The 49,404-nt window shown below is 60.9% G+C and carries 46 protein-coding genes and 1 pseudogene; 38 read left to right on the top strand and 9 right to left on the bottom strand.

Annotated features, from left to right (window positions below; translation table 11 throughout):
• The 4 genes from ftsY to rpoH all read left to right on the top strand — a co-directional run.
• A partial coding sequence (gene ftsY / locus ACUTSC_RS24130; RefSeq protein ID WP_445653580.1) for a signal recognition particle-docking protein FtsY occupies positions 1-1,144 on the top strand: 1,144 nt, incomplete at its 5' end.
• A gap of 5 nt (positions 1,145-1,149) precedes the next feature.
• Positions 1,150-1,821 carry a cell division ATP-binding protein FtsE gene (gene ftsE, locus ACUTSC_RS24125; protein ID WP_004934337.1) on the top strand — a complete coding sequence of 224 codons (672 nt, stop codon included), beginning with the start codon at positions 1,150-1,152 and terminating at the stop codon, positions 1,819-1,821.
• Positions 1,811-2,764: a permease-like cell division protein FtsX gene (gene ftsX / locus ACUTSC_RS24120; RefSeq protein ID WP_033636680.1), complete on the top strand. Its 954-nt coding sequence runs from the start codon at positions 1,811-1,813 to the stop codon at positions 2,762-2,764. Before ftsE ends, ftsX begins: the two co-directional genes overlap by 11 nt.
• Positions 2,765-3,081: 317 nt before the next feature.
• Positions 3,082-3,939, top strand: a complete 858-nt coding sequence (gene rpoH, locus ACUTSC_RS24115; RefSeq protein WP_004934345.1) for an RNA polymerase sigma factor RpoH — start codon at positions 3,082-3,084, stop codon at positions 3,937-3,939.
• Between the two features lie 64 nt (positions 3,940-4,003).
• On the opposite strand, the gene ACUTSC_RS24110 is transcribed toward rpoH, so the two are convergent.
• Genes ACUTSC_RS24110 through panM form a run of 3 tightly spaced genes read right to left on the bottom strand, consistent with a single transcriptional unit; the run spans position 4,004 to position 7,675 of the window.
• Entirely contained in the window at positions 4,004-6,025 is a 2,022-nt protein-coding gene (locus ACUTSC_RS24110; RefSeq protein ID WP_443006819.1) for a hypothetical protein, read from the bottom strand.
• A 43-nt stretch (positions 6,026-6,068) separates the two neighbouring features.
• A complete protein-coding gene (locus ACUTSC_RS24105) occupies positions 6,069-7,286 on the bottom strand; it encodes a DUF3142 domain-containing protein (protein ID WP_197768255.1) in 1,218 nt (405 codons plus the stop codon).
• Positions 7,283-7,675, bottom strand: coding sequence for an aspartate 1-decarboxylase autocleavage activator PanM (panM, locus tag ACUTSC_RS24100; RefSeq protein WP_049198652.1), 393 nt, complete (start codon positions 7,673-7,675; stop codon positions 7,283-7,285). Before panM ends, ACUTSC_RS24105 begins: the two co-directional genes overlap by 4 nt.
• Positions 7,676-8,080: 405 nt before the next feature.
• Between panM and ACUTSC_RS24095 the strand changes: the two genes are divergently transcribed.
• The 12 genes from ACUTSC_RS24095 to ACUTSC_RS24040 all read left to right on the top strand — a co-directional run bounded on the left by ACUTSC_RS24095 (position 8,081) and on the right by ACUTSC_RS24040 (position 20,491).
• Positions 8,081-9,196 (top strand): branched-chain amino acid ABC transporter substrate-binding protein, encoded by a 1,116-nt coding sequence (locus ACUTSC_RS24095; protein WP_060425130.1) that lies wholly within the window; start codon positions 8,081-8,083, stop codon positions 9,194-9,196.
• Between the two features lie 117 nt (positions 9,197-9,313).
• Positions 9,314-10,240 carry a high-affinity branched-chain amino acid ABC transporter permease LivH gene (gene livH / locus ACUTSC_RS24090; protein ID WP_038874154.1) on the top strand — a complete coding sequence of 309 codons (927 nt, stop codon included), beginning with the start codon at positions 9,314-9,316 and terminating at the stop codon, positions 10,238-10,240.
• Complete coding sequence (locus ACUTSC_RS24085; protein ID WP_060441197.1) at positions 10,237-11,520, top strand: high-affinity branched-chain amino acid ABC transporter permease LivM; 1,284 nt, start codon at positions 10,237-10,239, stop codon at positions 11,518-11,520. The genes livH and ACUTSC_RS24085 overlap by 4 nt, the downstream gene beginning before the upstream one ends.
• On the top strand, positions 11,517-12,287 hold the full coding sequence (livG, locus tag ACUTSC_RS24080) for a high-affinity branched-chain amino acid ABC transporter ATP-binding protein LivG (protein WP_025304904.1): 771 nt from the start codon (positions 11,517-11,519) through the stop codon (positions 12,285-12,287). Before ACUTSC_RS24085 ends, livG begins: the two co-directional genes overlap by 4 nt.
• 1 nt (position 12,288) lies before the next feature.
• The gene (gene livF, locus ACUTSC_RS24075) at positions 12,289-12,990 is read left to right on the top strand and encodes a high-affinity branched-chain amino acid ABC transporter ATP-binding protein LivF (protein WP_063989053.1); all 702 of its coding nucleotides are present in this window, start codon (positions 12,289-12,291) and stop codon (positions 12,988-12,990) included.
• Between the two features lie 44 nt (positions 12,991-13,034).
• Complete coding sequence (locus ACUTSC_RS24070; protein WP_197768254.1) at positions 13,035-14,222, top strand: aminotransferase class I/II-fold pyridoxal phosphate-dependent enzyme; 1,188 nt, start codon at positions 13,035-13,037, stop codon at positions 14,220-14,222.
• Between the two features lie 311 nt (positions 14,223-14,533).
• Entirely contained in the window at positions 14,534-15,853 is a 1,320-nt protein-coding gene (gene ugpB / locus ACUTSC_RS24065) for a sn-glycerol-3-phosphate ABC transporter substrate-binding protein UgpB (RefSeq protein ID WP_049195230.1), read from the top strand.
• A 78-nt stretch (positions 15,854-15,931) separates the two neighbouring features.
• Positions 15,932-16,819: a sn-glycerol-3-phosphate ABC transporter permease UgpA gene (ugpA, locus tag ACUTSC_RS24060; RefSeq protein WP_015376293.1), complete on the top strand. Its 888-nt coding sequence runs from the start codon at positions 15,932-15,934 to the stop codon at positions 16,817-16,819.
• Positions 16,816-17,661: a sn-glycerol-3-phosphate ABC transporter permease UgpE gene (ugpE, locus tag ACUTSC_RS24055; protein ID WP_197768253.1), complete on the top strand. Its 846-nt coding sequence runs from the start codon at positions 16,816-16,818 to the stop codon at positions 17,659-17,661. The genes ugpA and ugpE overlap by 4 nt, the downstream gene beginning before the upstream one ends.
• A 5-nt stretch (positions 17,662-17,666) precedes the next feature.
• Positions 17,667-18,737, top strand: a complete 1,071-nt coding sequence (locus ACUTSC_RS24050) for a sn-glycerol-3-phosphate ABC transporter ATP-binding protein UgpC (RefSeq protein ID WP_197768252.1) — start codon at positions 17,667-17,669, stop codon at positions 18,735-18,737.
• Entirely contained in the window at positions 18,737-19,474 is a 738-nt protein-coding gene (gene ugpQ / locus ACUTSC_RS24045; protein WP_063989049.1) for a glycerophosphodiester phosphodiesterase, read from the top strand. Before ACUTSC_RS24050 ends, ugpQ begins: the two co-directional genes overlap by 1 nt.
• A gap of 60 nt (positions 19,475-19,534) precedes the next feature.
• Positions 19,535-20,491: an AEC family transporter gene (locus tag ACUTSC_RS24040; RefSeq protein WP_445653579.1), complete on the top strand. Its 957-nt coding sequence runs from the start codon at positions 19,535-19,537 to the stop codon at positions 20,489-20,491.
• Here ACUTSC_RS24040 and ACUTSC_RS24035 read toward each other — a convergent pair.
• A complete protein-coding gene (locus tag ACUTSC_RS24035; RefSeq protein ID WP_084826262.1) occupies positions 20,472-20,801 on the bottom strand; it encodes a hypothetical protein in 330 nt (109 codons plus the stop codon). The genes ACUTSC_RS24040 and ACUTSC_RS24035 overlap by 20 nt on opposite strands.
• 151 nt (positions 20,802-20,952) lie before the next feature.
• On the opposite strand from ACUTSC_RS24035, the gene ACUTSC_RS24030 reads away from it, so the two are divergent.
• Positions 20,953-21,813, top strand: a complete 861-nt coding sequence (locus ACUTSC_RS24030; protein ID WP_086580820.1) for a carboxylate/amino acid/amine transporter — start codon at positions 20,953-20,955, stop codon at positions 21,811-21,813.
• A gap of 36 nt (positions 21,814-21,849) precedes the next feature.
• Here the strand turns inward: ACUTSC_RS24030 and metR are convergent, their stop codons facing one another.
• Positions 21,850-22,794: an HTH-type transcriptional regulator MetR gene (gene metR, locus ACUTSC_RS24025; RefSeq protein WP_197768251.1), complete on the bottom strand. Its 945-nt coding sequence runs from the start codon at positions 22,792-22,794 to the stop codon at positions 21,850-21,852.
• 90 nt (positions 22,795-22,884) lie between these two features.
• Here metR and metE point away from each other — a divergent pair, with 90 nt between their 5' ends.
• Complete coding sequence (gene metE, locus ACUTSC_RS24020; protein WP_072271075.1) at positions 22,885-25,173, top strand: 5-methyltetrahydropteroyltriglutamate--homocysteine S-methyltransferase; 2,289 nt, start codon at positions 22,885-22,887, stop codon at positions 25,171-25,173.
• 84 nt (positions 25,174-25,257) lie between these two features.
• Here metE and ACUTSC_RS24015 read toward each other — a convergent pair whose 3' ends face one another.
• On the bottom strand, positions 25,258-26,085 hold the full coding sequence (locus ACUTSC_RS24015) for a dienelactone hydrolase family protein (protein WP_197768250.1): 828 nt from the start codon (positions 26,083-26,085) through the stop codon (positions 25,258-25,260).
• A 486-nt stretch (positions 26,086-26,571) separates the two neighbouring features.
• Here ACUTSC_RS24015 and udp point away from each other — a divergent pair, with 486 nt between their 5' ends.
• The 12 genes from udp to hemB all read left to right on the top strand — a co-directional run bounded on the left by udp (position 26,572) and on the right by hemB (position 37,192).
• Positions 26,572-27,333: a uridine phosphorylase gene (gene udp / locus ACUTSC_RS24010; RefSeq protein WP_004934432.1), complete on the top strand. Its 762-nt coding sequence runs from the start codon at positions 26,572-26,574 to the stop codon at positions 27,331-27,333.
• 130 nt (positions 27,334-27,463) lie between these two features.
• Positions 27,464-28,246, top strand: coding sequence for a tyrosine-protein phosphatase (locus ACUTSC_RS24005; RefSeq protein ID WP_197768249.1), 783 nt, complete (start codon positions 27,464-27,466; stop codon positions 28,244-28,246).
• 79 nt (positions 28,247-28,325) lie between these two features.
• A complete protein-coding gene (locus ACUTSC_RS24000; protein WP_019455291.1) occupies positions 28,326-28,856 on the top strand; it encodes a DedA family protein in 531 nt (176 codons plus the stop codon).
• A 140-nt stretch (positions 28,857-28,996) separates the two neighbouring features.
• Positions 28,997-30,544 carry a DNA recombination protein RmuC gene (gene rmuC, locus ACUTSC_RS23995; protein WP_060424144.1) on the top strand — a complete coding sequence of 516 codons (1,548 nt, stop codon included), beginning with the start codon at positions 28,997-28,999 and terminating at the stop codon, positions 30,542-30,544.
• Positions 30,545-30,622: 78 nt separating this feature from the next.
• The gene (ubiE, locus tag ACUTSC_RS23990; protein WP_025304918.1) at positions 30,623-31,378 is read left to right on the top strand and encodes a bifunctional demethylmenaquinone methyltransferase/2-methoxy-6-polyprenyl-1,4-benzoquinol methylase UbiE; all 756 of its coding nucleotides are present in this window, start codon (positions 30,623-30,625) and stop codon (positions 31,376-31,378) included.
• 13 nt (positions 31,379-31,391) lie between these two features.
• On the top strand, positions 31,392-32,000 hold the full coding sequence (gene ubiJ, locus ACUTSC_RS23985; RefSeq protein WP_197768248.1) for a ubiquinone biosynthesis protein UbiJ: 609 nt from the start codon (positions 31,392-31,394) through the stop codon (positions 31,998-32,000).
• On the top strand, positions 31,997-33,628 hold the full coding sequence (gene ubiB / locus ACUTSC_RS23980; protein WP_197768247.1) for a ubiquinone biosynthesis regulatory protein kinase UbiB: 1,632 nt from the start codon (positions 31,997-31,999) through the stop codon (positions 33,626-33,628). Before ubiJ ends, ubiB begins: the two co-directional genes overlap by 4 nt.
• An 80-nt stretch (positions 33,629-33,708) precedes the next feature.
• Entirely contained in the window at positions 33,709-33,972 is a 264-nt protein-coding gene (tatA, locus tag ACUTSC_RS23975; protein ID WP_004934452.1) for a Sec-independent protein translocase subunit TatA, read from the top strand.
• A gap of 3 nt (positions 33,973-33,975) precedes the next feature.
• Complete coding sequence (gene tatB / locus ACUTSC_RS23970) at positions 33,976-34,545, top strand: Sec-independent protein translocase protein TatB (protein WP_197768246.1); 570 nt, start codon at positions 33,976-33,978, stop codon at positions 34,543-34,545.
• A gap of 3 nt (positions 34,546-34,548) precedes the next feature.
• The gene (tatC, locus tag ACUTSC_RS23965) at positions 34,549-35,319 is read left to right on the top strand and encodes a Sec-independent protein translocase subunit TatC (RefSeq protein WP_197768245.1); all 771 of its coding nucleotides are present in this window, start codon (positions 34,549-34,551) and stop codon (positions 35,317-35,319) included.
• A gap of 53 nt (positions 35,320-35,372) precedes the next feature.
• Entirely contained in the window at positions 35,373-36,155 is a 783-nt protein-coding gene (tatD, locus tag ACUTSC_RS23960) for a 3'-5' ssDNA/RNA exonuclease TatD (RefSeq protein ID WP_197768244.1), read from the top strand.
• Positions 36,156-36,169: 14 nt separating this feature from the next.
• Positions 36,170-37,192, top strand: a complete 1,023-nt coding sequence (gene hemB / locus ACUTSC_RS23955) for a porphobilinogen synthase (protein ID WP_033636707.1) — start codon at positions 36,170-36,172, stop codon at positions 37,190-37,192.
• A gap of 45 nt (positions 37,193-37,237) precedes the next feature.
• Here hemB and rfaH read toward each other — a convergent pair whose 3' ends face one another.
• Positions 37,238-37,726 (bottom strand): transcription/translation regulatory transformer protein RfaH, encoded by a 489-nt coding sequence (gene rfaH, locus ACUTSC_RS23950; protein WP_033644965.1) that lies wholly within the window; start codon positions 37,724-37,726, stop codon positions 37,238-37,240.
• A 246-nt stretch (positions 37,727-37,972) separates the two neighbouring features.
• Between rfaH and pepE the strand changes: the two genes are divergently transcribed.
• The 3 genes from pepE to fre all read left to right on the top strand — a co-directional run bounded on the left by pepE (position 37,973) and on the right by fre (position 41,033).
• A complete protein-coding gene (gene pepE, locus ACUTSC_RS23945; RefSeq protein WP_004934469.1) occupies positions 37,973-38,698 on the top strand; it encodes a dipeptidase PepE in 726 nt (241 codons plus the stop codon).
• Between the two features lie 62 nt (positions 38,699-38,760).
• Complete coding sequence (gene ubiD, locus ACUTSC_RS23940) at positions 38,761-40,281, top strand: 4-hydroxy-3-polyprenylbenzoate decarboxylase (RefSeq protein ID WP_048326642.1); 1,521 nt, start codon at positions 38,761-38,763, stop codon at positions 40,279-40,281.
• Between the two features lie 50 nt (positions 40,282-40,331).
• Positions 40,332-41,033 carry an NAD(P)H-flavin reductase gene (fre, locus tag ACUTSC_RS23935; protein ID WP_107227480.1) on the top strand — a complete coding sequence of 234 codons (702 nt, stop codon included), beginning with the start codon at positions 40,332-40,334 and terminating at the stop codon, positions 41,031-41,033.
• A gap of 172 nt (positions 41,034-41,205) precedes the next feature.
• Here fre and fadA read toward each other — a convergent pair whose 3' ends face one another.
• Together fadA and fadB are read right to left on the bottom strand one after the other, a co-directional pair.
• On the bottom strand, positions 41,206-42,369 hold the full coding sequence (gene fadA / locus ACUTSC_RS23930) for an acetyl-CoA C-acyltransferase FadA (protein WP_197768243.1): 1,164 nt from the start codon (positions 42,367-42,369) through the stop codon (positions 41,206-41,208).
• A 10-nt stretch (positions 42,370-42,379) separates the two neighbouring features.
• Positions 42,380-44,569 (bottom strand): fatty acid oxidation complex subunit alpha FadB, encoded by a 2,190-nt coding sequence (fadB, locus tag ACUTSC_RS23925; protein ID WP_197768242.1) that lies wholly within the window; start codon positions 44,567-44,569, stop codon positions 42,380-42,382.
• A gap of 233 nt (positions 44,570-44,802) precedes the next feature.
• On the opposite strand from fadB, the pseudogene ACUTSC_RS23920 reads away from it, so the two are divergent.
• From ACUTSC_RS23920 to hemG, 5 genes and pseudogenes are all read left to right on the top strand, one after another.
• Positions 44,803-45,015: pseudogene (locus tag ACUTSC_RS23920) on the top strand (MFS transporter); the annotation flags it as partial.
• A 166-nt stretch (positions 45,016-45,181) separates the two neighbouring features.
• Entirely contained in the window at positions 45,182-46,513 is a 1,332-nt protein-coding gene (pepQ, locus tag ACUTSC_RS23915) for a Xaa-Pro dipeptidase (RefSeq protein WP_197768241.1), read from the top strand.
• The gene (locus ACUTSC_RS23910; protein ID WP_004934489.1) at positions 46,513-47,127 is read left to right on the top strand and encodes an IMPACT family protein; all 615 of its coding nucleotides are present in this window, start codon (positions 46,513-46,515) and stop codon (positions 47,125-47,127) included. Before pepQ ends, ACUTSC_RS23910 begins: the two co-directional genes overlap by 1 nt.
• 35 nt (positions 47,128-47,162) lie before the next feature.
• On the top strand, positions 47,163-48,614 hold the full coding sequence (gene trkH, locus ACUTSC_RS23905; RefSeq protein WP_004934492.1) for a Trk system potassium transporter TrkH: 1,452 nt from the start codon (positions 47,163-47,165) through the stop codon (positions 48,612-48,614).
• A gap of 21 nt (positions 48,615-48,635) precedes the next feature.
• Complete coding sequence (gene hemG, locus ACUTSC_RS23900; protein ID WP_025304933.1) at positions 48,636-49,169, top strand: menaquinone-dependent protoporphyrinogen IX dehydrogenase; 534 nt, start codon at positions 48,636-48,638, stop codon at positions 49,167-49,169.
• The last annotated feature ends 235 nt before the right edge of the window (positions 49,170-49,404 follow it).

Raw genomic sequence — 49,404 nt, 5'->3', positions numbered from 1 at the left:
ACCCGAGCCTGTCGTTGAGCCAGAGCCGGTCGTTGAGCCCGAGCCTGTCGTTGAGCCAGAGCCTGTCGTCGAACCTGAGCCGGTCGTTGAGCCAGAGCCGGTGGTTGAACCTGAGCCGGTCGTTGAGCCAGAGCCGGTCGTCGAACCAGAACCCGAGCCGGAAGAAGAAGAGCTGCTTGACCCTGTAGCGCCGGCCGCTGCGCAAGAGCAGGAGCGCCCGACCAAAGAAGGCTTCTTCGCTCGCCTGAAGCGCAGCCTGCTGAAGACCAAGCAAAACCTTGGTTCCGGCTTTATGGGGCTGTTCCGCGGTAAAAAGATCGACGACGACCTGTTCGACGAGTTGGAAGAACAGCTGCTGATCGCCGATGTCGGCGTAGAAACCACGCGCAAGATCATCACCTCCCTGACCCAGCATGCCAGCCGCAAACAGCTGAAAGACGCCGAAGCGTTGTACGGCAAGCTGAAGGAGGAAATGTCCGAAATTCTGGCCAAGGTCGATCAGCCGCTGGATGTCAGCGGGAAAACCCCGTATGTCATCCTGATGGTCGGCGTGAACGGCGTGGGTAAAACCACCACCATCGGTAAGCTGGCGCGTCAGTTCCAGGCGGAAGGCAAGTCGGTGATGCTGGCGGCGGGGGATACTTTCCGCGCCGCGGCGGTAGAGCAGCTGCAGGTGTGGGGCGAACGCAACCGCATTCCGGTGGTGGCGCAGCATACCGGCGCGGATTCCGCATCGGTGATCTTCGATGCGGTGCAGGCCGCCAAGGCGCGCGGCGTCGATGTCTTGATCGCCGATACCGCCGGCCGTCTGCAGAACAAATCGCATCTGATGGAAGAGCTGAAGAAGATCGTCCGCGTCATGAAAAAACTGGACGACCAGGCCCCCCATGAGGTTATGCTGACGCTCGATGCCAGCACCGGCCAGAATGCGGTCAGTCAGGCGAAATTATTTAATGAGGCCGTGGGCTTAACCGGCATCACGCTGACTAAACTGGACGGTACCGCCAAGGGCGGGGTGATCTTCGCCATAGCCGATCAGTTCGGTATCCCGATTCGCTATATCGGCGTCGGGGAAGGCATCGAAGATTTGCGGCCGTTTAAGGCTGACGATTTTATTGAGGCACTTTTTGCCCGAGAGGATTAATACGGATGATTCGCTTTGAACAGGTCAGTAAAGCTTATCTGGGCGGACGGCAAGCGCTGCAGGGGGTCGATTTCCATCTGCGCCCGGCGGAGATGGCGTTTCTGACCGGCCATTCCGGCGCGGGGAAAAGTACCCTGCTGAAACTGATTTGCGGTATCGAACGGCCCAGCGCCGGCCACATCTGGTTTGGCGGCCACGACATCAGCCGTTTGAAAAACCGCGAGGTGCCGTTTCTGCGTCGGCAGATCGGCATGATCTTCCAGGATCACCACCTGCTGCTGGATCGCACGGTGTATGACAACGTGGCGATGCCGCTGATCATCGCCGGCGCCAGCACCGAAGACATCCGCCGCCGCGTTTCCGCCGCGCTGGACAAGGTCGGTTTGCTGGATAAAGCGAAAAACTTCCCGATTCAGCTGTCCGGCGGTGAGCAGCAGCGCGTGGGTATCGCCCGTGCGGTGGTGAACAAGCCGGCGGTGCTGCTGGCGGATGAACCGACCGGCAACCTGGACGACGCGCTGTCGGAAGGTATTCTGCGCCTGTTTGAAGAATTCAACCGCGTCGGCGTCACTGTATTAATGGCGACGCACGACACCGGGCTTATCGCCCGCCGTAATTACCGCATCCTGACGCTGAGCCAGGGCCGCATGCAAGGGGGCGCTCACCATGGCCAATAACGCAAAAACCGCCAAGAGCAAGGCGCTGCGCGGCGGCTGGCGCGAACAATGGCGTTACGCCTGGATGAACGCCATCAAAGACATGCTGCGCCAGCCGTTGGCGACGCTGTTGACGGTGATGGTGATCGCCATCTCCCTGACGCTGCCGAGCGTGTGCTATATCGTGTGGAAAAACGTCAGCACCGCGGCCAGCCAGTGGTATCCGACGCCGCAGCTGACGGTCTACCTGGATAAATCGCTCGATGACGACGCGGCGCTGAAAGTGCTCGACGCCATCAAGGCGGAAGCCGGCGTGGAGAAGGTGAACTACCTGTCGCGTGAAGAAGCGCGCGGCGAGTTCCGCAACTGGTCGGGCTTTGGCGGCGCGCTGGACATGCTGGAAGAGAACCCGCTGCCGGCGGTGGCCATCGTCACGCCGAAGATGAGCTTCCAGAGTTCGGACACCCTCAATACTCTGCGCGATCGCGTGGCGGCGGTGCAGGGCGTGGAAGAAGTGCGTATGGATGACAGCTGGTTTGCCCGCCTGGCGGCGCTGACCGGGCTGGCGGGCCAGATCGCGGCGATCATCGGCGTGCTGATGATCGTGGCGGTGTTCCTGGTGATCGGCAACAGCGTGCGTCTGAGCATCTTCAGCCGTCGCGACACCATCAACGTGATGAAGCTGATCGGCGCCACCGACGGCTTTATTCTGCGGCCGTTCCTCAACGGCGGGGCGATGCTGGGCTTTGCCGGCGCGCTGCTGTCGCTGGTGCTGTCCGGTGCGCTGGTGTGGCAGCTGGAGTCGGTAGTCGCCGGGGTCGCCAAGGTATTCGGCACCACCTTCACCTTGCACGGGCTGGGCTGGGATGAGGCGCTGCTGCTGCTGATCATCTCCGCGATGATCGGCTGGATCGCCGCCTGGCTGGCGACGGTGCAACATTTACGCCGATTTACACCACAGTAAGATTTTTTTGGTATACTCTTCTCCTGCTGCTTTTGATCGCGTTGCGGGAGAAGAGTGACCTCAAGCGAAGTCAGCACCATCCCTCTCTTCTTAGCGCACAAATTCCCTATCGGCCTGCACCCTCGTCACGTATTGTCAGCAACAATGCTTGCAAAAAAGGGTGAACTTTTAGGGCGGAGTACGGTCAAAAATTGCAGCAAATGTTAAGGTGCCCGGCGTGTGGAACCGCTTTTGCTTCAGCAACTGCCGTAGAATCAATCATTTCCCCGCTGTAATAATCACCTGCATGATTTTGTATTCTCATAGAGAGGGTTTGAATGACCAAAGAAATGCAAACTTTAGCCTTAGTACCCCAAGGTAGCTTGGAAGCCTATATCCGGGCAGCCAACGCCTATCCGATGCTGACGGCAGAGGAAGAGCGGGAGCTGGCTGAACGGCTGCATTATCAGGGCGATCTGGATGCCGCTAAGCAGCTCATCCTGTCTCACCTGCGCTTTGTCGCTCATATTGCCCGCAACTATTCAGGCTATGGTCTGCCACAGGCGGATCTGATTCAGGAAGGCAATATCGGCCTGATGAAAGCCGTTCGCCGCTTCAACCCTGAAGTCGGCGTGCGTCTGGTTTCCTTTGCGGTGCATTGGATTAAGGCGGAAATCCACGAGTACGTATTGCGCAACTGGCGCATCGTGAAAGTGGCGACCACCAAAGCGCAGCGCAAGCTGTTCTTTAACCTGCGCAAAACCAAACAGCGTTTGGGCTGGTTCAATCAGGACGAAGTGGAACTGGTGGCCCGCGAGCTGGGCGTAACCAGCAAAGACGTGCGCGAGATGGAATCTCGCATGGCGGCGCAGGACATGACGTTCGATCCGACTCCGGATGATGAGGCTCGCGATGGCCAGTCGATGGCGCCGGTGCTGTACCTGCAGGACAAGAGCTCGGACTTCGCCGAAGGCATCGAGGAAGATAACTGGGAAAGCAATGCCGCAGACAAACTGGCCTATGCGCTGGAAGGTCTGGACGAGCGCAGCCAGCATATTATCCGCGCCCGTTGGCTGGACGACGACAACAAGTCGACGCTGCAGGAGCTGGCCGATCAGTACGGCGTTTCCGCCGAGCGCGTGCGCCAGCTGGAAAAGAACGCCATGAAGAAATTGAAAATGGCGATCGAAGCCTAAGTCGATGCGATATTTGAAAAAAAAAGCCCGGCAAGCCGGGCTTTTTCATGCCTGAAATTCGGCGTTATGGCGCAACAGTGGCGAAGTCCGGCGCCGGGCAGTCGTAGCCGAATTTCGCCGCCCACGGGTAGCGGGTGCCGGTGTTGATGTAGCGCTGATAAAGCGCCCGGCCGGTCTTGGCGTCGCGCTTGATAACCCAACTGGCGGCGTTACACAGCACGGCGGCGTAGGCCTGGCTTTTCGGCGGCAGCAGATCGGCCGCCTGTTGCGCCAGACCCACCGCCTGCCAGCGATAGTGCAGGAAACGGTTGTCCTGCGCCGGCAGCGCCGCCTTGGCGCGCGCCGCTTCTGTGCTGTCGATCCAGCTTTTATGCTTCAGCTCGCGAGTATCGAACGCATCCCCCAGATAGGAATAGCCGGCGCCATAGATGGCGTAGTCCGGCGTCATCTCATAGCCGGTAAATTCGAGCCCCTGGGCGCGCAGCAGGTTGGCGGCGCGATAGTAAGCCTGCGCGCGCGTCAGCGGCGCGGCGGATTTGTCCTTGGCGGCCTTCAACTCATCGGCGTACTGCTGCGCCGCTTGCCGGTAGTTGGGGATATCGAAATAGGCCTGCGCCTCCGCGGCCCGCCCGGTGCGCATCAGCCGCCGCGCCAGCAGCTCGCGCAGCTGCACTTCCGGCGTGATTTGCTGGCCGCCACCGTAGTCGTCCGGGTTAACCGGTTTGAGCGGCGTCGTTGGCGCCGGGGCGTGCTTATCGACAAAGCCTTTCAACTCATCGACGGTCAGCACCCGCTCCGCCACATCGGCCACGTCGGCCCAGTAGATCGCCTTGCCGCGATACAGCAGGTCCATCGCCTGCAGATAGTCGCCGCGGTTCAGCGCCAGGATGGCCTGTTCACCGGCCACCCGGCACTCGGGCACGATGGTTTCCGCGACAAAGTCGGCGTTGCGCTGTTCGCCCCAGCTTTCGTCGGCGGGGAACGCGCTTGCCGCCTTGGCATAGGCGGCGGTGGCGGCTTTCACGTCACCGTCACGCAGCGCCATTTTGGCGCGCAGCCACCACGCCAGGCCGCTGTCGCCTGCGTTTTTCAGCAGGCTCGCCGCCATCGGGTACTGCCCGGAACGGTAGGCCAATGCCGCCAGCCGATCGCTGCCGGCGAAGCCGCTTTTCACCGTGCCGTCCAGCAGCGTCAGGATCTGGCTGATGATCTGTGCGGAGCGGCCGTTGCCGTCGGTATCCGCCATCTGCAGGTTGCCGCTGCGGGCGAACAGTTCAATGGTCACCAGCTGTTGGATTAAGGGATCGCCGATAACCTGTTTCAGCGTTTCCAGATGGTCGGGATTGACCAGGAAACTGGAAACATACTGCAGCGACTGCCCGCCGCTCGGATCGCCCTGCGCCGCCTGTTGCGCGTACAGGTGGGCGGCGGGGGCGACGTCACCCAGCCACAGGTGGATGCGCGCCTGCTGCCCGAGGCTGCTCAGCGCCAGCTGATCGGGATCGGCGGCGCCGCTTTTCACCCGATCGATCACCTGCTGGAACGCCGCCAGCGCCTGTTCCAGTTCGGCTTTAGGCGGATGCTCGGCGGCGGGCGCCGCTTCACCCGATTCATTCACCGGCGTACCGTGGTCAGCCATCAATACCCGCCCAAGCGAATACTGCGCCCGCAGCCCCCAGTCACCCTGCTCGGCGGCCGGGAGCTTCAGCACCTGCTGGAAATAGTCTGTGGCGCGTGGATCGTGGCTGGCGAAAGCGACGGCGCCCAGTTGATAGAGACGCGCGGCGTTGGACAACCCCTGCGTATTGACGGCGTCAGCTTCTTCCACTGTTTTGGCGGCGCGCATTTTACCGATCGCCACCGTTTCCGGCGATTGCGGCATCGGTTTTGGCGGCATCGGCGGCGGCGGGGCTTGCCAGTGCGGCAACTGTTTATCCGTCGGCACCAGCCGGCCGGCTTCGAAGGCGAAATTCCCCTCCGGCATATACAGCAGGGTACCGTTGCGGTCGATCAGCAGCCGGTTAGGGAAATCCGGGCCGCAGGCATAGCCGTTCAGCGGCAGCGCCAGCGCGGCGCCGATCAGCATGGCCAGCGGAAGAAGGCGGCGGGTGTTCCGTGCCGCGCGCGAATCAAGGTGTGACAAGGGTGCCTCCTGGCGTCAGTTGTTGGCAGCGCAGCCAGCCCAGCGGCCGGGATTGCCCGGCGCGCAGTTGGTCGCCGCTGATGCGGATAAAGCGTTGCCGTTGCGGTGCGGATTCCAGCCGGTAGTTGCCGACCGCGTCCGCGGCCAGGCAATCGTCGGCGCGGATGACCACCTCTTGCGGCAGCGGGGCGTCCACCGGCCCGTTGTTATGAATTATCAGATCATACAGCCCGTTTTGCTGTGGCTGAGGCCTAAATTTTACCTGCCAGTCGACGTTCAGCGGCCGCCGTTCGATCACCGCTCGCAGCGTGGCGAGCGACCAGGCGCGTCGATCGTCCGTCAGCGGCAAGCGGAACCAGATAATGCCGCGCAGCCGGGGCGGCGTTTGCTGCGCCAGCGTCTGCAGAAAATCGGCGATCTGCTGCGGTGCGACCGCCAGCTCGCGGCCGTTGCCTGCCACGCGCAGCGAGGATTCGCTCTCCACCTGCGCCCCCTGCGCATCAAACCCCAGCAGCGCCATGCCATAGGCCGGCAGCGCGACGCGAAACGGCTTCGGTGTGACGGCGGCGTACTGCCGCACCCAGCGCAGCGCCAAGGGGCCGTCAAACAGCCCCTGCTGCGGCGAGAGCACGGCATGCACCTGCAGGACGGAGCTATCGGCCTGTTGCAGTACGCCGGGCAGGTCGGATGAGCCGATCCAGGCCGGCAGGGCGGTGATGCCGAGTTGCAAAGTGGCGGGCAGCCGTTGGCGTAGCTGCTGCAGAAAGCGTTGGTAGCTCGGCAGGCGGGCGGTGGCGGCGTCATGATCGATCTCGACGCCGGTGACGGGCAGCCCGGCCGCCTGCCAGCGCTGGGTGAGCGCCAGCAGCCGCTGGATAATGGCTTCTTGGTCCAGCTGCGGCAGTTGGCCGTCGAGGCGGGCCACCAGCCAGAGCGGACGGCCGTCCTGCCTCAGCAAACTGAGATCGGCCGGGATCTCCCGGCAGCCCTCGCGCGGATGTACCTGCAGCGCCAGCACGCGCAGCCCACCGAACAGATCGCGGCTGTGCGCCAGCGCATCGGCGTGCTGCGGCGTCCAGACCCGCTGCCAGACATAAACCTGCTGATCCCAGCCTGCGGCCAGGCGCAGCGCCTGCTGGCGCCCGAGGAGCGCGGCCGCTAGCCCCAGCGCAATCAAGACCAGCGCCGCCAGCCGGCGTTTCATTTTTGCCAGAGATCGCCCTGCGGTGCGAAGCCGCAGGCGCGCATGAAGTTATCGACTTCCCCGCGTTCGCGCGGCGCCAGGCCGGCGGTCGACAGCTGCCAGTGGGCGACCTGCGGCAGCTGACGCTGCGCATCCTGCACCAGGTAAAGACCGACGCCACGGCGGCGCGTCACTTCGCGCACCAGCAGGTCCTGCAGCTCGGCGCGGTCGTCCTGCAGCGCGATTTTCACAGCCCCCAGCAGCCGCTCGTTGAAGCGGGCGGCGAACAGCGCCTTGCCGTCGCTCAGCCAGCTCTGCCACTGTTCCGGCTGCTGGTGCGGCCAAATTTTACCGAGGTCGATAAGATCTTGCGGGGACAGCGCGGTCAGGCGCTCGATGGTCAGTTTCATGCAGAATTTCCGCGCAGCTAAATGATGCCGACAGTGTAATAGATCTTGTGCAGAGCGTTGTGTAAGTTTTTCTGTACGATTACTGTGCAATATGTTTTTTGCACGGGGCATTTTCCGAGTAAATAGTTAGTAAATGGATTGTTAACCAGCACAACGCACTGCGCCTCAAGGTAAAGAGCGCAGATTTAATTCGAATTTTATCCTGTTTACACCGCTTGTTTCTGCCGGATGAAGTTGATTTGCAGAAGAAAATTCCTGTTTAATGGTATGAAAAATAAAGTCTTATTAGAAAATAATGCCGACAAAACGCCTAAATCATTATTACTTATAACAAAAGCGGTCAATAACGATCGGGCACAGGCAAACACAACAGGTACGTTCACAACGACAGATGGGGATTTGCGGATGAAATTAACAACAGGTAAGGCACTGCTGGCGGGTTGTATTGCGATGGCCATGAGCCAGGCGGCCATGGCGAAAGACATCAAGGTAGCGATCGTCGGGGCGATGTCCGGCCCGGTCGCGCAGTATGGCGACATGGAGTTTACCGGCGCGCGCCAGGCGATTGCCGACATCAACGCCAAGGGCGGTATCAAGGGCGACAAGCTGGTCGGCGTGGAATACGACGACGCCTGCGACCCGAAACAGGCGGTTGCGGTCGCCAACAAGGTGATCAACGACGGCATTCGCTACGTGATCGGCCACCTGTGCTCCTCGTCCACCCAGCCGGCGTCCGATATCTATGAAGACGAAGGCGTGATCATGATTACCCCGGCGGCCACCAACGCCGATCTGACCACCCGCGGCTACAAGATGATCATGCGCACCACCGGCCTGGACTCGGATCAGGGCCCGACCGCCGCCAAATACATCCTCAGCGACATCAAGCCGAAGCGCATCGCCGTAGTGCACGACAAGCAGCAATACGGCGAAGGCCTGGCGCGCTCGGTGCGCGACAGCCTGAAAAAACAGGGCACCGAAGTGGCGATGTTCGAAGGCATCACCGCCGGCGACAAAGACTTCTCCACCCTGGTGGCGCGCCTGAAGAAAGAAAATATCGACTTCGTGTACTTCGGCGGTTACTACCCGGAAATGGGTCAGATCCTGCGTCAGGCCAAGCAGGCCGGGTTGACCACCCGCTTCATGGGGCCGGAAGGCGTGGGCAACTCCTCGCTGTCCAACATCGCCGGAGCCGCTTCGGAAGGCATGCTGGTGACGTTGCCGAAACGCTACGATCAGGTGCCTGCCAACCAGCCGATCGTCGATGCGTTGAAAGCCAAGAAGCTGGATCCGACCGGCCCGTTCGTCTGGACCACCTATGCCGCGCTGCAGTCGCTGACCACCGGCATGGCGCGCAGCGGCAGCCAGGAGCCGGCGGACATCGTCAAGGATCTGAAAACCGGCAAGCCGGTGGAGACCGTGATGGGGCCGCTGAGCTGGGATGACAAGGGCGATCTGAAAGGCTTCGAGTTCGGCGTGTTCGAATGGCATGCCAACGGCACGTCCACACCGATCAAATAAGCCATAATGATTAGGGTGGGGCGCGGCTTGCTGCGCCCGGCGGGTCGGCTTGCCGGCCCCGTCTCCCTTTACCCGCCGGTTCTCCGTCGGCGGGTTTCGCAGCCAAGGGTTCAGAGTATGTCAGAGCAGCTCCTCTATTTTCTGCAGCAGATGTTCAACGGCTTAACGTTGGGCAGCACCTATGCATTGATCGCCATCGGTTACACCATGGTTTACGGCATCATCGGCATGATCAACTTCGCCCACGGCGAGGTGTACATGATCGGCAGCTATGTCTCCTTTATCGTGATCGCCGCCCTGATGATGCTCGGCATCGACGTCGGCTGGTTGCTGATCGGCGCCGCGTTCCTGGTCTCGATCGTCATCGCCAGCGCCTACGGCTGGAGCATCGAGCGGGTGGCCTACAAGCCGGTGCGCAACTCCAAGCGCCTGATTGCGCTGATCTCGGCCATCGGCATGTCGATATTCCTGCAAAACTACGTCAGCCTGACGCAGGGCTCACGCGATCTGGCGCTGCCCAGCCTGGTGACCGGCCAGTGGGTGCTGGGGGAAAGCAACGGCTTCGCCGCCACCATCAGCACCATGCAGCTGATCATCTGGCTTGTAACCTTCCTGGCGATGCTGGCACTGACGCTGTTTATCCGCTATTCGCGCATGGGGCGCGCCTGCCGCGCCTGTGCGGAAGACCTGAAGATGGCCAGCCTGCTGGGCATCAACACTGACCGGGTGATCTCGCTGACCTTCGTCATCGGGGCGGTGATGGCGGCGGTGGCCGGAGTGTTGCTCGGCCAGTTCTATGGCGTCATCAACCCTTACATCGGGTTTATGGCCGGCATGAAAGCCTTCACCGCCGCGGTTCTGGGCGGTATCGGCAGCATTCCCGGCGCGATGATCGGCGGCCTGGTGCTGGGCGTGGCGGAAGCGCTGACCTCCGCCTACCTGAGCACCGAATACAAAGACGTGGTGTCGTTCGCGTTGCTGATCGTGGTGCTGCTGATCATGCCGACCGGCATCCTCGGGCGTCCGGAGGTTGAGAAAGTATGAAACTCAATCTGCTCAATGCGCTGATCGCCACGGCGGTGCTGTTCGTGATGGCGTCGTTCCTGATGGGCATGCAGCTCAGCCTGGACGGCACCAAGCTGGTGGTACACGGCGCGGCGGAAGTGCGCTGGATGTGGATCGGCATCGGCTGCGTCATCGTCTTTTTCTTCCAGCTGTTGCGCCCGCTGCTGCAGCAGGGATTGAAAAAAGTCTCCGGCCCGGCGTTCGTGCTGCCGAGCTTTGATGGCACCACGCCGCGGCAAAAGCTGCTGGCGGCTCTGCTCATCGTCGCGGCGGTCGCCTGGCCGTTCCTGGTGTCGCGCGGCACGGTGGATATCGCCACCCTGACGTTGATCTACGTGATGCTGGGCCTCGGCCTCAACGTGGTGGTGGGCTTGTCCGGTCTGCTGGTGCTCGGCTACGGCGGTTTCTACGCCATCGGCGCCTACACCTACGCGCTGCTGAATCACTATTACGGCCTCGGCTTCTGGGAGAGCCTGCCGCTGGCGGGCATCGTCACCGCCGCCTTCGGCTTCCTGCTCGGTTTCCCGGTGCTGCGGCTGCGCGGCGACTATCTGGCAATCGTGACGCTCGGCTTCGGTGAGATCGTGCGCATCCTGCTGCTGAACAATACCGAGATCACCGGCGGACCGAACGGCATCAGCCAGATCCCGAAACCGACCTTCTTCGGCCTGGAGTTCAACCGCAGCGTGCGCGACGGCGGCTGGGATACCTTCCATAACTTCTTCGGCCTGAAATACGATCCGAGCGATCGCATCGTGTTCCTGTACCTGGTGGCGCTGCTGCTGGTGGTGCTGACGCTGTTCGTCATCAACCGCCTGCTGCGTATGCCGCTGGGGCGCGCGTGGGAAGCGCTGCGCGAAGACGAGATCGCCTGCCGCTCGCTGGGCCTCAGCCCGACGCGCATCAAGCTGACCGCCTTTACCATCAGCGCCGCTTTCGCCGGGTTTGCCGGCACGCTGTTCGCCGCGCGCCAAGGGTTCGTCAGCCCGGAATCCTTCACTTTCGTCGAGTCGGCCTTCGTGTTGGCGATCGTCGTACTGGGGGGCATGGGCTCGCAGTTCGCGGTCATTCTGGCGGCGATCCTGCTGGTGGTGTCGCGCGAACTGATGCGCGATCTGAATGAATACAGCATGTTGCTGCTGGGTGCGCTGATGGTGCTGATGATGATTTGGCGGCCGCAGGGGCTGTTGCCGATGAAACGGCCGCAGCTGAAGCTGCAGGCGGCGGACATTCACGCGGGTAAGGGGGAGCAGGCATGAGCGTTCAACCTTTACTGCAGGTGGAGGGCCTGTCGATGCGTTTCGGCGGGCTGCTGGCGGTCAACAACGTGGCGTTGACGCTGAACGAAGGCGAAATCGTGTCGCTGATCGGCCCCAACGGCGCCGGTAAGACCACGGTGTTCAACTGCCTGACCGGTTTTTACCGCCCGACCGGCGGTACCATCAAATTGCGCGATCGCCACTTGGAAGGGTTGGCGGGGCAGGCCATCGCCCGCATGGGCGTGGTGCGCACCTTCCAGCACGTGCGGCTGTTCCGTGAAATGACGGTGATCGAGAACCTGCTGGTGGCGCAGCATCAGCACCTGAAAAGCGGCGTGTTCGCCGGGCTGTTGAAAACCCCGGCTTTCCGCCGTGCCGAAGCCGAGGCGCTGGCGCGCGCGGCGGAGTGGCTGGAGCGCGTCGGCCTGCTGGAGATGGCCAACCGTTCGGCGGGCAACCTGGCCTATGGGCAGCAGCGGCGGCTGGAGATCGCCCGCTGCATGGTGACCCGGCCGGAGCTGCTGATGCTGGATGAACCGGCTGCCGGTCTCAACCCGAAAGAGACCGACGAACTGGATCACCTGATCGTCGAGCTGCGCGATCGGCATAAGGTATCGGTGCTGCTGATCGAGCACGACATGAAGCTGGTGATGGGCATTTCCGACCGCATTTACGTGGTGAATCAGGGAACGCCGCTGGCGCAGGGCACACCGGCGGAGATCCGCAACAACCCGGACGTGATCCGGGCTTATTTGGGCGAAGAATAATATGTTGTCATTCAATCAGGTATCCGCCCATTACGGCAAAATTCAGGCGCTGCATCAGGTCAGTTTAACGATCAAGCAGGGTGAAATCGTGACGTTAATCGGCGCCAACGGCGCCGGTAAAACCACGCTGCTCGGCACCCTGTGCGGCGAACCGCGCGCCAGCGAAGGCAGCATCGTCTTTCAGGATCAGGACATCACCCAGTGGCAAACCTCGCGCATCATGCGCGAAGCGGTGGCGATCGTGCCGGAAGGGCGACGCGTCTTCTCGCGCATGACGGTGGAAGAAAACCTGGCGATGGGCGGCTTCTTCGCCGATCGCCAGCAGTATCAACAGCGTATCGAACGGGTGTTCACTCTGTTCCCGCGCCTGCTGGAGCGCCGAAGCCAGCGCGCCGGCACCATGTCCGGCGGCGAACAGCAGATGCTGGCCATCGGCCGCGCGCTGATGAGCCAGCCGAAGCTGCTGCTGCTCGATGAGCCCTCGCTCGGGCTGGCGCCCATCATTATCCAGCAGATTTTCGACATCATTCAGCAGCTGCGGGAAGAGGGCATGACCATCTTCCTGGTGGAGCAAAACGCCAATCAGGCGCTGAAATTGGCGGACCGTGGTTATGTGCTGGAAAACGGCCGCGTGGTGTTGGAAGATACGGGGGCTGCATTGTTAGCCAACGAAGCAGTGAGGTCGGCGTATCTGGGCGGTTAATCCGCCCCCCTACGAATTAAAATAATCAGGTACGAGAAGAAGAAATGAAGACAGAAGGGTTACTCGCGCAGCGCATCGTTAACGTAAAAAGTTCGGCCATCCGTGAATTGCTTAAGCATAGCAAGATGGAACACGTCATTTCGCTGGCGGGCGGCATCCCCTCTGATGCGCTGTTCGATTTTGAAGGATTGAGCATCGCCACGCAGCAGGCGATCACCGAACAGCCGAAAAGCGCGTTCCAATATGGCCTGACCGAGGGCAGCCCGCTGCTGCGTGAGCGCATTTGCGCGCTGTGCGCCGAGCGCGGCGTCACCGCTGGTGCGGAAGAGGTGATGGTCACCGCCGGCTCGCAGCAGGCATTGGATTTGGTGATGCGCGCCATCGTCAACCCCGGCGACGTGTTCGTGGTGGAGCGCCCGACCTACCTGGCGGCGCTGCAAACGCTGGAGCTGGCGGAAGCCAACATCATGTCGGTCTCGTCCGACAGCGACGGCATGGTGGTGGAAGAGCTGGCCGAGCTGCTGAAAACCCAGCGCATCAAGGGCGTGTACGTGGTGCCGAACTTCGGCAACCCCAGCGGCATCACCCTGAGCGCCGAGCGCCGCGAACTGCTGGTGAAGCTGGCCGCCGAACATAACTTCCTGATCATCGAAGACGATCCGTACGGCGAGCTGCGTTTCACCGAAGAGCGCCACCCGACGCTGCATCAGGTGTCGCAGCGGGTGCTGGGCAACACCGACCACATCATCTATACCTCGACCTTCTCCAAGATCCTGGCGCCGGGCTTGCGGTTGGGCTGGGCGATCCTGCCGCCGTTCCTGCTGCATAAAGTGGCGATCATCAAGCAGGCGGCGGATCTGCACGCCAGCGCGCTGTCGCAGAGCATCGTCGAGTGCTACCTTGGCCTGGATCGCCTGCCGGCGCAGATTGACAAGATCCGCGCCGCCTACAAGCAAAAGGGCGAGATCCTGGCCGGTTTGGTGGAGCAGGAGTTGGGCGACTACATCACCTTCGATAAGCCGAAGGGTGGCATGTTCCTGTGGGCGCGTTTCCGCCAGCCGTTCAACGCCACCGAATGGCTGAACACGACCTTGCAGCAGGGCGTGGTGTTCGTGCCAGGGGAATACTTCTTCTCCGACAACCCGGATCGTTCGACCTTCCGCCTGTCGTTCGCCACCGCCACCGAGCAGCAGATGCAAGAAGCGGTGGCGCGCCTGCGCCGTTCGCTGTAATCCTCGCGGCGGCGGAGCCCATGCCCGCCGCCGACATCAAACCGCCATCTTCACTTCACCTTGCCGTCATGTGGCTGTCATATAACGGTTATTTTTCTGTCATCCGCGCATGGCATGTTATCCCCCGTCATCTTTCGAGCCGCAGCGTTGTTGGCTGCCCGGCTGCCCCCCTGTCACTTAGTTAGCTAAGCTCAGGGTGCCAGCAGGTTGCCGCCTGGCTGCAACTCGAAAGCTATAGGGGGCACTCCCTCATCAAGAATTGATTCTTTTCGCTCACGCGCTTTTACACCAGCTTTTTTCAGGAGTTAGGCATGCTCACCTACGCTATTCGCAAAACCACGCTGTGCGTCGCGTTGACCCTGGCGGTCAGCACTCAGGCGCTGGCGGCGACCGAGATCCCGTTCTGGCATTCGATGGAAGGCGAACTGGGTAAGGAAGTGGATTCCCTGGCGGATCGCTTCAACCAGTCGCACAGCGACGTCAAGATTGTGCCGGTTTATAAAGGCAACTACGAACAGAGCCTGGCGGCGGGCATCGCCGCTTACCGCTCCGGCAAGGCGCCGGCGATCCTGCAGGTTTACGAGGTGGGCACCGCCACCATGATGGCCAGCAAGGCCATCAAACCGGTCTACGAAGTGTTTAAAGAGGCCGGCATCAACTTCGACGAGTCGGTGTTCGTGCCGACGGTAGCCGGCTATTACACCGACAACAAGAGCGGCCATCTGCTGTCTCAGCCGTTCAACAGCTCCACGCCGGTGCTGTACTACAACAAAGACGCCTTCAAGAAGGCCGGCCTGAACCCGGACCAGCCGCCGAAAACCTGGCAGGAGCTGGCGGCGGATACCGCCAAGCTGCGTGAGGCCGGCATGAAGTGCGGCTACGCCAGCGGCTGGCAGGGCTGGATCCAGCTGGAGAACTTCAGCGCCTGGCACGGCGTGCCGTTCGCCAGCGAAAACAACGGGTTCGGCGGCACCAACGCCAAGCTGGAGTTCAACAAGCCGCTGCAGGTCAAGCACATCGAGCTGCTGGAGGCGATGAACAAGAAGGGCGATTTCACCTACTTCGGCCGCAAAGACGAATCCACCGAGAAGTTTTATAACGGCGACTGCGCCATCACCACCGCTTCTTCCGGTTCGCTGGCGGACATCAAGCACTACGCCAAATTCAACTACGGCGTCGGCATGATGCCGTACGACGCCGACGCGAAAAACGCGCCGCAGAACGCCATCATCGGCGGGGCCAGCCTGTGGGTGATGAACGGCAAAGACGCCGCCACCTACAAGGGCGTGGCCGAGTTCCTGCAGTACCTGGCGCAGCCGGAAATCGCCGCCGAATGGCACCAGAAGACCGGCTATCTGCCGATCACCACCGCGGCTTACGATCTGACCAAGCAGCAGGGCTTCTACGACAAGAACCCGGGTGCCGACGTCGCCACTCGCCAGATGCTGAACAAGCCGCCGTTGCCGTTCACCAAGGGCCTGCGCCTGGGCAACATGCCGCAGATCCGCAGCGTGGTGGATGAGGAACTGGAAGGCGTGTGGACCGGCAAGAAAACGCCTCAGCAGGCGCTGGACGCCGCCGTGCAGCGCGGTGACGTGCTGCTGCGCCGCTTCGAAGCATCGACCAAGTAACCCTGCGTCGCGGGCCCGGCGGACCGGGCTCGCGTCTTCACGCCGATCCTTCCTTACCCGATCAATGGTTTAACTGCTATGTCATCTTCCCGTCCCGGTTTCGGCTGCAGCTGGCTGCCCTATGCGTTGGTGCTGCCGCAGCTGCTGATTACCGCCGTCTTCTTTTTATGGCCCGCCGGCGAGGCGCTGTGGTATTCGGTGCAGAGCCTCGATCCGTTCGGCTTGTCCAGCCAGTTTGTCGGGCTGGATAACTTTAAACAGCTGTTCCAGGATCCTTACTACCTCGACTCGTTCTATACCACGCTGATCTTCAGCTTCCTGGTGGCGGGCATCGGGCTGGCGGTTTCGCTGTTCTTCGCCGCGCTGGTGGACTACGTGCTGCGCGGCAGCCGCCTCTACCGCACGCTGATGATCCTGCCCTATGCGGTGGCGCCGGCGGTGGCGGCGGTGCTGTGGATCTTTCTGTTCAACCCCGGCCTGGGATTGATCACCCATTTCCTCAACGGGCTGGGCTATAACTGGAACCATGCGCAAAACAGCGGCCAGGCGATGTTCCTGGTGGTGCTGGCCTCGGTATGGCAGCAGATAAGCTATAACTTCCTGTTTTTCCTCGCGGCGCTGCAGTCGATCCCGCGCTCGCTGGTGGAGGCGGCGGCCATCGACGGCGCCGGCCCGGTGCGGCGTTTCTTCCATCTGGTGCTGCCGCTGATCGCGCCGGTGAGCTTCTTCCTGCTGGTGGTCAATCTGGTGTACGCCTTCTTCGATACCTTCCCGGTGATCGACGCCGCCACCGGCGGTGGGCCGGTGCAGTCCACCACCACGTTGATCTACAAGATCTACCGCGAAGGCTTCGCCGGATTGGATCTCTCCAGCTCCGCCGCCCAGTCGGTGATCCTGATGCTGCTGGTGATCGGCCTGACGGTGATCCAGTTCCGCTTCGTTGAACGTAAGGTGCGCTATCAATGATTGAGAATCGACGCGGGCTGGATATCTTCAGCCATGTGATGCTGATTATCGGCGTGCTGGTGGTGTTGTTCCCGTTGTACGTGGCCTTTGTCGCCGCCACGCTGGATGATAAGCAGGTGTTTCAGGTGCCGATGACGCTGGTGCCCGGCGGCCACCTGTGGGAGAACATCAGCAATATCTGGCAGGGCGGCGTGGGCAACCTCAAGGTGCCGTTCTCGCTGCTGCTGCTGAACAGCGTGATCATGGCGCTGGCGATCACCTTCGGCAAAATCGCGGTGTCGGTGCTGTCGGCTTACGCCATCGTGTACTTCCGCTTTCCGCTGCGCAGCCTGTTCTTCTGGCTGATTTTCCTCACCCTGATGCTGCCGGTGGAGGTGCGTATTTTCCCGACGGTGGAGGTGATCTCCAACCTCAACCTGCTGGACAGCTACACCGGCCTGACGCTGCCGCTGATGGCCTCGGCCACCGCGACCTTCCTGCTGCGCCAGTTCTTCATGACCCTGCCGGATGAGCTGCTGGAGGCGGCGCGCATCGACGGCGCCGGGCCGATGCGTTTCTTCTGGGACATCGTGCTGCCGCTGTCGAAAACCAATCTGGCGGCGCTGTTCGTCATCACCTTTATCTACGGCTGGAACCAATACCTGTGGCCGATCCTGATCACCAGCGACGCCTCGATGGGTACCGCGGTGGCGGGCATCAAGAGCATGATCTCCACTTCCGGCGCGCCGACCCAGTGGAACCAGGTGATGGCGGCGATGATTCTGACTTTATTGCCACCGCTGGCGGTGGTGCTTCTGATGCAGCGCTGGTTTGTGCGCGGTCTGGTTGATAGCGAGAAATAACGACGATGGCAGGATTAAAACTACAGGCGGTCACCAAGTCTTACGACGGTAAAACGCCGGTGATCAAACAGATCGACCTCGATGTGGCGGACGGCGAATTCATCGTGATGGTCGGCCCGTCCGGCTGCGGCAAATCCACGCTGCTGCGGATGGTGGCCGGGCTGGAACGCACCACCAGCGGCGATATCTATATCGATACCCGGCGCGTGACCGATCTGGAGCCCAAGGATCGCGGCATCGCGATGGTGTTCCAGAACTACGCGCTCTATCCGCACATGAGCGTATACGACAACATGGCCTACGGTCTCAAGATCCGCGGTTTCGGCAAGGATCATATCCGCCAGCGGGTGGAAGAAGCGGCACGCATCCTGGAGCTGGAGCCGCTGCTCAAGCGCAAACCGCGCGAGCTTTCCGGCGGCCAGCGCCAGCGTGTGGCGATGGGGCGCGCCATCGTGCGCGAACCGGCGGTATTCCTGTTCGATGAGCCGCTGTCCAACCTGGACGCCAAGCTGCGGGTGCAGATGCGCCTGGAGCTGCAACAGCTGCATCGTCGTCTGAAAACCACCAGCCTGTACGTGACCCACGATCAGGTGGAGGCGATGACGCTGGCGCAGCGGGTCATCGTAATGAACAAGGGCGTGGCGGAGCAGATCGGCACCCCGAGCGAAGTGTACCAACGGCCGGCTTCGCTGTTTGTCGCCGGCTTTATCGGATCGCCGGCGATGAACCTGCTGCCCGGCACCCTGAGCGCCGACGGCGGCCAGCTGCTGCTGGCGGACGGCATGGCGCTGCCGTTGCCGGCGGCCAAGCCGCAGTGGGCGGGGCGGCCGTTGACGCTGGGCGTTCGGCCGGAGCATATTCAACTGGTAGTGCAAGGCCAGGGCGTGCCGCTGCAGCTGCAGACGCTGGAGCTGCTGGGGGCCGACAATCTGGCGCACGGCCAGTGGGGCGGCCACGGGGTGATCGCGCGGCTGTCGCACGAAACCTTGCCGGCGGCGGGCAGTACGCTATATTTGCAGCTGCCTGTTCAGGCGCTGCACTTCTTTGACACCCATAGCGGATTACGGATGGATTGATGACGAGACCCTGGCCTTACCCTCATATCGTTGCCCACCGCGGCGGCGGTTCTCTGGCGCCGGAAAACACCCTGGCGGCGATCGATGTCGGCGCGCGCCACGGCCACAAGATGATCGAGTTCGATGCCAAGCTGGCGCAGGACGGGCAAATTTTCCTGCTGCACGACGACACGCTGGATCGCACCAGCAACGGCTGGGGCGTGGCGGGCGAACTGCCGTGGGACAAACTGGTGCAGCTGGACGCCGGCAACTGGTACAGCTCGGCCTTCAAGGGCGAGCGGTTGCCGCTGCTGTCGGAAGTGGCGGAACGCTGCCAGGAACGCGGCCTGATGGCCAATATCGAGATCAAGCCGACCACCGGCAGCGACGATGAAACCGGCCGGGTGGTGGCGCTGGCGGCGCGGCTGCTGTGGCAAGGGCAGACCGATCCGCTGCTTTCCTCCTTCTCGGTAGAAGCGTTGGCGGCGGCGCAGCGCACCGTGCCGGATTTGCCGCGCGGCCTGCTGCTCGAGGCCTGGGACGACAACTGGCGCGAGCTGACCGAACGCCTGGACTGTGTCTCGCTGCATATCGATCACAAAGCGCTGACCGCCGAGCGGGTAAAAGCGTTGAAAGACGCCGGGCTGCGCATTCTGGTGTACACCGTCAACCAACCGGATCGCGCGCGCCTGCTGCTCGACTGGGGCGTTGACTGCATTTGCACCGACCGGATAGATTTGATCGGCCCGGATTTTTAATCCGGCACCGATGAATCCCGCGACGACAAGCCTTGCCGCCGCACCACCGGAAGGAATGCGATGCCTGGCTTTATCCTGTCAGTGTGGCACCAGATCGTGCTGTCTTTACCGCTGTTCGTCCTGATTGCGTTGGGTTATGGGCTGATTCGCTGGGGGAAATGGCCTACCAGCATCACCGATGGCCTGACGCGCTTCGTGTTTTCCCTCGCCTTGCCCGCCATGCTGTTTCGCATGATGTGCGACTTCTCGCAGCGCCCGGCGGTCGACGCCCGGCTGCTGATCGCGTTCTTCGGCAGTTGCCTGATCGTGTTCGTGCTTGGCCGCCTCGTCGCCCGGCATCTCTTCCGGCTGGATGGCGTCGCCGGATCGGTGTTTGCGCTGGGCGGTATTTTCTCCAATAACGTGATGCTCGGCTTGCCGATCGCCAGCGTGATGCTGGGGGAGGCGGCGATCCCGTCGGTGGCGCTGGTGCTGGTGTTCAACGGCCTGATCCTGTGGACGCTGGTGACGGTGTCGATCGAATGGGCGCGCAACGGCTCGCCGACGCTGAGCGGCTTCGCTAAAACCGCGCGCAGCGTGCTGACCAATCCGCTGATCGTCGGCATTCTGTCCGGCACTCTGTTCAGCCTGACCGGCCTGCCGCTGCCGGCCTTCGTCGATCGGCCGGTCAGCATGCTCGGCCAGGTAGCGGCGCCGCTGTCGCTGGTGGTGCTTGGCATGGGGCTTGCCGAGTACCGCATCAGCGAAGGCTGGCAGCTGAGCAGCGCCATCTGCGTGCTGAAACTGCTGGTGCAACCGTTAGTGATTTGGCTGCTGGCCTGGATGATGGATCTGCCGCCGATGGAAACCCGCGTTGTGGTGCTGCTGGGGTCGATGGCGGTGGGAGTGAACGTCTACCTGATGTCGCGCCAGTTCAATACGCTCACCGGCCCGGCTGCCACCAGTCTGGTGATGTCCACCGTGCTGGCGGCGATCACCACGCCGCTGATCCTCACCGTTATGGGCGTGCGGGCGTAGCCGGCATCGGCGCCTGCGGCACCGCCGGCGCGGTGCGATTGAACGGATCGCGCGGCTGATTGCCGTTAGGCAGCAGTTGCCCGCCGTTCGGCGTGGTTTGCATCAGCTGTTGCCGCTGATTGTCGAGCTGCCGCTGTTGCTGCAGGCGGCGTTGGTCCATTTGCCGATTGTTCAACAGGCGCTGTTGCTGGGCCTGCTGGCTGCTTTGGTTGAGAAACTGCTGCTGTGAACGCAGATCGGTTACGCCGTTGGCCGCCGCAGCCAGGCCGGGCAGCCACAGCAGGGCGAACAGGATGTGAGAAGTTTTCATGATGGTTACCTCGCCTTTTTATTAAGCCTAACCCAGCGGTGAAATTTTGCCGGTAGTTTATTTTTTGTTCGGATGTAAACCGCCTTTTCACCAACGCGGTGCGCATCTTTCGTTACAATCGCCCTTTCGGTCTTTTTAGGGTGAACCCATCGTGCTGCTTTTGGTTATAACCACCATTCTGTGGGCATTTTCTTTCAGCCTGATTGGCGAGTACCTGGCGGGCCAGGTCGACAGCGGATTCTCGGCGCTGGTGCGCATCGGGCTGGCGGCGCTGGTGTTTCTGCCGTTTTTGCGTTGGCGCAACATCAAACTCAAGGTGATCCTGCTGTATATGCTGGTGGGCGCCTTCCAGCTGGGCATCATGTACCTGTTCAGCTTCCGCGCCTATCTGTACCTGACGGTGCCGGAATTCCTGCTGTTCACCGTGCTGACGCCGCTGTACATCACGCTGATCTACGACTTGCTGAGCGGCCGGCGTCTGCGTTGGGGCTACGTCTTCAGCGCGTTGCTGGCGGTGCTGGGCGCGGCGATTATCCGCTATCACCAGCTGAGTGAGCATTTCTGGTGGGGGCTGCTGTTGGTGCAGGCGGCGAACATCAGCTTCGCCATCGGCATGGTCGGCTATAAGCGCCTGATGGAAGTGCACCCCTTGCCGCAGCACACCGCCTTTTCCTGGTTCTACCTGGGGGCGGCTGTGGTGGCGGTGGTGGCCTGGTTCCTGTGGGGCAATCCGCAGCAGCTGCCGACCACCAATCTGCAGTGGGGCGTGTTGATCTGGCTGGGCGTGGTGGCGTCGGGGCTGGGCTACTTCATGTGGAACTATGGCGCGACGCAGGTGGATGCCGGCACGCTCGGCATCATGAACAATATGCATGTGCCGGCCGGTTTGTTGGTCAACCTGGCTATCTGGCAGCAGCAGCCGCACTGGCCGAGCTTTATCATCGGCGGGGCGGTGATCGTTGCTTCACTGTGGGTACATCGCCGCTGGGTGGCGCCGAAGCAGATTGGCTAATCGGGTGGGCCACCTTAGTACGGGTGGCCCGCAAGTTTATACGCCGGCCGCCAACGCTTTCGCGCCGGTTGCGCCAGGGCGTGCGGCGTCGCGCACAAACGGCAGATGATCGCAGGCGTGCTGGCGGGCCGAGCGGATAAAGGCTTCGGTCACCGCCTGGCGCTGTTCACCGTCGCGCACGGCGGCATACAGGCGGCTCCACAGGCCGTCACCCAGGGTTTTGGTCACCACCAGACCCTGCTGTTCGAAACTCTCCACCACCCAGTGCGGCAGCGCCGCAATCCCCATCCGCGCCGATACCATCTGAATCAGCAGCAGCGTGTTATCGACGTTCTTCAACGACGGGCTGACGCCCGCCGGCTGCAGAAAATGCCGCCAGATATCCAGCCGTTGGCGCTGTACCGGGTAAATCAACAGCGTTTCGTCACTCAAGTCTTCCGGCTCGATGTGTGGCCTGCCGGCCAGCGGATGATCCGGCGCCAGCACCAGGCGCACCTCGAAATCGAACATCGGTGAATAGTGCAGGCCGCTGCGCGGCAGAATATCCGACGTCATCACCAGATCCAGTTCGCCCTGTTGCAAGGCCGGTTGCGGATCGAAAGTCACGCCGGAAGTGAAGTCCATCACCACCTGCGGGAAACGCCGGCGGAAGTTGTCCAGCGCCGGCGTCAGCCACTGAATGCAGCTGTGGCATTCGATGGCGATGCGCAGCGTGGTCTGATGCGGCTCGTGGCAGGCCTGCAGCGCCTGCTGGATCTGCGGCAGCACCTGCTCCGCAAGCTGCAGCAGGATCTCGCCCTGGGCGGTGAAGCGCAGGGGCTGGCTCTTGCGCACGAACAGCTTGAAGCCCAGACGTTGTTCAAGATCGCTGAACTGGTGCGACAGGGCAGACTGCGTCTGATGAAGTTGGGCCGCCGCCCCCGCCAGCGAACCGCTGTTGCGCAGGGCCTGCAGCGTCCGTAAATGTTTCAGTTCGATCATGAGAGTCCTTCACATTGACAGTGAATAAATTGCGCTTGTGGTTAATACAGTACCTGCTGATTATGGATGTGTAAACATCTGGACGGCTAAATGGGGAATATGACGATGGCAATTTTGAATCACACACTGGGTTTTCCTCGCGTTGGGCTACGACGTGAGCTGAAAAAAGCTCAGGAAAGCTACTGGGCCGGCAATTCAACGCAGGAAGAACTGTTGGCGGTTGGCCGCGAGCTGCGCGCTCGTCATTGGCAGCAGCAACAGCAGGCCGGGGTGGATTTGGTGCCGGTCGGCGATTTCGCCTGGTACGATCATGTGTTGACCACCAGCCTGCTGCTGGGCAACGTGCCGGCGCGCCATCAGAATGCGGATGGCTCGATCGATCTGGACACGCTGTTTCGCATCGGCCGTGGCCGCGCACCGACCGGCGAGCCGGCGGCCGCGGCGGAAATGACCAAATGGTTTAACACCAACTACCACTACATGGTGCCTGAATTCCAGCAAGGCCAGCAGTTCAAGCTGGGCTGGACTCAGCTGCTGGACGAAGTGGACGAAGCGCTGGCGCTCGGCCATCGCATCAAGCCGGTGCTGCTGGGCCCGGTGACCTATCTGTGGCTGGGGAAGGTGAAGGGCGAGCCGTTCGACCGCCTGTCGCTGCTGAAAGACATCCTGCCGGTTTACCAACAGGTGCTGGCCGAGCTGGCGAAACGCGGCGTCGAGTGGGTGCAAATTGATGAGCCTGCGCTGGTGCTGGAGCTGCCGCAAGCCTGGCTGGATGCGTTCAAACCGGCTTACGACGCGCTGCAGGGGCAGGTGAAGCTGCTGCTGACCACGTATTTCGACAGCGTCGGCCACAACCTCGATACCGTCCGCACGCTGCCGGTGCAGGGGCTGCACGTCGATCTGGTCGCCGGCCATGACGATATTGCCGCGCTGAGCGCCGCATTGCCGAACGACTGGCTGCTGTCGCTGGGGGTCATCAACGGCCGCAACGTCTGGCGCGCCGATCTGAGCCGCTGGTTCGAACGTCTTCAGCCGCTGGTGGGCACCCGCCCACTGTGGATCGGCAGCTCCTGTTCACTGCTGCACAGCCCGATCGACCTGAGCGTGGAAAGCCGTCTGGACGAAGAAGTGAAAAGCTGGTTCGCCTTCGCGCTGCAAAAATGCGCCGAGCTGGCGCTGTTGAGCTCGGCGCTGAACGCGCCTGACGCGGCCAAGCAGGCTGAACTGGATGCCTACAGCGCACCGATCCGCGCCCGCCGTCAGTCGAGCCGCGTGCACAACCCACAGGTTGAGCGTCGCCTGGCCGCGATCACCGCGCAGGACAGCGAACGCCACAGCGCTTACGCCGAGCGCGCCAGGGCGCAGCGCGAGCGTTTCAACCTGCCGGCCTGGCCGACCACCACCATCGGTTCGTTCCCGCAGACCACCGAGATCCGCGGCCTGCGTCTGGACTTCAAACAGGGTCGTTTGGACGGCAACAACTACCGCACCAGCATCGGTGAGCACATCAAACAGGCGATCGTCGAGCAGGAGCGCCTCGGGCTGGACGTGCTGGTGCACGGTGAAGCCGAGCGTAACGACATGGTGGAGTATTTCGGCGAGAACCTGGACGGCTTCGTGTTTACCCAAAACGGCTGGGTGCAGAGCTACGGCTCCCGCTGCGTGAAGCCGCCGGTCATCATCGGCGACGTCAGCCGCCCGGAAGCCATCACCGTCGAATGGGCCAAATTCGCCCAGTCGCTGACCGACAAGCCGGTGAAAGGCATGTTGACCGGGCCGGTGACCATCCTGTGCTGGTCGTTCCCGCGTGAAGACGTGACTCGTGAAGTGATTGCCAAGCAGATTGCGCTGGCGCTGCGCGACGAGGTAGAAGATCTGGAAAAAGCCGGTATCGGCATCATCCAGATCGACGAACCCGCGCTGCGTGAGGGGCTGCCGCTGCGCCAATCCGACTGGGCCGCGTACCTGAACTGGGCGGTGGACGCCTTCAAACTGAACGCCGCCGTGGCGCGGGATGACACCCAGATCCACACCCACATGTGTTACTGCGAGTTCAACGACATCATGGACTCCATCGCCGCGCTGGACGCCGACGTGATCACCATCGAGACCTCGCGTTCCGATATGGATCTGCTGGAAGCCTTCAAAGAGTTCGAATACCCGAACGAAATCGGGCCGGGCGTCTACGATATCCACTCGCCGAACGTGCCGAGCGTGGAATGGATTGAAGCGCTGCTGCGTAAAGCGGCGCAGAACATCCCGGCGGAACGCCTGTGGGTTAACCCGGATTGCGGCCTGAAAACCCGCGGCTGGCCGGAAACCAGGCAGTCGCTGGCCAACATGGTATTGGCGGCACAGCGCCTGCGCGAGCACGCGTGATGCCGTGCGGCGGGTAAACCGCCGCTTATGGATTTACTGGTGTGATGATTGGGCGCTTCGGCGCCCTTTTTTATGCGCGGGAAATTATTTGACGCCGTGCTGGGCGAACCACGCCAGCATGCGCTGCCAGCCGTCTTGCGCCGCTTCGGCGTTGTAGCTGGGACGATAATCGGCGTTGAACGCATGCCCGACCTCGGGATACACCACGATTTCGGCCTCGGCGTTGGCGGCGCGGATCGCCTGACGCATGGTTTCCACCGTCTCCAGCGGGATGCCGCTGTCCTGGCCGCCATACAGCCCCAGCACCGGCGCCGACAGGTGGGTGGCGACGTCGACCGGCTGCTTCGGTGAATTCAGCGTTTTCTCGCCGACCAGTTTGCCGTACCAGGCGACCGCCGCCTTCAACTGCGGGTTATGCGCCGCGTACAGCCAGGTGATGCGGCCACCCCAGCAAAAACCGGTGATCGCCAGCTTGCCGGCGTCGCCGCCGTGGCGGATAGCCCAGTGTGCGGCGTGATCCAGATCCGACAGCACCTGACGATCCGGCACCTTGGTGACCAACTGCTGGAACAGCTCGCCGATATCGGTGTAGTCGTTGGCGTCGCCCTGGCGGAAATAGAGCTCGGGCGCGATCGCCAGATAGCCCTGCTTGGCCAGGCGGCGGCACAGATCCTGAATATGTTCATGGACGCCGAAGATTTCCTGCACCACCAGCACGATGGGGAAAGGGCCGCTCTGGTCGGCGGGTTTGGCGACGTAGGCCGGCAGCGCGTCGCCCTGAGAAGGAATGGTCGTTTGCCCGGCGTGAATGCCCTGTTCGTCGGTGATAATCGCGGAGGCGGCCAACGGCGCGGCGGCCGGGGCGAATCCCCCCTGAGGCTGTTCTAATGTCATCACATGTTCGGTTTTCATTGCGGTCTCCGTGCAATAGAAAAAAGCGCTGAGATTAACTATAGGAAAGATTACCCATTATTGGCGCTGCGTGGCGCACTTTCGGACAAGTTGATAAAAAACGGCTAATTATCTGGCTTTGCGGCATTTTTAAGCGCTTTTTATCATGTTATTACGCGTTTTGCCCCGCGTAAGTGCCATAAGGTGCGTTAGAGGGCTTTTTTGTCCCTAAGCAACCGATAAGATGAGGGTATTTCGAATTGATCAGCTAAATAGTTTCAGCCGGCAACCAACGGGCAGAGGGCGGCAAGATTTGTCGGCTAGACTGAGGTATAGCGGTGCGCTCTGGGGGCGTTACAGTGATTTTTGTGATAAAAATCACAAAAAATATGTAGCATGTAATTTGTTTCTCTTTTCATAGTGACTATCGTCACGAAATTAAGCGGCGATTTTCAGTAGAGTGCTTTTTTGTTCCTCCCAATAAACATGATCCATGAGGAGTCTCGTATGTCTCAGTCTGACGTTTTTCATCTCGGCCTCACCAAGAACGATTTACAAGGGGCCCAGCTTGCCATCGTGCCGGGCGATCCGCAGCGCGTAGAGAAGATTGCCAAGCTGATGGAAAATCCGGTGCATCTGGCCTCCCATCGTGAATTCACTACCTGGCGCGCGGAGCTGGACGGCAAGGCGGTGATCGTCTGCTCTACCGGTATCGGCGGCCCGTCTACCTCTATCGCGGTGGAAGAGCTGGCGCAGCTGGGCATTCGCACCTTCCTGCGCATCGGCACCACCGGCGCCATTCAGGCGAACATCAACGTCGGTGACGTGCTGGTCACCACGGCGGCGGTACGCCTCGACGGCGCCAGCCTGCACTTTGCGCCGATGGAGTTCCCGGCGGTCGCGGACTTCGCCTGCACCACCGCGCTGGTGGAAGCGGCCAAGGCCAGCGGCGCTACCACGCACATCGGCGTGACCGCCTCCTCCGATACCTTCTATCCGGGCCAGGAGCGTTACGACACTTACTCCGGCCGCGTGGTCAGCCGCTTCAAAGGCTCGATGGAAGAGTGGCAGGCGATGGGCGTGATGAACTATGAAATGGAATCCGCCACGCTGTTGACCATGTGTGCCAGCCAGGGCCTGCGTGCCGGCATGGTGGCCGGGGTGATCGTCAACCGCACCCAGCAAGAGATCCCGAACGCCGAGACCATGAAAAACACCGAAAGCAAAGCGGTGCAGATCGTGGTGGACGCCGCCCGCCGCCTGCTGTAATCGCCTTTCCCCCAGCGGGCCGCCGACGCGGCCCGTTTTTCCATTCGCGGCGAATCTGTTACGGTGATACTCCTCAGCGCTGCGCCGATGGCTGCCGCGCGTTGTCATAACAAAAACAACGAGGACGTTTATGACCGCCCAGATCCTGCTTCATCCTTCGCTCGCGCCGCTCGACGGCGGCATCAATTTCCGCGACTTCGGCGGCAACGGCGTGGCCGACGGGCGCCGCATCAAGCGCGGCCTGCTGTTCCGCTCCGGTTCCCTCGAGCGGCTGACGGAAAACGACTGCACCTTTCTCGCCGGCGTGCCGGTGCGTTCGGTGCTGGACTACCGCGATGCCGATGAGGTGCAGGCCAAGCCGGATATTCTGTGGAGTGGCGCCGACTATCACCACGTGCCGGCCAACCCGCTGAGCAGCGAAGTCAACGCCAACCTGGAGAAGCTCACCAACGAGACGCTGGCCGCCTTCGACGCCCGGGCGTTCATGCTGGAGCTGTATCGCCGCCTGCCGTTCGGCAATGCGGCCTATCAGCGGCTGGCGCAGCTGTTGAGCAATCCTGGCGGCGGCGCCATCGTACAGCACTGCGCGGTCGGCAAGGATCGCACCGGGGTCGGTTCGGCACTGGTGCTGTTCGCGCTGGGGGCCGACGAAGCGACGGTGCTGGAAGACTATCTGCTAACCGAAACCACGCTGGCCACTTTCCGCGAGCAGATGCTGGATCAGCTGTCTATCAAGCTGAATGCGGCGGCGCTGGAGCAATTCGCCTACGTGCTCAGCGCGCGCGAGGAGTTCCTGATGACGGCGTTGGGCTGCATCCGTCAGCAATACGGTTCCACCGACCGCTGGCTGGAAGCGGAATACGGCCTGGGCGCGGCCCAGCGCGAAGCGGTGCAGGCGTTCTACCTCGAGTAAATCGCCGCGCGTTTAGCCGGGGTTTAACTCGCCCCGGCCTATCCTAGGCGGCGAATTATCGCGTATCAGGAGCCCCGCATTGAGTCTCAATGACGTTATCAACTGGGTCAGCGACGTCGTGCGTCAGCACGAAGGCTGGGCCATTCCCATCATCTTTTTCCTGGCGTTCGGCGAGTCGCTGGCGTTTTTGTCGCTGCTGCTGCCGGCCACGGTGATCCTGCTGGCGCTGGGCGCGCTGATCGGCGAAAGCGGCATCGCCTTTTGGCCGATTTGGGCCGCTGCCGCCGTCGGGGCGTTTTTCGGCGACTGGCTCTCTTACTGGATCGGCTATCACTATCAGGACCGGGTGGCGCATATGTGGCCGCTGTCGCGCAATCCACAACTGCTGGCGCGCGGCCACGCGTTCTTTGAACGCTGGGGCGTGCTGGGCATCTTCATCGGCCGCTTCTTCGGCCCGCTGCGTGCCGTGGTGCCGCTGGTGGGCGGCATTTGCGGGATGCCACAGCGTTATTTCCAGTTGGCCAACGTCACGTCGGCGATGATCTGGGCGTTCGGCATTCTGGCGCCGGGGGCATTCGGCATCAAGTGGCTCAGCCAGTGGCTGGGCTGATTTCTCGCTAAATTGCGCAGCGCCGCGCAATATTGTGCGCGGCGGGCAAAATCAGGCTGGACATCCATACAGCCTCCCCTTAACGTGACGGGCAATGGGCGTGCGAAACGCCGGAACGGCAAGGTGCAACAGGAGGCAGAGTGGATACCAGTCTGATTTATGGGATTGGCGGCGTAACGATCGGCATGCTGTTGGGGTGGTTGATCGCCAGTCTGCGGGTGCAACAGACGAATGCGCAGCATGAAACCGAGCTGCGGTTGCTGGAGCAAGCGTTGCAGCAGGCGCAGCAGGAAACGGCGGCGCGGCAGGAGGCTCTGCAGCGCCACGAGCAGCAGCTGCGGCAGAGCGAGCTGGAGCTGCGTAACCTGCACAGCCAGCTGGCGGCCGGGCATGAAAAGCTGCAACAGCTCAACCATTGGCGCAACGAATGCGAACTGCTCAACCAGGAGCTGCGCGCCCAGCGCGAGGTTAACAGCGCGCAGGAGGCTGAGCTGCGCGAAGTCACCATCCGTTTGGAAGAGACGCGCATGGCGGCGGAGGAGAAGCAGCGCCTGCTGATCAACAGCGAACAACGCCTCACCACCCAGTTTGAAAACCTCGCCAACCGCATTTTTGAACACAGCGGCCGCAAGGTGGACGAGCAAAATAAGCAAAGCTTGGATCGGTTGCTGCTGCCGCTGCGTGAACAGCTGGACGGTTTCCGCCGTCAGGTGCAGGACAGCTTTGGTCAGGAGGCGCGGGAACGCCACACGCTGACGCACGAGATACGTAATCTGCAGCAGTTGAACGCACAGATGGCGCGCGAGGCCATTAACCTCACCAAGGCGCTGAAAGGCGACAACAAAACGCAGGGCAACTGGGGCGAAGTGGTGCTGAGCCGGGTGCTGGAGGCCTCCGGCCTGCGCGAAGGGCACGAGTATGAAACGCAGGTCAACGTGCGGGTGGATCACCAGAGCCGCATGCAGCCCGATGTCATCGTGCGCCTGCCGCAGGGCAAGGATGTGGTGATCGACGCCAAGATGTCGCTGATCGCCTACGAGCGCTATTTCAACGGTGAAGACGAGGTGGAGCGCGAGGCGGCGCTGAGCGAACATATCGCCTCGCTGCGCGGCCACATTCGCATGTTGGGCCGCAAGGACTATCAGCAGCTGCCGGGGCTGCGCTCGCTGGATTATGTGCTGATGTTCATTCCGGTCGAGCCTGCCTTCCTGCTGGCTATCGATCGCGAGCCGGAGCTGATCAGCGAAGCGCTTAAGCACAACATCATGCTGGTCAGCCCGACCACGTTGCTGGTGGCACTGCGTACCATCACCAACCTGTGGCGTTATGAGCATCAGAGCCAAAATGCCCAGCGCATCGCCGATCGCGCGGCGAAACTGTATGACAAGATGCGGCTGTTCGTGGACGATATGTCCGCGCTGGGGCAGAGCCTGGACAAGGCGCAGGGCAGTTATCGTCAGGCGATGAACAAACTGAGCGAAGGCCGTGGTAACCTTATCGGCCAAATTGAAGGTTTCCGCGCGTTGGGGGTTGAGGTTAAACGGCCGATCAACCCGCTGCTGGCGCAGCAAGCCGGCGCGCAACACGATGAAGCGGAAGAGGCGAACGACGATGATGTCGCCGCGCTGCCGCAGACGAAAGACGATGACGATACCGCCGGGGAACCAGGTTTCGTTTCGCACGGCTGAGGCCGTGGCGAGGTGGGGTATTCCCCTGGCTTCTGGTACACTCATCCACACAAAATTGACTGAATAGCAGGCAGGACAATGGCAGATCAACCGCAGGAAACCACCGATTTCGGTTTTCGCACCGTCGCTAGAGACGAAAAACAGGCCATGGTGGCGGACGTTTTTCATTCGGTAGCGGCAAAGTATGACGTGATGAACGACCTGATGTCGTTCGGCATCCACCGTATCTGGAAGCGTTTCACCATTGACTGCAGCGGCGTGCGCCGCGGGCAGCGCGTGCTGGATCTGGCCGGCGGTACCGGCGACCTGGCGGCCAAGTTCTCCCGCATGGTCGGCGAGCAGGGGCAGGTGGTGCTGGCGGACATCAACGATTCGATGCTGAAGATGGGACGCGAGAAGCTGCGCGATCGCGGCATCGTCGGCAACATCAATTACGTGCAGGCCAACGCCGAAGCGCTGCCGTTCCCGGATAATTACTTCGATTGCATCACCATCTCCTTTGGCCTGCGCAACGTCACCGACAAAGACAAAGCGCTGCGCTCGATGTTCCGCGTGCTGAAGCCGGGCGGCCGCCTGCTGGTGCTGGAGTTTTCCAAGCCGCTGCTGGCGCCGCTGAGCAAAGCTTACGACGCTTATTCCTTCCACGTGCTGCCGAAGATCGGCGAGCTGGTAGTGAAAGATCCGGACAGCTACCGCTACCTGGCGGAATCGATCCGCATGCACCCCGATCAGGAAACCCTGAAGGGCATGATGGGCAACGCCGGTTTTGAAAACGTCACCTATTTCAACCTGACCGGTGGGATTGTCGCCCTGCATCGCGGCTTCAAGTTCTGAGAGGGAGATGCCGATGCTGTTTACCCCTCTGCTGACCGGTGCGCTGGAAACCTCGCTGAATAACCTGCTGTTTCGCGATCGCAGCATGAAAGCCGCTCGCCAACGCCTGGCGGGCAAGGTGCTGCGTATCGAACTGGAAGAGCTGGCTTCACCGCTGGTGCTGGTGTTCAGCGAACTGCGCGTGGACGTGCTGGGGCAGTCTGAAGACAGCGCCGATTGCACCGTGCGCAGCCGCATTCCCGCCTTACTGAAGCTGCGCGATCGCCAGCAGTTGCCGGTGCTGATGCGCAGCGGTGAATTGACGGTGGAAGGCGATATTCAGGTGGTGCAACAGCTGGTTGGCCTGCTCGATCTGGCGGAGTGGGATCCGGCGGAATGGCTGGCGCCTTACATCGGCGATATCGCCGCCCAGGGCATTACGCAGGCGCTGGGAAAAGGCGCCTCGCTGCTGAAAGCCGGCTTTATGCGCCGGCAGCAGGACATGGCTGAGGCGTTGACGGAAGAGTGGCGCCTGGCGCCGGGGCCATTGGAAGTGGTGTGGTTCAACGAGGAAGTTGATGCACTCGCCCGCAGCGCGGAAGCGCTGTCTGCCCGCATGGACACGTTGGAGGGTAAGCGATGACCCCAGGCGAACTGCGACGTTTGTATTTTATCGTCCGCGTTTTTCTCAGCTACGGATTGGACGAGCTGATCCCGACTATGCGTTTGACGCTGCCGCTGCGCTTCGGCCGCCGGCTGTTGTTCTGGATGCCGAATCGGCACAAGGACAAGCCGCTGGGTGAACGCCTGCGGTTGGCGCTGCAGGAGCTGGGGCCGGTATGGATCAAGTTCGGCCAGATGATGTCGACCCGCCGCGATCTGTTTCCGCCGCAGATTGCCGATCAGCTGACGCTGTTGCAGGACCGGGTCGCGCCTTTCGACGGCGCGCTGGCGCGTAAACATATCGAACTGGCGATGGGCGGCCCGCTGGAAACCTGGTTCGACGATTTCGATCAGCAGCCGCTGGCCTCTGCCTCGATCGCGCAGGTGCATACCGCGCGGCTGAAAACTACCGGTCAGGAAGTAGTGCTGAAGGTGATCCGGCCGGATATCGGGCCGATTATCAAGGCCGACGTGCGCCTGATGTACCGATTGGCAGGTTGGGTGCCGAAGCTGTTGCCGGACGGCCGCCGTCTGCGCCCGCGCGAAGTGGTGCGCGAGTACGAGAAAACCTTGCTGGACGAATTGAACCTGTTGCGCGAAGCGGCCAACGCCATTCAGCTGCGTCGCAATTTCGACGGCAGCCCGATGCTGTACGTACCGGAAGTTTATTCCGACTACTGCCGTGAAAGCGTATTGGTGATGGAGCGCATCTACGGCATTCCTGTCTCGGATATCACCACGCTGGAGCAGCAGGGCACCAACATGAAACTGTTGGCGGAACGCGGCGTCCAGGTGTTCTTTACCCAGGTATTCCGCGACAGCTTCTTCCATGCGGACATGCATCCCGGTAATATTTTCGTCAGCTACGAACATCCGGAAGATCCTTGCTACATAGGCATCGACTGCGGCATCGTCGGCTCGCTGAACAAGGATGATAAACGCTACCTGGCGGAAAACTTCATCGCCTTCTTCAACCGCGATTACCGCAAGGTGGCGGAACTGCACGTCGACTCCGGTTGGGTGCCGCGCGACACCAACGTGGAAGACTTCGAATTCGCCATCCGCACCGTGTGCGAGCCGATTTTCGAGAAACCGCTGGCGGAGATTTCCTTCGGCAACGTGCTGCTGAACCTATTCAACACTGCGCGCCGCTTCAATATGGAAGTGCAGCCGCAGCTGGTGTTATTGCAGAAGACCTTGCTGTATGTTGAAGGGCTGGGGCGTCAGCTCTACCCGCAGCTGGATCTGTGGACCACCGCCAAGCCGTTCCTCGAGAGCTGGCTGCGCGATCAGGTCGGCATCCCTGCCGTGGTGCGCGCGCTCAAAGAAAAAGCGCCGTTCTGGGCGGAGAAGCTGCCCGAACTGCCCGAGCTGTTTTACGACAGCCTGCAGCAGCATAAACTGTTGCAACAAAGCGTTGATAAGCTGACCAACCAAATGCAGGCTCAGCGGGTTCGTCAGGGGCAGTCACGTTATTTGTTCGGCGTTGGCGCTACACTCTTGGTAAGCGGCACGCTGTTGCTGCTGGGGCAAATCGAGGTGTTTCCCGCCTGGATGATGGCCGCCGGCATCGTATGCTGGGTGATTGGCTGGAAGCGAACCACCTGATTTAATTCGTCACTCTGGTAAAGTCGGCCCTATAATGCGGGCTGGCTTTAAAAGACCCTTTGAAATTAGAGGTAATTAAAATGGGCGGTATTAGTATTACGCAATTGTTGATCATCGCAGTGATCGTGGTGCTGCTGTTCGGTACCAAAAAACTGCGCACGCTGGGCTCCGATCTCGGCGCCTCGATCAAGGGCTTCAAGAAGGCGATCGGCGACGATACGCCGTCGACCCCCAACACGGCTGAGAAAAGCAGCCTGGATGACGCTGACTTCTCGGCCAAGCCTATTACCGATAAGCAGCCGGAAGTAAAACCGGAAGAGTCGAAGAACAAAGAGCAGGTATAAACCGTGTTTGACATTGGGTTTAGTGAGCTGCTGCTGGTGCTGGTGATCGGCCTGGTTGTTCTGGGGCCGGAACGGTTGCCGGTCGCGGTCAGAACGGTGTCGGGTTGGATCCGTGCGCTGCGCTCGCTGGCGGCCTCGGTGCAGCACGAACTGTCTCAGGAGCTGAAGCTGCAGGAGCTGCAGGACAGCCTGAAAAAAGCCGAACAGGCCGGCCTGCAGAACCTGACGCCGGAGTTGAAGGCGTCGATGGATGAGCTGAAAGACGCGGCGGACTCATTGAAACGCACCTACCGGGGCGAGAAAGAAGAGCTGGCGAACACCATTCATAACCCGCAGATCACCGATCCGGAAGCCTTGCACGACGGCGTGACGCCGGCGGAAGCGGCAACCAGCGCCAGCGCGCCCGCCGCCGTGCCAAAACCGGCAGCGGAGCCGGAGGTCGTTGCGGCTGCGTCCCCGACTGCGCCTGTGGCGGCGCAACCGGCTAAAGCACCGATGGAAACTGCGCCGGCACCTGTCGAACCTGTTGCGGATAAAACCCCAGCGTCTCACCAATCTAGTGGCGATCGTTAATACATGGCTGTTGAAGATACCCAACCCCTTATCAGTCATCTGATAGAGCTGCGCAAGCGGCTGTTGAACTCGATTATTTGCGTGCTGGCGGTGTTCGTGGTGCTGGTGTTTTTCGCCAACGACATCTACCAGCTGGTCTCTGCGCCGCTGCTCAAGCAGCTGCCGGCCGGGGCGAGCATGATCGCCACCGACGTGGCGTCACCGTTCTTTACGCCGATCAAGCTGACCATGATCGTCTCGGTGTTCGTCTCAGCGCCGATGATTCTGTATCAGGTGTGGGCATTCATCGCGCCGGCGCTGTACAAGCATGAACGCCGCCTGATGATGCCGCTGCTGGTGTCCAGCAGCCTGCTGTTCTACCTCGGCATGGCTTTCGCCTACTTCATCGTGTTCCCGCTGGCCTTCGGCTTCTTTGCCAAGACCGCGCCGATGGGGGTGACCATTGCGACCGACATTAAAAACTACCTCGATTTCGTCATGGCGCTGTTTATGGCGTTCGGCGTTGCCTTCGAAGTGCCGGTCGCCATCATTCTGCTGTGCTGGAGTGGCGTCACCTCGCCGGAAGATCTGAAGAAGAAACGGCCGTATGTGTTGGTTGGCGCGTTTGTGGTCGGCATGCTGTTGACGCCGCCGGACGTGTTCTCGCAAACCCTGTTGGCAATACCGATGTATCTGCTGTTTGAAGTGGGGGTGTTCTTCGCTCGCTTCTATACCGGAAAACGTCGTCCACAAACGGAAGAAGAAGACGAGGGTGACGAACCTCCAACACCTTGATCCACATTGATTGCGAAGCCGCCCATTGGGCGGCTTTTGCTTTGGAAAAAACCATGTTTGATATCGGCGTTAATCTCACCAGCAGCCAATTCGCCAAAGACCGCCAGGCGGTGGTGGAACGCGCCCGCGCCGCGGGCGTGACAGGGATGTTGATTACCGGCACCGATCTGGCGGAGAGCCGCGAGGCCGCTGAACTGGCGCAGCAACATGCGGGCTACTGTTGGTCAACCGCTGGCGTGCATCCGCACTACGCCAGCGGTTGGGATGAACACACCGCCGAGCTGATTTATGCGTTGGCCGCGCGTTCTGAAGTGGCGGCGATCGGCGAATGCGGCCTGGATTTCAACCGCAATTTCTCGACACCCGCGCAGCAGGAAGCGGCGTTCACCGCGCAGCTGGCGCTGGCGGCGGAGTTGGCGCTGCCGGTGTTTCTCCACTGCCGCGACGCACACGCACGTTTTGCCGAGCTACTGACGCCGTGGTTGGATAAACTGCCCGCGGCCGTGGTGCACTGTTTCACCGGCACCGCCGAAGAATTAACAAGCTGCCTGTCGCTGGGCCTGTCGATCGGGATTACCGGTTGGGTCTGCGACGAGCGGCGTGGCCTGGAATTGCGCGCCCTGTTGCCGCAGATCCCGGCCGAGCGTCTGCTGCTGGAAACGGACGCCCCTTATCTGTTGCCCCGGGATTTACAACCTAAACCCGCATCTCGCCGCAACGAACCTCGTTTCCTGCCCCATATCGTGCATCAGGTCGCCGTCTGGCGACAGGAAGAGCCGCAATGGCTGGGGCAAAAAACTGATGAGAACGCCCGCCGGCTATTCCGGCTGGTTTGAGCTAGGAGAAAACTATGAGCTATGCATTTCCGGGCACCTTCCCTGGTCGCCGTATGCGCCGCGTGCGCCGTCATGACTTCAGCCGCCGCCTGGTGGCCGAGAACCAACTGACGGTCAACGACCTGATTTATCCGGTGTTCGTCATGGAAGGCAGCAACCGCCAGGAAGAAGTGGCCTCGATGCCGGGCGTATCGCGCATGACGATCGATCTGCTTGTCAAGGAAGCGGAAACCATCGCCAAACTCGGCGTGCCGGTGATCTCCCTGTTCCCAGTGATCGAACCGGGTCTGAAATCGCTGCACGCGGAAGAAGCCTATAACCCGGAAGGGCTGGTGCAGCGCACGGTGCGTGCGCTGAAAGACGCGGTGCCTGAGCTGGGCATTCTGACCGACGTTGCGCTCGATCCTTACACCACGCATGGGCAGGACGGGGTCATTGATGAGCAGGGCTATGTGATTAACGACGTGACCAAAGACATCCTGGTGCGTCAGGCGCTGTCCCATGCCGAAGCGGGTGCGGAAATCGTGGCGCCGAGCGACATGATGGACGGCCGCATCGGGGCGATCCGCGATCGTCTGGAATTGCAGGGCCTGGTGAATACCCAGATTATGGCCTACTCCGCCAAGTATGCTTCGTGCTACTACGGCCCGTTCCGCGATGCACTGGGCTCCAGCGGCAACCTGAAGGGCGGCAACAAGAAGACTTATCAGATGGATCCGGCCAACAGCGACGAAGCGCTGCAGGAGATTGCACAGGATCTGCAGGAAGGTGCGGACATGGTAATGGTGAAACCGGGCATGCCGTACCTCGACGTTGTGCGCCGCGTGAAGGATACCTTCGGCGTGCCAACCTTCGCTTATCAGGTGTCCGGCGAGTACGCCATGCATATGGCGGCGATTCAGAACGGCTGGCTGCAGGAGCAACCTGCGGTGATGGAGTCGTTAATGTGCTTCAAACGCGCCGGCGCCGACGGTGTGCTGACCTACTTCGCCAAGCGTGTCGCCCAGTGGCTGCACGACGACGCGATGCGTCGTTAAGCGCCAAATGAGCCAACAAAAAGGCGCCTGAGGGCGCCTTTTGCATTACATCTTCTGGAACTGTCGGTTGTCGATGCTTTGACTGACCTGTTTGTTGATCAGGTTGAGCAACAGCATCGAGCGGGCCTCGCCGTCCGGCTCGGTGTAGATCGCCTGCAGCCCTTCGAACACGCCGTCGACGATCAGGACGGTATCCCCCGGCTGCGGGGTTTCCGGATCGACGTAGGTTTCGCTGGTGTGCGTGCGCAGCTCATCGATCACCTTGCTCGGGATGACGCTCGGCAGCGCGCCGAAACGCACGAAGTGGCTGACGCCGCGGGTGGCGCTGATGGTGGTGGTGTGAATGCGCTCCGGGTCGAACTCCACAAACAGATAGTTGGGAAACAGGGGTTCGCTGACCGCGATGCGTTTGCCGCGCACGATCTTTTCCAGCGTGATGATCGGGCTGAGGCAGTTTACCTGCTGCCGTTCCAGATGTTCCTGCGCCCGCAACAGCTGACCACGTTTGCAATAAAGTAGATACCAGGATTCCATAATTTCACATGCCTTTCTGCCAGCCGGTAAGCATATCAAAAGCTATTCCGGATACATAGTGATGCAAGTTTCAGCGTGTAACATCACCTATCTCTATGAATATGCGGCTATTAGCGAGGGGTCACACACTTATCGATGCGGCGCTGGTATAACAGAGGGCTAAAAATTTGTTACCGTCACAGTATGACAAGGCGTTGCGCCACCGGCTGTGACGCTATTCATCGTTTTTGATCGAGGGGAAGAGAAATGGAGCTGTTTCTGTTGAGCAACGGCAAGCTGTCTGGCGAAGCCGAGCTGCTGGGGTACGCCAAAAGCCAACTGCTGGCGATGATTGCGCGTCGCGGCATCAAATCCGCCGTCTTTATCCCTTATGCGTTGATCCGTTACGACTACGACCAGCGTGCGCAGGAGCTGGCGCAAACGCTGGGCATCGAAGTCACCAGTATCCACCACGCCGCTTCGCCGGCGGCGGCGATCGCGCAGGCGGAGTGCATTTTGGTCAGCGGCGGCAATACCTGGTTGCTGAACCAAATGCTGCACGAGCAAGGCCTGATTGTGCCCATCCAGCGCGCGGTGCGCGAGCGTGAAGTGCCTTACGTCGGCTGGAGCGCCGGTTGCAACGTGGCCACGCCGAGCATTCGCACCACCAATGATATGCCGGTGCGCTGCAGCGTAGTGCTGCCGGCGCTGGGGCTGTTCCCGGTGCAGATCAACCCGCATTACATCGACGCGCATATCAGCGGCCACATGGGCGAAACCCGTGACGAGCGCCTGGCGGAGTTTTGCGCGATCAACCCGAGCGAATCGGTGGTGGCGCTGCGTGAAGGCAGCTTGCTGCACGTTGAAGGCAATGCGCTGCGTTACTTCAGCGCTAACGGGCAAGGCTTCAAGGTGTTCCGCCACGGCGAGGAGACGCGCGAATATCAGGATACGCGTGCGCTGGCCGCGCTGGTGCCGTTCAACTGCGGCTGAGGGCCACCCGGCAGCGGGCGGCGTTAACAAAATTGCAGCAACAACCGTGAAGAGGGCTTATAATGCCCTCCCCACTGGCCGTTATAATGATCAGCATGAAATACCGTGACTTACGCGATTTCCTCTCGTTGCTGGAGAAGAGAGGGGAACTAAAACGCATCAGCCAGCCGATCGATCCTTACCTGGAAATGACGGAGATTGCCGATCGCACCCTGCGGGCAGGCGGCCCGGCATTGCTGTTTGAAAACCCGAAAGGGTACGACATGCCGGTGCTGTGCAACCTGTTCGGCACTGCCAATCGCGTGGCGATGGGCATGGGGCAGGAAGACATCAGCGCGCTGCGCGAAGTCGGCAAACTGCTGGCGTTCCTCAAAGAACCGGAGCCGCCGAAAGGCTTCCGCGATCTGTTCGACAAAATGCCGAAGTTCAAGCAGGTGCTGAACATGCCGACCAAGGTGCTGGGTTCCGCGCCTTGTCAGGAGCAGGTATGGCAGGGTGATGATGTCGATCTGGGCCGTATTCCGGTGATGCACTGCTGGCCGGAAGACGCCGCGCCGCTGATCACTTGGGGGCTGACGGTGACTCGCGGCCCGCATAAGGAGCGGCAAAATCTCGGCATCTATCGCCAGCAGGTGCTGGGCAAGAATAAAGTGATCATGCGCTGGCTGTCGCATCGCGGCGGCGCGCTGGATTATCAGGAATGGTGCCAGGCGCACCCCGGCGAGCGTTTCCCGGTCGCGGTTGCGCTGGGTGCCGATCCCGCCACCATCCTCGGTGCGGTCACGCCGGTGCCGGATACCCTGTCTGAATACGCTTTTGCCGGGCTGCTGCGCGGCAATAAAACCGAAGTGGTCAAGTGCCTTTCCAACGATCTGGAAGTGCCGGCCAGCGCCGAAATCGTGCTGGAAGGCTATATCGAGCCGGGTGAAATGGCGCCGGAAGGCCCCTACGGCGACCACACCGGTTACTACAATGAAATCGACCAGTTCCCGGTGTTCACCGTCACCCACATCACCCAGCGCCGCAACGCGATCTACCACTCGACCTACACCGGCCGCCCGCCGGATGAGCCGGCGATCCTGGGCGTGGCGCTGAACGAAGTGTTCGTGCCGATCCTGCAAAAACAGTTCCCGGAAATCGTCGATTTCTATCTGCCGCCGGAAGGGTGCTCGTACCGTCTGGCGGTCGTGACCATGAAGAAACAGTACGCCGGCCACGCTAAACGCGTGATGATGGGCGTCTGGTCGTTCCTGCGGCAGTTTATGTACACCAAATTTGTTATCGTCTGCGATGACGATGTCAATGCGCGCGACTGGAACGACGTGATTTGGGCGATCACCACACGAATGGATCCGGCAAGGGATACTGTTCTGGTGGAGAATACGCCGATCGACTATCTGGACTTCGCCTCGCCGGTTTCCGGCCTGGGTTCGAAGATGGGGCTGGACGCCACCAATAAATGGCCGGGTGAAACCGATCGCGAATGGGGCCGTCCGATTCAGATGGATGAAAAGGTACGTGCGCGCGTCGACGAAATCTGGGATGAGCTCGCAATCTTCAGTGACAGGGAGCCGACGCTGTAGCGTCAGGCCCTGTTCTCATCTTTGCATTGATGACCCGACAGAGGGAACGCATGACAATATTGAGCTGTAAAGTGACCTCGGTAGAGGCCATTACCGATACGGTTTATCGGGTACGTCTGGTGCCCGAGCAGCCGTTTTCTTTCAAGGCAGGGCAATATCTGATGGTGGTGATGGACGAGCGTGACAAACGCCCGTTCTCGCTGGCATCTACCCCAACGCAGCAAGATTACATCGAGCTGCACATCGGCGCTTCGGAGCTGAATCTGTACGCCATGGCGGTGATGGATCGCATCCTGAAAGAGCAGGCGATCACCGTCGATATGCCGCACGGCGACGCCTGGCTGCGGGAAGAAGGCAGCCGTCCGCTGGTGCTGATCGCCGGCGGCACCGGCTTCTCCTACGCGCGTTCAATCTTGTTGACCGCGTTGGAGCAGCAGCCGGATCGCGACATTTCGATCTACTGGGGCGGGCGTGAGCTGAAGCACCTGTACGATCTGAGCGAGCTGGAAGCGCTGTCATTGCAGCACCCGAATCTGAAGGTGATCCCGGTGGTCGAGCAGCCGGAAGCCGAATGGCGCGGCCGCAGCGGCACCGTGCTCAGCGCGGTGCTGCAGGATTTCGGCACGCTGGCGGAGCACGATATCTATATCGCCGGGCGTTTCGAGATGGCGAAAATCGCCCGTGAGCGTTTCTGCGCCGAGCGCGGCGCGCTGGAAGCGCATATGTTCGGCGACGCGTTTTCGTTTATCTGACCGATGCGGTGCGCAGTGAACGGGGTGGCCGAGGGTCGCCCCGTTTTTATTTGGGCGCCGGCAAACTTCAGGCATAAAAAACCCGCCCCTGACAGGCGGGAAGAACGGCAACTAAACTTGGCGGGATGCCGCGATTTGAAGTTGTGACGCGGTCATCCCAAGATAGACACAGCTAAACGCGTTCAAAGACGGTGGCGATGCCCTGGCCCAGGCCGATGCACATGGTCGCCAGGCCGAACTGTGCGTCGCGACGTTCCATGTTGTTCAACAGGGTGGTCGAGATGCGGGAGCCTGAACACCCCAGCGGGTGGCCGAGCGCGATGGCGCCGCCGTTCAGGTTGATCTTGTCGTCGATGCTGTCCATCAGCCCCAGATCCTTGATGCACGGCAGCGACTGGGCGGCGAACGCCTCGTTCAGCTCGAACAGATCGATGTCCTGCACGCTCAGACCGGCGCGTTTCAGCGCCAGCTTGCTGGCCGGCACCGGGCCGTAACCCATGATGGAAGGATCGCAGCCGACGACCGCCATCGAGCGGATGCGGGCGCGGGTCTTCAAACCGAGCGCTTTGGCGCGCGATTCGCTCATCAGCAGCATGGCGGAAGCGCCGTCCGACAGGGCGGAAGAACTACCGGCGGTGACGGTGCCGTTGACCGGATCGAACGCCGGACGCAGGGCCGACAGGCTTTCGACGGTGGTTTCCGGGCGAATGACTTCATCGAAATCGTAACGGGTCAGCACGCCATCGGCGTCGTGGCCGTTGGTCGGTATGATCTCGTTTTTAAAGTAACCGGCCAGCGTCGCCGCATGCGCGCGCTGGTGGGAGCGGGCGGCAAACTCATCCTGCATCTGGCGGCTGATGTTGTGCATCTTGGCCAGCATTTCGGCGGTCAGCCCCATCATCCCGGCGGCTTTGGCCACGCTGCGGCTCAGCCCCGGATGGAAATCCACGCCGTGGTTCATCGGCACATGGCCCATGTGTTCCACGCCGCCGATCAGGCTGACGTGCGCGTCGCCAACCATGATGGCGCGCGCCGCGTCGTGCAGCGCCTGCATCGAAGAGCCGCACAGGCGGTTGACGGTCACCGCCGGCACGCGGTGTGGGATCTCGGCCAGCAGCGCGGCGTTGCGGGCGATGTTGAAGCCTTGTTCCAGCGTCTGCTGCACGCAGCCCCAATAAATGTCATCGATCTCGGCGGCGTCCAGCGCCGGGTTGCGGCTCAGCACTTCACGCATCAGGTGAGCGGAGAGATCTTCGGCGCGCACCTGGCGGAAGGCGCCGCCCTTGGAGCGGCCCATCGGCGTGCGTACGGCATCAACAATAACTACGTTTTCCATCTTTATGACCTCATGCCGGTTGGCGGGTAGCGACGTCGGACAGCGGTGTCGCCACCGGGTAGTAGCTTTCATTGCGTTCGGCCTTGGCGCGCAGACCGGCCGGCACCTGGTACAGGGCGCCGAGGTGTGCGTAACGCTGGGCCAGCTCAACGTAGTTGGCGGTGCCGAGCGTATCCAGGTAGCGGAACGCGCCGCCGTGGAACGGAGGGAAGCCGATGCCGTAGACCAGCGCCATATCGGCTTCCGCCGGGCTGGCGACGATCTTCTCTTCCAGGCAGCGAACCACTTCGTTGATCATCGGGATCATCATGCGCGCGATGATTTCTTCGTCGCTGATGGTCTGGCGCGGCTGGCTCACTGCGGCCAGCAGCGCATCGGCCTGCTCGTCGTTGTCCTTGCGCGGTTTGCCTTTGCTGTCTTGGCTGTAGCGATAGAAGCCCAGCTGATTTTTCTGACCGAAGCGCTGGTTGTCGAACATCACGTCAATGGCGTCGCGATAATCTTTGCTCATGCGATCCGGGAAGCCGGCGGCCATTACCGCCTGCGCGTGGTGCGCAGTGTCGATGCCCACGACGTCGAGCAGGTAGGCCGGGCCCATCGGCCAGCCGAACTGTTTTTCCATCACTTTATCAATCTGACGGAAGTCGGCGCCGTCGCGCAGCAGCAGGCTGAAGCCGGCGAAATACGGGAACAGCACGCGGTTGACGAAGAAGCCCGGGCAGTCGTTCACCACGATTGGCGTTTTGCCCATGCGGCTGGCGTAGGCCACCACTTTGGCGATGGTGTCATCGCTGGTCTGTTCGCCGCGGATGATTTCAACCAGCGGCATGCGGTGTACCGGGTTAAAGAAGTGCATGCCGCAGAAGTTTTGCGGGCGCTTCAGCGATTTTGCCAGGTGATTAATCGGAATGGTCGAGGTGTTCGACGCCAGAACGGTGTCCTCATCGATCAGGTTTTCCACTTCCGATAGCACGGCGGCTTTGACCTTTGGATTCTCGACGACCGCTTCAACGATCACCTGCGCGCGCTCGATGCCGGCGTAGTCCAGCGTCGGCTGAATGGTCGAGATCACCTGCGCCATTTTCAAGCCATCCAGCTTGCCGCGCTCCAGTTGCTTATTGAGCAGCTTGGCCGCTTCGTTCATGCCCAGCGTCAGCGACTTGTCGCTGATGTCTTTCATGATCACCGGCACGCCTTTCAGCGCCGATTGGTAAGCGATGCCGCCGCCCATGATGCCGGCGCCCAGTACCGCCGCCTGTTTCGGCGCATCCACATTCTTGGCCAGCTTTTTCGCCTGGCCCTTCACGAACTGATCGTTAAGGAAGATGCCGACCAGCGCGCGCGCTTCGTTGGAACGCGCCAACGGCACGAAGCTGGCGGTTTCCAGTTTCAGCGCTTCATCGCGGCCCAGTTTGGCGGCGGCTTCAATGGTTTTCACTGCGGTCATCGGCGCCGGGTAATGTTTCCCGGCGGTCTGCAGCACCATGCCTTTGGCGGTGGTGAAGCTCATCGCTGCTTCAATCGGGCTGAGCTTCAGCGGCTCCAGCTTAGGTTGACGCGCGGCGCGCCAGTCCAGCTTGCCGTCGATCGCCTGTTGCAGCATTTTCAGCGCCGCTTCGACCAGTTTTTCCGGTGCCACCACCGCATCCACCAGGCCGACTTTCAACGCGTCTTTGGCGCTGACGTCTTTGCCGGCGGCGATGATTTCCAGCGCGCTGTCGTTACCCAGCAGGCGCGGCAGGCGGACGGAACCGCCGAAGCCCGGCATGATGCCCAATTTGGTTTCCGGCAGGCCGATGCGCGCATCCGGTGAGGCGACGCGGAAATCGGTCGCCAGAATGCATTCGCAACCGCCGCCGAGCGCATAGCCGTTAATGGCCGAAATGGTCGGCACCGGCAAATCTTCCAGCCGGTTAAAGACATTGTTGGCGAACACCAGCCACTCTTGCAGCTTTTCAGCCGGTGCAGCGAACAGAGAAAGGAATTCGGTGATATCGGCGCCGACGATAAACGCGGCTTTGGAGGAGCGCAGCAACAGCCCCTTCAGCTCAGGCTGGTTTTCCAGCACGGTGAGCGCTTCGCCCAGGCTGGCGACGGTACGGGTGTCCAGCTTGTTGACCGAGCCCGGTGCGTTGAACACCAGCTCGGCGATGCCGTTATCGAGCCAGTGCAGTTGTAATGTTTCGCCTTGGTAGAGCATGTCTATCTCCTGAATCAGCGTATGATCTGGTATGACCAGATGATGAGGAGTGTGGTTTTTATGTTAAAAATATGCAAATGAGAGATTGCATATTTGCTGGTCTGATCACATCTCACCAAGTTAGTGTTTTGATTTAAAAAGAAGTTATATTTTATGTGCTATCGGCATTTGCTGGCGGTTGTCGGCCCTCATACACTTGCCTGCAGCGATTTATCATTCAGGCGAGGTGAGGCATGAACAAGGCGGCCTGTGTCAAACGCAGCGGCTTATGGAGTATTCCCGCCAGAACCATGACGCTGACGTGTCTGTTGGTGTTTATGGCGCAGATGGCGACGACCGTGTATTTGCCTTCGCTGCCGACGGTGATGCGGGAGTTGGCGATGAGCCGGCGCGCCACCGAGCTGTCCATTTCGATCTTCGTCATCGGCGCTGCCTTGCCGGTGCTGGCGATAGCGTTGTTCGGTCTGGCCGGCTGGCTAATGGTTAAACTGCGGATGTAACGGCATTTGCAGGGAATTGCGAGCTGCTCCGCATGCCCAACGTGATGAGGTTGGTGCGTCGGAGCGCTGTGTTAAGATGGCTTCTTTCGTGCTAAGGCATAAGGGTACTGTGATGGAAACGCTGGCTTCTTTGTATAACGACCACCTGGCAGAGCTGCAAAAACGCGCGCGCGAAGTGCTGGAGCGCAACAAGTTGGATGCGCTGTTGATTCACTCCGGGGAACTGCAAAAGGTATTTTTGGACGACCATAGCTATCCGTTCAAAGTGAACGCGCATTTCAAAGCCTGGGTGCCGGTGACGTCGGTGCCGAACTGCTGGTTGTGGATCGACGGTGTCAACAAGCCGAAGCTGTGGTTCTACTCCCCGGTCGACTACTGGCACAGCGTAGAGCCGTTGCCGGAGAGTTTCTGGACCAAATCCCTTGAATTGATGCCGCTGGCCAACGCCCACGCTATCGCCCAGCAGCTTCCGCCGCAGCGCGAGCGCGTGGGCTATATCGGTTATGCGCAACAGCGCGCCCGCGATCTCGGCATCCCTTCTGAGAACATCAACCCGAAAGCGGTGTTGAACTACCTGGATTTCCACCGTTCGATCAAAACCGGCTATGAGCTGGCCTGCATGCGCGAAGCGCAGAAGACGGCGGTAACCGGTCATCGTGCGGCGCATGAGGCCTTCCTCTCCGGCATGAGCGAGTTCGACATCAACCTGGCCTACCTGACGGCGACCGGCCACCGCGATACCGACGTGCCTTACGACAACATTGTGGCGCTGAACGAACACGCTTCGGTACTGCACTACACCAAGCTGGATCATCAGCCGCCGGCCGAATCCCTGAGTTTCCTGATCGACGCCGGCGCGGAATATAACGGCTACGCCGCCGATCTGACCCGCACCTACGCGGCGCAAAGCGGCAGCGAGTTTGCCCACCTGGTGAAAGATCTCAACGGTGAGCAGCTGGCGTTGATCGATACCATCAAAACCGGCGTGCGTTATACCGACTACCATGTGCAGATGCACCAGCGCATCGCCAAGCTGCTCAAGAATCACAAGTTGGTGAACGGCCTCAGCGAAGAGGCGATGGTTGAAACGGGTATCACCACGCCGTTCCTGCCGCACGGGCTGGGCCACCCGCTGGGCCTGCAGGTGCACGACGCCGCCGGCTTTATGCAGGACGAGCAAGGCACCCACCTGGCGGCGCCGTCCAAGTATCCGTTCCTGCGTTGCACCCGCGTGTTGCAGCCGGGCATGGTGTTGACCATCGAGCCGGGTCTGTACTTCATTGACTCTCTGTTGGCGCCGTGGCGCAGCGGTGAGTTCAAGCAGCACTTCGCCTGGGATCGCATCGATGCGCTGAAGCCGTACGGCGGCATCCGCATCGAAGACAACATCGTGATCCACGAAAAGCGCATCGAGAACATGACGCGCGATCTGAACCTGGCCTGATGCGGCCGTACCCGATACCGGCGGAAGCAACCTGCTTTACCGAAGAAATAAAGAAGAGCCGTTTTATCACCCTGCTGGCGCCGACCAGCGGGGTAGAAGCGGCAAAGGCGTTTATTCAGCAGGTGCGGGACGAGCACCCGGCGGCGAGGCACCATTGTTGGGCTTTCGTCGCCGGCAGCCCCGATGACTCGCAGCAGCTGGGGTTCTCCGACGACGGAGAACCGTCGGGCACCGCCGGCAAACCGATCCTCGCGCAGCTGATGGGCAGCGGTATCGGCGAAGTGACCGCCGTGGTCGTTCGTTACTATGGCGGCGTCAAGCTGGGCACCGGCGGGCTGGTGAAAGCCTATGGCAACGGTGTTCAACAGGCGTTGAAGCAGTTGGCGTTGGCACAAAAGGTGCCGGAAGCCGAATATATCTTGCAGTGCGACTATGCGCAGTTGGCGCTGGTGGAGAACTTGCTGCAGCAAACCGCAGGTCGGATCCTGCAGGGTGAATACGGTGCCGCCGTCGTGCTGCATCTGGCGTTGCCGGCCACCGAGGTCGAGCTGTTTGGAAATAAATTGCGTGATCTCAGTCGCGGTAATTTGCAATTAACCCCCATTTCGCAATAATTCCTCCCAATTGAATTGCTAAGGATCGTGCTGAAATGCATTTTCGCGCCATAACCCGTATCGTTGGTCTGCTGGTCATCCTGTTCTCCGGGACGATGTTTATTCCCGGTCTGGTGGCATTGATTTACCGCGATGGGGCGGGGCGCGCGTTCAGCCAAACCTTCTTCGTGGCGCTGACCATCGGTCTGATGCTGTGGTGGCCGAACCGCAAACAGAAACACGAGCTGAAGCCCCGTGAAGGCTTCCTTATCGTCGTGTTGTTCTGGACCGTGCTGGGCAGTGTAGGGGCATTGCCGTTCCTGTTTTCGGAGCGGCCCAACTTGTCGCTGACCGACGCCTTCTTTGAATCCTTCTCGGGATTGACGACCACCGGTGCGACGACGCTGGTGGGGTTAGACTCGCTGCCGAAGGCCATTCTGTTCTATCGCCAAATGCTGCAATGGATGGGGGGCATGGGGATCATCGTGCTGGCGGTGGCGATACTGCCGATACTCGGCGTCGGCGGCATGCAGCTGTATCGGGCAGAAATGCCCGGGCCGCTGAAAGATAACAAGATGCGCCCACGCATCGCCGAAACCGCCAAAACCCTGTGGCTAATCTATGTGTTGCTGACCGTCGCTTGTGCGCTGGCGCTCTGGGGGGCTGGGATGTCGGTGTTCGACGCCATCGGCCACAGTTTCTCGACCATCGCCATCGGCGGGTTTTCTACCCACGACGCCAGTATCGGTTATTACGCCAGTCCGACCATTAACACCATCATCGCCGTGTTCCTGCTGATTTCCGGCTGTAACTACGGCCTGCACTTCGCTTTGCTAAGCGGCCGCAGTCTGAAGGTGTACGGGCGCGATCCTGAATTCCGCATGTTTATCTTCGTTCAACTGACGCTGGTGGTGGTGTGCACGCTGGTGCTCTGGGGACATGGCGTCTATAAGAGCGGTATGGAAACGCTCAATCAGGCATTTTTCCAGGTGGTATCGATGGCGACCACGGCAGGTTTTACGACCGACAGCATCGCCAAGTGGCCGCTGTTCTTACCGATGTTGCTGCTGTGTTCGGCGTTCATCGGCGGCTGCGCCGGCTCGACCGGCGGCGGCCTGAAAGTGATCCGTATCTTGCTACTGTACCTGCAGGGCTCGCGCGAGTTGAAAAGGCTGGTGCACCCCAACGCGGTCTATACCATCAAATTGGGCAACCGTGCGCTGCCGGAACGCATTCTGGAGGCGGTGTGGGGATTCTTCTCCGCCTATGCGCTGGTGTTTATCGTCAGCATGCTGGCGATCATTGCCACCGGCGTTGACGACTTTTCCGCGTTCGCCGCAGTGACGGCAACGCTCAATAACCTCGGCCCCGGCCTGGGCGTAGTGGCGGATAACTTCACCACGATGCCGGCGGCGGCCAAGTGGATCCTGGTGGTGACGATGCTGTTCGGGCGCCTGGAAGTGTTCACATTGCTGGTGCTGTTCACGCCAACCTTCTGGCGTGAGTGAGTCTGATATAAGGAGTACGCCATGAAGGCATTGATACTTTATTCGAGCCGTGACGGGCAAACACGCGCTATCGCTTCTTATATAGCAAGCAAGCTGCAGGACACGCTGCGTTGTGAGGTGATCGATCTGCTGCAGGCGGAACAGGTCGATCTTAGCCAGTATCAGCAGGTGATGATCGGCGCGTCTATCCGTTACGGGCACTTTAACCCGGCGCTGGATAAATTCGTCAAGCGTCATGCCGAGCAACTGAATCGAATGCCGAGCGCGTTCTTTGCCGTGAACCTGACCGCGCGTAAACCGGAAAAGCGCTCACCGCAAACCAACGCTTATACTCGCAAGTTCCTGCTGGCCTCGCCGTGGCAGCCAAAACAGTGCGCGGTGTTTGCCGGCGCATTGCGTTATCCGCGCTATCGCTGGTTCGACCGCATCATGATTCAATTTATTATGCGTATGACGGGCGGTGAAACGGATACCAGTAAGGAAGTGGAGTACACCGATTGGCAGCAGGTCGACCGTTTCGCCCAGGAATTTAGCCAGATCCAGTACGAAAAGTGACAAAAATGCGGGTTTGGCCAGCGTTTTGCTGAAAAAATCCGCGCTTGAAAAGTTTTTTGCATTTAGGGGTTGCGGCCCGCCGAGAACTCCCTATAATGCGCCTCCACTGACCGGGAACAACGACTGACAAGCCGCCGGGTCAGCGAGAGGAAAGCGAAATAAACGCTTGACTCTCAGGGCGAAAAGCGTAATATACGCAGCCCGCGCCGATGAGTTTCTCGGCACTGCTCTTTAA

It is taken from the genome of Serratia sp. TSA_105.2 (assembly GCF_052692115.1).
The sequence above is the reverse complement of the archived record's forward strand: the minus strand, read 5'-3'. Positions and strand labels throughout refer to the sequence as shown.

Bases quoted from the DNA above. Each gene is read 5' to 3' on its own strand.
- ACUTSC_RS24070 (WP_197768254.1), top strand. From the start codon at position 13,035: ATGAAGACAGAAGGGTTACTCGCGCAGCGCATCGTTAACGTAAAAAGT.
- fre (WP_107227480.1), top strand. From the start codon at position 40,332: ATGACAATATTGAGCTGTAAAGTGACCTCGGTAGAGGCCATTACCGAT.
- ACUTSC_RS24110 (WP_443006819.1), bottom strand. From the start codon at position 6,025: ATGCTGATCGGCGCCGCGCTGGCGCTGCCGCTGAACGGCTATGCCTGC.
- hemB (WP_033636707.1), top strand. From the start codon at position 36,170: ATGAGCTATGCATTTCCGGGCACCTTCCCTGGTCGCCGTATGCGCCGC.
- ACUTSC_RS24015 (WP_197768250.1), bottom strand. From the start codon at position 26,085: ATGAAAACCGAACATGTGATGACATTAGAACAGCCTCAGGGGGGATTC.
- fadA (WP_197768243.1), bottom strand. From the start codon at position 42,369: ATGGAAAACGTAGTTATTGTTGATGCCGTACGCACGCCGATGGGCCGC.
- ftsE (WP_004934337.1), top strand. From the start codon at position 1,150: ATGATTCGCTTTGAACAGGTCAGTAAAGCTTATCTGGGCGGACGGCAA.
- ACUTSC_RS23910 (WP_004934489.1), top strand. From the start codon at position 46,513: ATGCGGCCGTACCCGATACCGGCGGAAGCAACCTGCTTTACCGAAGAA.
- tatA (WP_004934452.1), top strand. From the start codon at position 33,709: ATGGGCGGTATTAGTATTACGCAATTGTTGATCATCGCAGTGATCGTG.
- pepE (WP_004934469.1), top strand. From the start codon at position 37,973: ATGGAGCTGTTTCTGTTGAGCAACGGCAAGCTGTCTGGCGAAGCCGAG.
- metE (WP_072271075.1), top strand. From the start codon at position 22,885: ATGGGGAATATGACGATGGCAATTTTGAATCACACACTGGGTTTTCCT.
- ubiB (WP_197768247.1), top strand. From the start codon at position 31,997: ATGACCCCAGGCGAACTGCGACGTTTGTATTTTATCGTCCGCGTTTTT.
- ACUTSC_RS24085 (WP_060441197.1), top strand. From the start codon at position 10,237: ATGAAACTCAATCTGCTCAATGCGCTGATCGCCACGGCGGTGCTGTTC.
- rfaH (WP_033644965.1), bottom strand. From the start codon at position 37,726: ATGGAATCCTGGTATCTACTTTATTGCAAACGTGGTCAGCTGTTGCGG.
- ftsX (WP_033636680.1), top strand. From the start codon at position 1,811: ATGGCCAATAACGCAAAAACCGCCAAGAGCAAGGCGCTGCGCGGCGGC.
- ACUTSC_RS24050 (WP_197768252.1), top strand. From the start codon at position 17,667: ATGGCAGGATTAAAACTACAGGCGGTCACCAAGTCTTACGACGGTAAA.
- ACUTSC_RS24005 (WP_197768249.1), top strand. From the start codon at position 27,464: ATGACCGCCCAGATCCTGCTTCATCCTTCGCTCGCGCCGCTCGACGGC.
- hemG (WP_025304933.1), top strand. From the start codon at position 48,636: ATGAAGGCATTGATACTTTATTCGAGCCGTGACGGGCAAACACGCGCT.
- livH (WP_038874154.1), top strand. From the start codon at position 9,314: ATGTCAGAGCAGCTCCTCTATTTTCTGCAGCAGATGTTCAACGGCTTA.
- metR (WP_197768251.1), bottom strand. From the start codon at position 22,794: ATGATCGAACTGAAACATTTACGGACGCTGCAGGCCCTGCGCAACAGC.
- ugpE (WP_197768253.1), top strand. From the start codon at position 16,816: ATGATTGAGAATCGACGCGGGCTGGATATCTTCAGCCATGTGATGCTG.
- panM (WP_049198652.1), bottom strand. From the start codon at position 7,675: ATGAAACTGACCATCGAGCGCCTGACCGCGCTGTCCCCGCAAGATCTT.
- ugpQ (WP_063989049.1), top strand. From the start codon at position 18,737: ATGACGAGACCCTGGCCTTACCCTCATATCGTTGCCCACCGCGGCGGC.
- livG (WP_025304904.1), top strand. From the start codon at position 11,517: ATGAGCGTTCAACCTTTACTGCAGGTGGAGGGCCTGTCGATGCGTTTC.
- ugpA (WP_015376293.1), top strand. From the start codon at position 15,932: ATGTCATCTTCCCGTCCCGGTTTCGGCTGCAGCTGGCTGCCCTATGCG.
- pepQ (WP_197768241.1), top strand. From the start codon at position 45,182: ATGGAAACGCTGGCTTCTTTGTATAACGACCACCTGGCAGAGCTGCAA.
- ACUTSC_RS24035 (WP_084826262.1), bottom strand. From the start codon at position 20,801: ATGAAAACTTCTCACATCCTGTTCGCCCTGCTGTGGCTGCCCGGCCTG.
- ugpB (WP_049195230.1), top strand. From the start codon at position 14,534: ATGCTCACCTACGCTATTCGCAAAACCACGCTGTGCGTCGCGTTGACC.
- livF (WP_063989053.1), top strand. From the start codon at position 12,289: ATGTTGTCATTCAATCAGGTATCCGCCCATTACGGCAAAATTCAGGCG.
- ubiJ (WP_197768248.1), top strand. From the start codon at position 31,392: ATGCTGTTTACCCCTCTGCTGACCGGTGCGCTGGAAACCTCGCTGAAT.
- tatD (WP_197768244.1), top strand. From the start codon at position 35,373: ATGTTTGATATCGGCGTTAATCTCACCAGCAGCCAATTCGCCAAAGAC.
- tatC (WP_197768245.1), top strand. From the start codon at position 34,549: ATGGCTGTTGAAGATACCCAACCCCTTATCAGTCATCTGATAGAGCTG.
- fadB (WP_197768242.1), bottom strand. From the start codon at position 44,569: ATGCTCTACCAAGGCGAAACATTACAACTGCACTGGCTCGATAACGGC.
- udp (WP_004934432.1), top strand. From the start codon at position 26,572: ATGTCTCAGTCTGACGTTTTTCATCTCGGCCTCACCAAGAACGATTTA.
- ACUTSC_RS24095 (WP_060425130.1), top strand. From the start codon at position 8,081: ATGAAATTAACAACAGGTAAGGCACTGCTGGCGGGTTGTATTGCGATG.
- rpoH (WP_004934345.1), top strand. From the start codon at position 3,082: ATGACCAAAGAAATGCAAACTTTAGCCTTAGTACCCCAAGGTAGCTTG.
- ACUTSC_RS24105 (WP_197768255.1), bottom strand. From the start codon at position 7,286: ATGAAACGCCGGCTGGCGGCGCTGGTCTTGATTGCGCTGGGGCTAGCG.
- trkH (WP_004934492.1), top strand. From the start codon at position 47,163: ATGCATTTTCGCGCCATAACCCGTATCGTTGGTCTGCTGGTCATCCTG.
- ACUTSC_RS24040 (WP_445653579.1), top strand. From the start codon at position 19,535: ATGCCTGGCTTTATCCTGTCAGTGTGGCACCAGATCGTGCTGTCTTTA.
- ubiD (WP_048326642.1), top strand. From the start codon at position 38,761: ATGCCCTCCCCACTGGCCGTTATAATGATCAGCATGAAATACCGTGAC.
- ubiE (WP_025304918.1), top strand. From the start codon at position 30,623: ATGGCAGATCAACCGCAGGAAACCACCGATTTCGGTTTTCGCACCGTC.